The 53,781-nt window shown below is 74.6% G+C and carries 58 protein-coding genes and 1 pseudogene (1 of these 59 only partly in view); 26 read left to right on the top strand and 33 right to left on the bottom strand.

Going from position 1 to position 53,781, the window contains the following annotated elements:
• The 6 genes from ABT403_RS23735 to ABT403_RS23710 form a co-directional block, all read left to right on the top strand.
• Positions 1-537, top strand: the 3' portion of a protein-coding gene (locus ABT403_RS23735; RefSeq protein ID WP_344162151.1) for an amino acid ABC transporter permease. It extends 426 nt beyond the left edge of the window; the window shows 537 of its 963 coding nt (coding positions 427-963); its start codon lies beyond the left edge, outside the window; it ends in the stop codon at positions 535-537.
• A gap of 29 nt (positions 538-566) precedes the next feature.
• Positions 567-1,583 carry an ABC transporter substrate-binding protein gene (locus tag ABT403_RS23730; RefSeq protein ID WP_344162154.1) on the top strand — a complete coding sequence of 339 codons (1,017 nt, stop codon included), beginning with the start codon at positions 567-569 and terminating at the stop codon, positions 1,581-1,583.
• On the top strand, positions 1,580-2,335 hold the full coding sequence (locus ABT403_RS23725) for a GNAT family N-acetyltransferase (protein WP_344162157.1): 756 nt from the start codon (positions 1,580-1,582) through the stop codon (positions 2,333-2,335). The genes ABT403_RS23730 and ABT403_RS23725 overlap by 4 nt, the downstream gene beginning before the upstream one ends.
• A 156-nt stretch (positions 2,336-2,491) precedes the next feature.
• Positions 2,492-3,538 (top strand): LLM class flavin-dependent oxidoreductase, encoded by a 1,047-nt coding sequence (locus tag ABT403_RS23720; RefSeq protein ID WP_344162160.1) that lies wholly within the window; start codon positions 2,492-2,494, stop codon positions 3,536-3,538.
• 160 nt (positions 3,539-3,698) lie between these two features.
• Positions 3,699-4,016 (top strand): hypothetical protein, encoded by a 318-nt coding sequence (locus ABT403_RS39050; RefSeq protein ID WP_425580228.1) that lies wholly within the window; start codon positions 3,699-3,701, stop codon positions 4,014-4,016.
• Positions 4,017-4,323: 307 nt separating this feature from the next.
• Entirely contained in the window at positions 4,324-5,121 is a 798-nt protein-coding gene (locus tag ABT403_RS23710; RefSeq protein WP_344162367.1) for a VOC family protein, read from the top strand.
• 70 nt (positions 5,122-5,191) lie between these two features.
• Here the strand turns inward: ABT403_RS23710 and ABT403_RS23705 are convergent, their stop codons facing one another.
• The 12 genes and pseudogenes from ABT403_RS23705 to ligA form a co-directional block, all read right to left on the bottom strand.
• Positions 5,192-6,058, bottom strand: coding sequence for an ABC transporter permease (locus ABT403_RS23705; RefSeq protein ID WP_344162163.1), 867 nt, complete (start codon positions 6,056-6,058; stop codon positions 5,192-5,194).
• Entirely contained in the window at positions 6,055-7,131 is a 1,077-nt protein-coding gene (locus ABT403_RS23700; protein ID WP_344162166.1) for an ATP-binding cassette domain-containing protein, read from the bottom strand. The genes ABT403_RS23705 and ABT403_RS23700 overlap by 4 nt, the downstream gene beginning before the upstream one ends.
• A gap of 294 nt (positions 7,132-7,425) precedes the next feature.
• Entirely contained in the window at positions 7,426-7,578 is a 153-nt protein-coding gene (locus ABT403_RS23695; protein WP_344162169.1) for a VenA family class IV lanthipeptide, read from the bottom strand.
• A 43-nt stretch (positions 7,579-7,621) separates the two neighbouring features.
• The gene (gene lanL / locus ABT403_RS23690) at positions 7,622-10,339 is read right to left on the bottom strand and encodes a class IV lanthionine synthetase LanL (protein ID WP_344162172.1); all 2,718 of its coding nucleotides are present in this window, start codon (positions 10,337-10,339) and stop codon (positions 7,622-7,624) included.
• Positions 10,340-11,645: 1,306 nt separating this feature from the next.
• Positions 11,646-12,287, bottom strand: a pseudogene (locus ABT403_RS23685) (type III polyketide synthase); the annotation flags it as partial.
• 5 nt (positions 12,288-12,292) lie between these two features.
• Positions 12,293-12,478, bottom strand: a complete 186-nt coding sequence (locus ABT403_RS23680; RefSeq protein WP_344162175.1) for a cytochrome P450 — start codon at positions 12,476-12,478, stop codon at positions 12,293-12,295.
• Entirely contained in the window at positions 12,475-12,858 is a 384-nt protein-coding gene (locus tag ABT403_RS23675; RefSeq protein ID WP_344162178.1) for a cytochrome P450, read from the bottom strand. The genes ABT403_RS23680 and ABT403_RS23675 overlap by 4 nt, the downstream gene beginning before the upstream one ends.
• 133 nt (positions 12,859-12,991) lie before the next feature.
• On the bottom strand, positions 12,992-14,158 hold the full coding sequence (locus ABT403_RS23670; protein ID WP_344162181.1) for an acyltransferase family protein: 1,167 nt from the start codon (positions 14,156-14,158) through the stop codon (positions 12,992-12,994).
• Positions 14,159-14,347: 189 nt separating this feature from the next.
• Positions 14,348-15,253, bottom strand: coding sequence for a hypothetical protein (locus ABT403_RS23665; RefSeq protein WP_344162184.1), 906 nt, complete (start codon positions 15,251-15,253; stop codon positions 14,348-14,350).
• Positions 15,250-15,588, bottom strand: coding sequence for a PadR family transcriptional regulator (locus ABT403_RS23660; protein ID WP_344162187.1), 339 nt, complete (start codon positions 15,586-15,588; stop codon positions 15,250-15,252). The genes ABT403_RS23665 and ABT403_RS23660 overlap by 4 nt, the downstream gene beginning before the upstream one ends.
• 34 nt (positions 15,589-15,622) lie before the next feature.
• Positions 15,623-16,744, bottom strand: coding sequence for an FAD-dependent oxidoreductase (locus tag ABT403_RS23655; protein WP_344162190.1), 1,122 nt, complete (start codon positions 16,742-16,744; stop codon positions 15,623-15,625).
• A gap of 193 nt (positions 16,745-16,937) precedes the next feature.
• On the bottom strand, positions 16,938-18,989 hold the full coding sequence (gene ligA / locus ABT403_RS23650) for an NAD-dependent DNA ligase LigA (protein WP_344162370.1): 2,052 nt from the start codon (positions 18,987-18,989) through the stop codon (positions 16,938-16,940).
• 173 nt (positions 18,990-19,162) lie between these two features.
• Here ligA and ABT403_RS23645 point away from each other — a divergent pair, with 173 nt between their 5' ends.
• From ABT403_RS23645 to ABT403_RS23635, 3 genes are all read left to right on the top strand, one after another.
• The gene (locus tag ABT403_RS23645) at positions 19,163-19,504 is read left to right on the top strand and encodes a HopJ type III effector protein (protein WP_344162193.1); all 342 of its coding nucleotides are present in this window, start codon (positions 19,163-19,165) and stop codon (positions 19,502-19,504) included.
• Between the two features lie 172 nt (positions 19,505-19,676).
• The gene (locus tag ABT403_RS23640) at positions 19,677-20,183 is read left to right on the top strand and encodes a DUF3995 domain-containing protein (protein ID WP_344162196.1); all 507 of its coding nucleotides are present in this window, start codon (positions 19,677-19,679) and stop codon (positions 20,181-20,183) included.
• A 125-nt stretch (positions 20,184-20,308) separates the two neighbouring features.
• Positions 20,309-22,939 (top strand): polysaccharide lyase family 8 super-sandwich domain-containing protein, encoded by a 2,631-nt coding sequence (locus ABT403_RS23635; RefSeq protein WP_344162199.1) that lies wholly within the window; start codon positions 20,309-20,311, stop codon positions 22,937-22,939.
• Here the strand turns inward: ABT403_RS23635 and ABT403_RS23630 are convergent.
• The 3 genes from ABT403_RS23630 to ABT403_RS23620 form a co-directional block, all read right to left on the bottom strand.
• Entirely contained in the window at positions 22,936-23,859 is a 924-nt protein-coding gene (locus tag ABT403_RS23630) for a DMT family transporter (protein ID WP_344162202.1), read from the bottom strand. The genes ABT403_RS23635 and ABT403_RS23630 overlap by 4 nt on opposite strands.
• Positions 23,860-23,944: 85 nt before the next feature.
• Positions 23,945-24,679, bottom strand: a complete 735-nt coding sequence (locus ABT403_RS23625) for an ArsR/SmtB family transcription factor (protein WP_344162205.1) — start codon at positions 24,677-24,679, stop codon at positions 23,945-23,947.
• A 74-nt stretch (positions 24,680-24,753) separates the two neighbouring features.
• Complete coding sequence (locus ABT403_RS23620) at positions 24,754-28,173, bottom strand: ATP-binding protein (RefSeq protein WP_344162208.1); 3,420 nt, start codon at positions 28,171-28,173, stop codon at positions 24,754-24,756.
• A gap of 243 nt (positions 28,174-28,416) precedes the next feature.
• Here ABT403_RS23620 and ABT403_RS23615 point away from each other — a divergent pair, with 243 nt between their 5' ends.
• A complete protein-coding gene (locus ABT403_RS23615; protein ID WP_344162211.1) occupies positions 28,417-29,790 on the top strand; it encodes a cryptochrome/photolyase family protein in 1,374 nt (457 codons plus the stop codon).
• A 134-nt stretch (positions 29,791-29,924) separates the two neighbouring features.
• Complete coding sequence (locus ABT403_RS23610; protein WP_344162214.1) at positions 29,925-30,500, top strand: RNA polymerase sigma factor; 576 nt, start codon at positions 29,925-29,927, stop codon at positions 30,498-30,500.
• Here ABT403_RS23610 and ABT403_RS23605 read toward each other — a convergent pair.
• Complete coding sequence (locus tag ABT403_RS23605) at positions 30,491-31,474, bottom strand: MerR family transcriptional regulator (RefSeq protein WP_344162217.1); 984 nt, start codon at positions 31,472-31,474, stop codon at positions 30,491-30,493. The two genes, ABT403_RS23610 and ABT403_RS23605, sit on opposite strands and share 10 nt — an antisense overlap.
• 16 nt (positions 31,475-31,490) lie before the next feature.
• Positions 31,491-32,099 (bottom strand): TetR/AcrR family transcriptional regulator, encoded by a 609-nt coding sequence (locus tag ABT403_RS23600; protein WP_344162220.1) that lies wholly within the window; start codon positions 32,097-32,099, stop codon positions 31,491-31,493.
• A 110-nt stretch (positions 32,100-32,209) separates the two neighbouring features.
• Here ABT403_RS23600 and ABT403_RS23595 point away from each other — a divergent pair, with 110 nt between their 5' ends.
• Positions 32,210-33,403 carry a cytochrome P450 gene (locus ABT403_RS23595; RefSeq protein ID WP_344162223.1) on the top strand — a complete coding sequence of 398 codons (1,194 nt, stop codon included), beginning with the start codon at positions 32,210-32,212 and terminating at the stop codon, positions 33,401-33,403.
• 5 nt (positions 33,404-33,408) lie between these two features.
• Positions 33,409-33,627, top strand: coding sequence for a ferredoxin (locus ABT403_RS23590; protein ID WP_351649750.1), 219 nt, complete (start codon positions 33,409-33,411; stop codon positions 33,625-33,627).
• A 4-nt stretch (positions 33,628-33,631) separates the two neighbouring features.
• Here ABT403_RS23590 and ABT403_RS23585 read toward each other — a convergent pair whose 3' ends face one another.
• On the bottom strand, positions 33,632-34,486 hold the full coding sequence (locus ABT403_RS23585) for an MOSC domain-containing protein (RefSeq protein WP_344162229.1): 855 nt from the start codon (positions 34,484-34,486) through the stop codon (positions 33,632-33,634).
• Positions 34,487-34,610: 124 nt separating this feature from the next.
• Between ABT403_RS23585 and ABT403_RS23580 the strand changes: the two genes are divergently transcribed.
• Positions 34,611-34,895, top strand: coding sequence for a hypothetical protein (locus tag ABT403_RS23580; protein ID WP_344162232.1), 285 nt, complete (start codon positions 34,611-34,613; stop codon positions 34,893-34,895).
• Positions 34,896-34,949: 54 nt separating this feature from the next.
• Here ABT403_RS23580 and ABT403_RS23575 read toward each other — a convergent pair whose 3' ends face one another.
• Positions 34,950-35,483: a type 1 glutamine amidotransferase domain-containing protein gene (locus ABT403_RS23575; RefSeq protein ID WP_344162235.1), complete on the bottom strand. Its 534-nt coding sequence runs from the start codon at positions 35,481-35,483 to the stop codon at positions 34,950-34,952.
• Between the two features lie 187 nt (positions 35,484-35,670).
• Between ABT403_RS23575 and ABT403_RS23570 the strand changes: the two genes are divergently transcribed.
• A complete protein-coding gene (locus ABT403_RS23570) occupies positions 35,671-35,985 on the top strand; it encodes a hypothetical protein (protein WP_344162238.1) in 315 nt (104 codons plus the stop codon).
• Between the two features lie 182 nt (positions 35,986-36,167).
• A complete protein-coding gene (locus tag ABT403_RS23565; RefSeq protein ID WP_344162241.1) occupies positions 36,168-36,524 on the top strand; it encodes a hypothetical protein in 357 nt (118 codons plus the stop codon).
• Positions 36,525-36,598: 74 nt separating this feature from the next.
• Here the strand turns inward: ABT403_RS23565 and ABT403_RS23560 are convergent, their stop codons facing one another.
• The 4 genes from ABT403_RS23560 to ABT403_RS23545 form a co-directional block, all read right to left on the bottom strand.
• Positions 36,599-36,808 carry a hypothetical protein gene (locus tag ABT403_RS23560; protein ID WP_344162244.1) on the bottom strand — a complete coding sequence of 70 codons (210 nt, stop codon included), beginning with the start codon at positions 36,806-36,808 and terminating at the stop codon, positions 36,599-36,601.
• A 59-nt stretch (positions 36,809-36,867) separates the two neighbouring features.
• Positions 36,868-37,125: a helix-turn-helix domain-containing protein gene (locus ABT403_RS23555; RefSeq protein WP_344162246.1), complete on the bottom strand. Its 258-nt coding sequence runs from the start codon at positions 37,123-37,125 to the stop codon at positions 36,868-36,870.
• Entirely contained in the window at positions 37,125-37,610 is a 486-nt protein-coding gene (locus tag ABT403_RS23550) for a DUF2975 domain-containing protein (protein WP_344162249.1), read from the bottom strand. The genes ABT403_RS23555 and ABT403_RS23550 overlap by 1 nt, the downstream gene beginning before the upstream one ends.
• Before the next feature lie 133 nt (positions 37,611-37,743).
• On the bottom strand, positions 37,744-37,986 hold the full coding sequence (locus ABT403_RS23545) for a hypothetical protein (protein ID WP_344162252.1): 243 nt from the start codon (positions 37,984-37,986) through the stop codon (positions 37,744-37,746).
• Positions 37,987-38,177: 191 nt separating this feature from the next.
• Between ABT403_RS23545 and ABT403_RS23540 the strand changes: the two genes are divergently transcribed.
• Positions 38,178-38,384, top strand: coding sequence for a hypothetical protein (locus ABT403_RS23540; protein ID WP_344162255.1), 207 nt, complete (start codon positions 38,178-38,180; stop codon positions 38,382-38,384).
• A 72-nt stretch (positions 38,385-38,456) separates the two neighbouring features.
• Positions 38,457-39,332 carry an AraC family transcriptional regulator gene (locus ABT403_RS23535; protein WP_344162258.1) on the top strand — a complete coding sequence of 292 codons (876 nt, stop codon included), beginning with the start codon at positions 38,457-38,459 and terminating at the stop codon, positions 39,330-39,332.
• 13 nt (positions 39,333-39,345) lie between these two features.
• On the opposite strand, the gene ABT403_RS23530 is transcribed toward ABT403_RS23535, so the two are convergent.
• Both ABT403_RS23530 and ABT403_RS23525 read right to left on the bottom strand, forming a co-directional pair.
• Positions 39,346-39,813: an SRPBCC domain-containing protein gene (locus ABT403_RS23530; protein ID WP_344162261.1), complete on the bottom strand. Its 468-nt coding sequence runs from the start codon at positions 39,811-39,813 to the stop codon at positions 39,346-39,348.
• A 62-nt stretch (positions 39,814-39,875) separates the two neighbouring features.
• Positions 39,876-40,679, bottom strand: coding sequence for a neocarzinostatin apoprotein domain-containing protein (locus ABT403_RS23525; RefSeq protein WP_344162264.1), 804 nt, complete (start codon positions 40,677-40,679; stop codon positions 39,876-39,878).
• 188 nt (positions 40,680-40,867) lie between these two features.
• On the opposite strand from ABT403_RS23525, the gene ABT403_RS23520 reads away from it, so the two are divergent.
• Complete coding sequence (locus ABT403_RS23520) at positions 40,868-41,431, top strand: dihydrofolate reductase family protein (RefSeq protein ID WP_344162267.1); 564 nt, start codon at positions 40,868-40,870, stop codon at positions 41,429-41,431.
• Positions 41,432-41,443: 12 nt separating this feature from the next.
• Here the strand turns inward: ABT403_RS23520 and ABT403_RS23515 are convergent, their stop codons facing one another.
• Together ABT403_RS23515 and ABT403_RS23510 are read right to left on the bottom strand one after the other, a co-directional pair.
• A complete protein-coding gene (locus ABT403_RS23515) occupies positions 41,444-42,991 on the bottom strand; it encodes an AMP-binding protein (RefSeq protein WP_344162270.1) in 1,548 nt (515 codons plus the stop codon).
• Between the two features lie 107 nt (positions 42,992-43,098).
• Positions 43,099-43,914, bottom strand: coding sequence for a nucleotidyltransferase domain-containing protein (locus tag ABT403_RS23510; RefSeq protein WP_344162274.1), 816 nt, complete (start codon positions 43,912-43,914; stop codon positions 43,099-43,101).
• 70 nt (positions 43,915-43,984) lie between these two features.
• Here ABT403_RS23510 and ABT403_RS23505 point away from each other — a divergent pair, with 70 nt between their 5' ends.
• Positions 43,985-44,419 carry a VOC family protein gene (locus ABT403_RS23505; protein ID WP_344162278.1) on the top strand — a complete coding sequence of 145 codons (435 nt, stop codon included), beginning with the start codon at positions 43,985-43,987 and terminating at the stop codon, positions 44,417-44,419.
• A 63-nt stretch (positions 44,420-44,482) separates the two neighbouring features.
• Here the strand turns inward: ABT403_RS23505 and ABT403_RS23500 are convergent, their stop codons facing one another.
• A complete protein-coding gene (locus ABT403_RS23500) occupies positions 44,483-44,740 on the bottom strand; it encodes a hypothetical protein (RefSeq protein WP_344162282.1) in 258 nt (85 codons plus the stop codon).
• Positions 44,741-44,959: 219 nt separating this feature from the next.
• On the opposite strand from ABT403_RS23500, the gene ABT403_RS23495 reads away from it, so the two are divergent.
• Together ABT403_RS23495 and ABT403_RS23490 are read left to right on the top strand one after the other, a co-directional pair.
• The gene (locus ABT403_RS23495) at positions 44,960-45,331 is read left to right on the top strand and encodes a hypothetical protein (RefSeq protein ID WP_344162285.1); all 372 of its coding nucleotides are present in this window, start codon (positions 44,960-44,962) and stop codon (positions 45,329-45,331) included.
• Between the two features lie 196 nt (positions 45,332-45,527).
• Positions 45,528-46,016: a hypothetical protein gene (locus ABT403_RS23490; protein WP_344162288.1), complete on the top strand. Its 489-nt coding sequence runs from the start codon at positions 45,528-45,530 to the stop codon at positions 46,014-46,016.
• Here ABT403_RS23490 and ABT403_RS23485 read toward each other — a convergent pair.
• Positions 46,013-46,672 carry an AAA family ATPase gene (locus ABT403_RS23485; protein ID WP_344162291.1) on the bottom strand — a complete coding sequence of 220 codons (660 nt, stop codon included), beginning with the start codon at positions 46,670-46,672 and terminating at the stop codon, positions 46,013-46,015. The two genes, ABT403_RS23490 and ABT403_RS23485, sit on opposite strands and share 4 nt — an antisense overlap.
• A 248-nt stretch (positions 46,673-46,920) precedes the next feature.
• On the opposite strand from ABT403_RS23485, the gene ABT403_RS23480 reads away from it, so the two are divergent.
• Positions 46,921-47,823, top strand: a complete 903-nt coding sequence (locus tag ABT403_RS23480) for an NAD-dependent protein deacetylase (protein ID WP_344162294.1) — start codon at positions 46,921-46,923, stop codon at positions 47,821-47,823.
• 80 nt (positions 47,824-47,903) lie between these two features.
• Here ABT403_RS23480 and ABT403_RS23475 read toward each other — a convergent pair whose 3' ends face one another.
• Positions 47,904-48,503: a hypothetical protein gene (locus ABT403_RS23475; RefSeq protein ID WP_344162297.1), complete on the bottom strand. Its 600-nt coding sequence runs from the start codon at positions 48,501-48,503 to the stop codon at positions 47,904-47,906.
• Between the two features lie 239 nt (positions 48,504-48,742).
• On the opposite strand from ABT403_RS23475, the gene ABT403_RS23470 reads away from it, so the two are divergent.
• Positions 48,743-49,501, top strand: coding sequence for an ATP nucleotide 3'-pyrophosphokinase (locus ABT403_RS23470; RefSeq protein ID WP_344162300.1), 759 nt, complete (start codon positions 48,743-48,745; stop codon positions 49,499-49,501).
• 48 nt (positions 49,502-49,549) lie between these two features.
• Here the strand turns inward: ABT403_RS23470 and ABT403_RS23465 are convergent, their stop codons facing one another.
• The 3 genes from ABT403_RS23465 to ABT403_RS23455 form a co-directional block, all read right to left on the bottom strand.
• Positions 49,550-50,602: a chitinase gene (locus tag ABT403_RS23465; protein ID WP_344162373.1), complete on the bottom strand. Its 1,053-nt coding sequence runs from the start codon at positions 50,600-50,602 to the stop codon at positions 49,550-49,552.
• A 281-nt stretch (positions 50,603-50,883) separates the two neighbouring features.
• The gene (locus tag ABT403_RS23460; protein WP_344162303.1) at positions 50,884-51,888 is read right to left on the bottom strand and encodes a BtrH N-terminal domain-containing protein; all 1,005 of its coding nucleotides are present in this window, start codon (positions 51,886-51,888) and stop codon (positions 50,884-50,886) included.
• A 55-nt stretch (positions 51,889-51,943) separates the two neighbouring features.
• Positions 51,944-52,378: a type IV pili methyl-accepting chemotaxis transducer N-terminal domain-containing protein gene (locus ABT403_RS23455; RefSeq protein WP_344162306.1), complete on the bottom strand. Its 435-nt coding sequence runs from the start codon at positions 52,376-52,378 to the stop codon at positions 51,944-51,946.
• Positions 52,379-52,617: 239 nt separating this feature from the next.
• On the opposite strand from ABT403_RS23455, the gene ABT403_RS23450 reads away from it, so the two are divergent.
• Entirely contained in the window at positions 52,618-53,289 is a 672-nt protein-coding gene (locus tag ABT403_RS23450) for a LuxR C-terminal-related transcriptional regulator (RefSeq protein WP_344162309.1), read from the top strand.
• Between the two features lie 101 nt (positions 53,290-53,390).
• Entirely contained in the window at positions 53,391-53,678 is a 288-nt protein-coding gene (locus ABT403_RS23445) for a hypothetical protein (RefSeq protein ID WP_344162312.1), read from the top strand.
• Positions 53,679-53,781 lie beyond the last annotated feature (103 nt).

The raw sequence follows: 53,781 nt of genomic DNA, 5'->3' as shown, positions 1-53,781 counted from the left end.
CCCTTCGGGCCCGCCTTCTTCACCTTCGACGAGTCGCGGCTGGCCACCGACATCGTGGTCGCGGTGGTGGGCCTGGGGCTGAGCGAGGCGGCGTACGCGGCCGAGATCGTCCGGGCCGGCGTGCTCTCGGTCGACCAGGGCCAGCACGAGGCGGCGGCGGCCCTGGGGCTGCCCCGCCGCCGCCAGTTCACCCGGATCGTCTTCCCCCAGGCGCTCCGCTCCATCGTCCCCTCGTACGTCAACCAGCTGATCGGGCTGCTCAAGGCCACGTCCCTGGTCTTCTACGTCTCCCTGCTCGACCTGTTCGGCTCGGTACAGAGCCTGGCCAGCACCTATCCCGGTGACGTGGTGCCACTGCTGGTGGTGGCGACCGTCTGGTACGTGATCCTCACCAGCCTGGTCTCCGTCGTCCAGTTCCACGTCGAACGCCACTACGCCCGCGGCGCGCTGCGGGCCGTACCACCCACCCCCCTCCAGCGGGCCCGCGCCGGCCTGCGCGACCTGCGGCTCCGCCTCCGGCAGGAGACGGCGCCGTGACCCCGTCCGCACGAACCAGAAGGAACCCCATGCGAAGCCGCTCCACCCTGCGCGCCAGACTCGTCCGCGGCCTCGGCGCGACGACCGCCACCGCCGCCCTCGCCGCCGGACTCACCGCCTGCGGCGGCGACGCGCAGGCCGACGCCGCGGCCCCCGGGAAGGTGACCATCGGCGCCGTCTCCAACGGGGCCGCCCACCAGAGCGAACTGTCCGTCCCCGTCGTCGAGTCCCTGCGCGCCCAGCTCCCGAAGGCCGTCCGCGACCGCGGCGAACTCGTCATCGGCGTCGGCGCCCTGCCCGCGGGCTTCCCGCCGCTCGCCTACGTCGGCACCGACCAGAAGACCCTCACGGGCGCGGAGCCCGACCTCGGCCGCCTGGTCGCCGCCACCCTGGGGCTCAAGCCCGTGGTCAAGAACTCCACCTGGGAGAACCTCTTCGTCGGCGTCGACAGCGGCAAGGTCGACGCGGCCTTCTCCAACGTCACGGTCACCGAGGAACGCAAGAAGAAGTACGAGTTCGCCACCTACCGCAAGGACAACCTGGCCTTCGAGGTGCTGAAGGAGAACCCCTGGAACTTCGGCGGCGACTACCACAACCTCGCGGGTAAGACGGTGGCGGTCAGCAAGGGCACCAACCAGGAGAAGATCCTGCTGGAGTGGCAGACCAGGCTCCGGTCCGAGGGCAAGGACGTCGAGGTCAAGTACTTCCCCGACCCCAACAGCGTCTACCTGGCGCTGAGCGGCAAGAAGATCGACCTCAGCTTCGGGCCGAACCCCTCCATCGCCTACCACATCACGCAGACCGCGGGCGGCAACGCCCCCACGCGCAACGCCGGTTCGTTCTCCGGGGCCGGGGAGAGCCTCCAGGGGCTGATCGCCGCCACGGCGAAGAAGGACAGCGGACTGGCCAAGCCGCTGGCCGAAGCCGTCAACCACCTGATCAGGAACGGCCAGTACACGCAGCTGCTGGCCGCCTGGAACCTGTCGAACGAGGCCGTCACCAGCTCCGAGGTCAACCCGCCCGGCCTGCCGCAGACCGCCTCGTGACCACGGACCCGGGCACCGCCGCGCGCACCGCGCTCCCCGCGCACGTCCTGGACAACGCGGCGTGGGCCTCGCTGTGCGGCGCCCACTCCGCCTTCGCCGAGCACCCGGGCGGAGCCGCGCCCGGCTCGTCCCGCGCCGCCCGGTACGGCCCGGAGGTCGCGCCCTTCGCCGCTCTCGCCGATCCGGCCGATCCGCGTTCCTGGGCCGACCTGGCCGAGCTGACCGGCCCGGGCCAGATCGCCGCGCTCGCCGGGGTGTTCACCCCGCCCGAGGGCTGGGAGACCGTCGCCTCCGTCGAGGGGGTCCAGCTGGTCGACACCTCGCTGCGCGCCGAACCCCTGCCGGAAGCGGTCCGCCTGGGGCCCCGCGACGTACCGGAGATCCTCGACCTGATCGAGCTCACGAAGCCCGGCCCGTTCCTGGCGCGCACCGTCGAGCTGGGCACCTACCTCGGCATCCGGCACCGGGGCCGGCTGGTCGCCATGGCCGGGGAGCGGCTGCGCCCGCCCGGCTGGACCGAGATCAGCGCGGTGTGCACCCGTCCCGGATACCGGGGGCGGGGCCTGGCGACCCGGCTGGTGCGCGCCGTGGCCGCGGGCATCCGGGAGCGGGACGAGGTGCCGTTCCTGCACACCTCGGCGGCCAACACGGGTGCGGTCCGGCTCTACGAATCGATCGGTTTCACCGTGCGCCGGCGGCCTTTCTTCATGGCGGTCCGGGTCCCGGGCAACACACCTGCCAAACGCACTTAACGTTCCTGTCGTTGTACGGGCCCGGGATCGGGCGTAGCGTCGACGGAAAGATCTTTCCCGCGCGGCGCCGCGCCTTTTCCGTTCCCCCGTACGGCCGATCAGGAAGGCTGAATTCTCCGTGCCCGAACTCCATTTCGTCCTTGAAGCGGTGGCCACGTGAAGTTCCTGGCCATCACCCTGATCGCGGATTCCGCGGATCCGGTGACCGGCGCGCCCGTCCCCACGCGCGAACGGTTCCGGGAGGTCGTGGCCGCGGCCCGGCTGGCGGAATCGCTCGGCTTCGACGGATTCGGGGTGGGTGAGCGCCACGAGCGTCCGTTCCTGTCCTCCTCGCCGCCGGTGCTGCTCTCCCACATCGCCGCGCTGACCCACCGGATCCGGCTGTTCACCGCCGTCACCACCCTGAGCCTGCTCGATCCGGTGCGCGCGTACGAGGACTACGCGACGCTCGACCACCTCTGCGACGGGCGCCTGGAGCTGATGATCGGCAAGGGCAACGGTACGGCGCAGCGGGAGCTCTTCCACGTGACCCCCAAGGACCAGTGGGAACGCAACACCGAGGGCTACGAGCTGTTCCGGCGGATCTGGCGCGAGGACGAGGTGACCGCCGAGCCGCGCTTCCGCCCCGCCCTGGCCGGGGCGGAGGTGCTGCCGCGCCCGTACCAGCGGGACCTGCGCATCTGGCACGGCAGCGCCACCAGCCGGGAGTCCGTCGATCTCGCCGCACGCCACGGGGACCCGCTCTTCTCCGCGAACGTCACCCACCCCATCGGCCCCTACGCCGAGCTGATCCGGCACTACCGGGAGCGCTGGGAGCACTACGGGCACGATCCGGCGCACGCGGTCGTCGGCGCGGGCACGGCCGGCTACCACGCGGCCCCGACCTCACAACAGGCGGCCCGGGCCTACCGGCCGGCGTTCGCCCGCTACCTCGACGCCCACGAACGGCAGGGGCTGGCTCCGGTGTTCCCGACGCTGGAGGACTTCATCGAGCGCAGCTCGGCGCTGATCGGCAGCCCCCAGCAGGTGATCGAGAAGGTCCACCGCTACCACGAGGAGTTCGGCCACACCGTCTTGCACCTGCAGGCCGAGCCGGGCGGACTCGACCCGGCGGGGCACCGCGCCTCGCTCGAACTCTTCCAGTCGGACATCGCGCCGGTCCTGCGGCGCGAGATCCCCGACCCGCCCTTCCCCGACCGCTGAGGCACGGGCCCCGGCCGCCGCCGGGGCCTTTCGCGCGTGGTGGCGGGCGAAGACGACGAGGCGCAGGACCGCGAACCGGGCGACACCGGCGAGCGCGGAGGCAGTGAGGTAGACGGCCTGCTCGACGGGCGCACCGGGCTCCGTCACGAGGCGGCGCAGGATGAGCATCGCGACGCAGGTGACGGCGTACGCGGCGGCCGCGGACCCGGCGGACTGCGTGTGCTGGCGCCAGGTCGCACGGCCGCCGGCGCCGAAGGTGAAGCGGGCGTGCAGTTCGGTGGCCAGGAGCGTGGACGCCGCGGTGATCAGGGCGTTGGCCAGCACCCAGGGCATCCGGGAGCCGAGGGCCGCCACCGCGAAGCTGGAGGCGAGGCCCACTCCCCCGCCGAAGAGCACGAAGCGGGCGAACGCGGCGAGAGTGCCGGTGGCCGACTGCTTCCGGTTCAGTGCCGCTGCCTCCATGACCCCACCCCTTTGAACCCGAACCGACGTTTCCGATGACCGAAACGCTACGTTGCATTCATGAGGTAGGCAATGTGAATGTCGCGGATGTGCTGCATTTTTGCAGGTCAACGCAGTCAAATCGTTGCACTGGAGCAGAATCTAACGCAACAGACAAGGCGTTCGTTGCAATAGCCTGACGATGAACGCTACAGGGGGCCGTGCCGGGACCGCCCTGCCGGGCGACGCCGCATCACCCGTTCGGACCGATTTCGCGCGCGCGACCCGGGTAGGGGATGGCCCGTCCCACCCCGAGCGGCATACCGGAGGTATCCGTGCCCGACATGAACGGCCCCTACAAGCCCGGCACCCCGTGCTGGATCGACCTGATGGTCCCCGACCAGCAGGCCGCCCTCGACTTCTACTGCGACCTGTTCGGGTGGCAGGGCGAGGTCGGCCCGCCGGAGACGGGCGGCTACGCCGTCTGCACCCTCAAGGGCAAGCCGGTGGCGGGCATCATGAAGGCGATGAACCCGGACGGGACGGTCCCGGACCCACTGCCGCCGACGGTGTGGACGACGTACCTGGCGACGGACGCCATCGACTCCACCGTCAAGTCCGTCACCGACGCGGGCGGCACGGTCATGATGGGCCCGATGGACGTCATGGACCTCGGCCGGATGGCCGTGATCGCCGACCCGGCCGGCGCCGTCGTCGGCCTGTGGCAGCCCGGCACCTTCGACGGCGCGGGCATCGTCAACGAGCACGGCGCGCTGATCTGGAACGAGCTGACCACCCCCGACCTGCCGGGGGCGTCCGCGTTCTACTCCTCCATCCTGCCCGTCACCACGCACCGCTCCGAGATGCCGGGCGCCGAGGACTACATCGAGTTCCAGGTCGCCGGCCGCGCGGTGGGCGGGATGATGGACATGAGCAAGCTGCCGCCGGGCGTACCGCCGCACTGGCAGCCGTACTTCCACGTGGACAGCGTGGACGACGTCCAGGCGGCCGCCGTCCGCGCGGGCGCCACGGTCCTCGCCCCGGCCTTCGACATGGTGGCGGGCCGCATGGCGGTCCTCGCCGACCCGCAGGGCGGCGCGTTCTCCGTCATCACGGCGTCGATGCAGGAGGATCCCGCCTGACGCGCGGCGAGCCTTCGCGGGGGGGGGCGGCGTCCCGGACGCCGCCCCCTCGGCCGAGGCTCCCCCCGGCTTATTCGGGGCGGGCGAAGCGGTGGGCGGCCCACAGGAGGGCCAGGACGCCGATCGTGAGGAGGCCAGCCGCCTCAAGGCCGAGCGGGGGCCGGTGGCCGAACCATTCGATGCCCGTCGCGGCCGCCCGCTGCGGTTCCCGGACCGCGATGGAGCGGCGCAGCAGGTCGACACCGTAGGCGAGCGGGTTCCCGGCGGCCAGGGTCCGGGCCCAGCCCGGCAGGTTCTCCAGCGGGAAGAAGCCGCCGGAGAGGAAGAGCAGCGGCATCATCACCAGGCCGAGCAGCATGTGGAACATCTCGGGGCGCGCCAGGCTCACGGCCAGGGCCAGGGCCAGGGCGGTGATGGTGAAGGAGACCAGCACCAGGCCGGCCGACAGCAGGGCCAGCAGGAGCGGATCGTAGGGCAGGCCGACGGCCCCGGCGAGGACGAGCAGCACGGCGCCCTGGACGGCGGCGACCACGGTGCCGCCGGCGCAGACGCCCAGCAGGAGGGTGGAGCGGCGCACCGGCGCCATCAGCAGCTCGCGCAGGTAGCCGCTCTGCCGGTCGGTGATCAGCCGGATGCCCACCATGATCGCCGGGCCCTGCACCGTCATCATCAGCATGCCGGGGAACAGATAGGTCTGGTAGCCGACGCCCAGCGCCGCGTCGGGGATCAGGGCGGCCAGTCCGCCTCCGAGGATGAAGAGGTAGAGCACCGGCTGGATCAGCATCAGCGCGGTGTGGACGCGCTGGTGCGCCAGGCGCAGCAGATCGCGGTGGACGAGGGCGTGGACGGCCCGCAGTTCGCGCCGCAGGCGGTCCGGCGGCGGGAGCCGCGAGGCGTCGGGGTCCTGGGCCCGGGCCCGCACGGCGGACGTGGTCATGGGCCCTCCTCACGGGCGGGCGCGGGGCGTGCGCCGTGGATGCTGCGGCCGGTGTGGTGGAAGAAGACGTCATCCAGCGTCGGCGGGGTCGCGGTGGCCGCGTGGACGGGGATTCCGTGGTCCGCGAGGGCCGCGCACAGCCGCGGGATCCAGGAACCGCCGTCGGGCACGCGCAGGGCGATGCCCTCGCCGTCCAGCGTCGTGCGGGTGCCCGGTGGGGCGGCCCCCTGTACGATCTCGCGCGCCGCCGGGTCGTCACCGGTGCGCAGCACCACCCGGTCGTCGCCGATCGCGGCCTTCAGCGCGTCGGGGGTGCCCTGGGCCACCAGGCGGCCGCGGTCGATGATGGCGAGGCGGTCGCAGTTCTCCGCCTCGCCCAGGTAGTGGGTGGTGACGAAGAGCGTGGTGCCCTGGCGGTCGCGCAGGGCGCGCAGGTGCTCCCAGACCTGGGCGCGGGCGTGCGGGTCGAGTCCCGTGGTCGGCTCGTCGAGGAAGAGGATGCGCGGCTCGTGCAGCAGGCCGCGGGCGAGTTCGAGGCGCCGGCGCATGCCGCCGGACAGGGTGCGTACCGGGGAGCGCCGCCGGTCGGCCAGGGCGACGGCCTCGAGCGTCTCGGTGGCGCGACGGCGGGCGTGGCGCCGGCTCATGCCGTAGAGGCGGGCGTGGATGTGGAGGTTCTGCTCGGCCGTCAGGTCCATGTCCAGGGCGCTGTGCTGGAAGAGCATCCCGACCTGCCGTCGTACCCGGTCGGGCCGGCCGAGCACGTCGGCGCCGGCCACGGTGGCATGGCCGGCGGTGGGCCGGGCCAGGGCGCAGAGGAGGGCGATGGTGGTGGACTTCCCCGCGCCGTTGGGGCCGAGGAAGGCGAAGCTCTCGCCCTGGTGTACGTCCAGGTCCAGGCCGCGCACGGCGTGGGTGACGGTGCCGTCCGGGCCCGGGTAGCTCTTGACCAGGCCGCGCGTGCTGATGGCGTACGCCGTCCCCGGCAGCGGCCGCGTTGCGCCCGGGTCCGTGGGGGCGGCGGCCGGGAGGTCGGCCCGGGCGGGGGCTTGGTCGCGGGCGGGTGGCTGCATGGGCGGTCCTCGTCTGCGGTGCGGGGTCTGCGGACTCGGGCGGGCGGCGGGGAGCCGGGCGCGGCCGTGGCCGTGCCCGGCTCCCCTGTGGAGCGGGTGTGCGCTCCGGCCGGCGGCGCCGCTGTGGGCGGCCGCCGGCCGGAGGTCCTCAGTCCCTCATCGGCTCGCTCCCCGACGGGCGGGCGGTACGGGGTTCCGTCCGCACACGGGGGCCCTCACCCGGTGTTTCCCCGACACGGCGCTGGTCGTCGGGGCGGCCGGGCGGTGGCGGAGCCGGAGGGGCCCCGTCGCCGGTCAGGCGCAGCTGATGCCCACACAGACGGTGTTGAGGATGGTCAGGACGCCGACGCAGACGCAGGTGTCGGCGAAGGCGCCGTCGGCGCCGACCGGGTCGGTCTCGGGAAGGGCGTGCAGGTCGGCCAGCAGTTCGAAGTCGCGGGTCTCCATGGCTTTCTCCTTCTCTGTGGTGTGGCGGCAGGTTCCCTGCCGCTCAGCCCGGCTGCCGGATGGTCCAGAGCCGGGAGTCCGTGTGGCGGGTCCTCAGGAGGAACGCGAGGATGCCCGCGCTGCCGTCGCTCCAGCTCGTCGAGACGTCCCCGTACTCGGTGGGGAAGACGACGTGGCCGTCGCGGTGGGCCCGTTCGGAGGCGATGAGGCGGGCCAGGTCCTCGGCCATCGCCCGGTAGGCGGGGTCCTCGGTGGCCGAGGCCAGGTCGAGGAGGAAGTCCCCGTTGCCCGCCAGCCCGTGGCACTGGGCGAGGGGGGCGCGCGGGGCGCGCTCCACGACGGCCCGGGCGGCGCCACGGGCGAGTTCGCCGTAGCGGTCGTCCCCGGTGGCCTGCCAGAGCCGGACCAGGAACGTGCCGATGCCCGCCGCGCCGTGGCACCAGTAGGGGGCCGTGGGCACGTCTCCGGCCTGCGTCGGCCACTGGACCGCCCCGCCGACCCGGACGGCGGCGGCCACCAGCTCCTCGCCGGCCGCCCGGGCCAGGTCGAGGTGGTCCGTGCGGTCCGTGACGGCCGCGGCTTCGAGCAGGAAGTACCCGATGCCGGAGGTTCCGTGGGCGAAGCCGAGGTAGCGTTTGCCGGCCTCCGAGGCGAGGGCGGATTCCGCGGGGACGGGCCAGCTCACGCCGGAGGGCGCGGGCCGCGCGGCGGCGGCGAGCCGGTCTGCGGCGTCGGTGACGAGTCCGGCGAACCGGGGGTCGCCGGTGCGGTGCCACAGGTGGGCGGCAGCCAGTCCGCTGCCGGCCTGGCCGTGGGTGATGTCGTGGCTGAGCGTGGGTTCCTGCGGGGCCAGGGCGAGGGCGATCGCGTGGTCCGCGAGGGCGCGGTCCTCGACGGCGCGTGCGGCCTCGTACAGGGCCCAGGCGGTGCCCCGTCCGCCGAAGTGCAGGCCGGGGCGGGCGGAGCGGGTGTCCGTCCGGTCCGCGATCCAGCGGCCCGCGGTGGATATGGCCTCGGGCAGGCGCGGGTCCGCGGTCAGCCGGAAGTACCGGGTCAGGACGGCCAGTACACCGGCCGCGCCCTGCTGGACCGTACAGGGGTCCGTCTCTCCGGCCTTGGTGGACACGGGCCACAGCCGCGGCGCGTCCTTCGGGGTCATCGAGTCGAGGAGGTGGTTGACGATGCCCTCCACGGCGGCGCGCGGCGCATCGGGCGTCGCCCCGGGCGGCGGGACGGAGGCGGGTCGTCGCGGCGGCCGCGTCCGGCCCGTTTCCGGCTGCGTCCGGCCCGTCCCCGGCTGCGTCCGGCCCGTCCCGCGCAGGACCGCGCGGGCGGCGGCCGGGTCCCAGCGGTCGGCCGGGTCCTCCCTCATCAGTCCGAGGATCATCCCGGGCAGGCCGTCGGGCAGCGGGAAGACGGCGCCGGCGGCGGCCAGCCAGTCGGCGAGCCGCTCGTCGGCGGTGCGGCCGGCGGGCTGCTCGGGCAGCTGGTGGGGCACCTTGCCCATGAGGACGAGGCAGACGGTGGCGCCGAGGCTGTAGTAGTCGGCCGTCGGGGAGACGGGGGCGTCCGCCAGGCGTTCGGGGGCGCTGAAGCCGGGGGTGCCCACCGTCGTGGGGAGGGCGGAGTCGCCCTTCAGGACGGCGAGTTCGAGGTCGATCAGGCGCAGTTCGCAGTCCGGGCGCACCATGATGTTGCCGGGGGTGAAGTCCCTCAGGACGCAGCCGTGTGCGTGGGCGGCTGCCAGGAGGTCGATCAGGCGGCCCGCCTGAGTGAGGGCGTCGGCGCGGTAGCGTTCGGCGCCGACGTCGCGGAAGTGCTCGGCGACCCAGTTGCGCAAGGGGAGGCCCGGTATCTCCTCCTGGGCGAGGAACAGGTGCCCGGCGTGCTCGAACATCGCGAGGGGTTCCGGAGCCAGGCCGGTGCCGCCGAGCTCCTCCAGGGCCCGGGCCTCGGCGCGCAGCCAGTCCCGGACGTCGCGGCCCGAAGCGTCGCTCTCCACGTGCGGGCGGGCCTCCTTGATGACCACCGGCGCGCCCGTGGTGACGTCCGTACCCCGGTAGACGCCGCCCTTGTTGGTGTGCCGGATCGCCTCGCGGACCGAGAAGCGGCCGCCGAGCAGGACCGGGTCCTTCGCCGCCTCCCGTGGGGGGCGCGGGGCCGGTACCGATGCGGGGAAGGGGCTGACCGCCCAGGGCGGGGGCGCGTACCGGCCGGCGCGTACGTCCTCGACGGGGTTGCCGTCGGGGTCCTCGATGTACCAGACCAGCAGTCCCTCGTCGGAGAGCCGGCGCCGGCCGACGAAGGCGCCGTAGCGGTAGTGGACCAGGCTGTTCGCGGCGTAGGGCTGGTCGGAGAGGATCCGGGGGCCGTCCAGACCCGCCGTGGCCGTGTGCAGTGCCGACGCGATCCGGGCCGCCTCGGCGTCGGAGCCCGGGTAGACGGTGATGAACTTGCCCGAGCTTCCCCGGGGCGTGGCACGGGAGTTGAGGGCGCTCACCTGGTCCAGGGAGCGGGCGAACTTGAACACCGGCCCCTCCCTCAGCAGCACGCCGAGGGCGCGGCTGAGGACGGCCGGGGCGGAGGCGGCGGTCGCCGAGACGTGGAGTTTCCAGCCCTGCTCGGGCAGGGTCGTGGAGGGGGGCGTGAGGCGGCACCACATGTCGTCCGTGTCGGTGGTCCAACGCGCGCCTTCGCCCGTGGAGTCCAGTGCCTGTCGGAGGATTTCTTCGAGGTCGACTTCGGTTGCGTGGCTGGTCATGCCCGTCCCTCTCAACGGCGAGGACCGCTGGTTGGAATATGCCTTCGGTAAGGAAAAACGTACAACCGGGGCTCGGTGGGAGTCAGTCTGTCCGGCGAGCGCACGGTGTCGTTGACAGTCCGGATGGGGTCAACCGGCGCGGAAAGGAAGTGCGTGGATGGTGCGCGCGGTGGTGACGCACCGGCGGCCGTTCGGCGTTGCTCCGGAGGGGCTCCGGGGAAGGGAGGCTCACCGGTCTCGATGGGATGTCCGGGGTCTGTGCGAACGCTTCGGTGTTCGTGTTCCGCGAGGGACGCTAGCAGCGCCTCGCTCACGTCCCACAGCTTTCCCGGTCCATCGGCCGCGGTAAAGAGTTCGATTCCGCCATGCGACCAACCAGCTACGGAATGCGACCGGTGGTCCAGACATGACGGTCGATCAGGCGGCTGAGCTGCGCACCGGCGAAGAGGTTGAAACGTCAAGGAAGGGTGCGGGCGCCCCGGAATCGGCTCAAACTGGCGAGCGAGCCGCTCCGGGGCGCCGCCGGGCGTCAGCGGGGACCGGACAGACCGGTGCGCTCCAGCGCGCGCAGCACGGCCTCGCGGTCGGCCGCCGTGTACTCCTGCGCGCCCTCGAGCGCCGCCTCGATCTCCGCGGCGGTGACGCGGTAGGCCTCCGCCGCCTCCATCAGCCGCTGCGCGCACTCCCGGGGCACGCCCCGGTCGGAGTACACGAGGCGGTTCACGGCCTCGGCGCGGACCGCGTAGCGCCTCATGCCGCAGTCGAGGCCGTCGTCGCTCAGTCCCGCCGGGTAGGGCGCGCGGGCCCAGGTGCCGTCCTCGTACCAGTAGACGCAGCCGAGTTCCCAGCCTTCCAGGAGAGACCGCAACCGCTCGAACGGCAGCCACTCCGGCGCCTGCGCCAGCATGTCGATCGCGGGCTCGTGCCACTTGACCCCGCTGGACTCGTCCTCGCCGTAGAGCACGTAGCGGCCCTCTCCCCTCGGCGCGAGGGTCCACCAGGTACAGCCGCCGTCGTCGAGGTGCAGTCCCTCTTCGTCGATCCAGGCACCGCTGCGGTGGACGAAGGGGGTGTTCTCCCCCTCCTCGTCGGCCTCCAGTACGGCGGCCAGCGCCCAGCGGGCCCAGAGCAGTCCGGCCGCCGGCAGGTCCTCGGGCCGGCCCGGCCTCTCGATCTCCACGCGCTGCCACTCCCTCGTTCCCCGTACCGTGCCTCCCCATGATCGCAGGACGGGGCCGGGGGCCCACGTCCGGGCGGGTGTTTCAGTGCAGGAGGCTCCCCTCCCGCCGGGGCGCGGGAACCCCCGCCCGCCCGGCACCTGTGGGGGACACCGGGGCGCGGACCAGGTGCCCAGGGAGATCTCCGCCGTGATCCCCGGCCCGAATCCGGCCAGGAGTCCGCGCGCTCCGGCCTGCGGGCCGCCTTCGGCGAAGAGCCGGGCCAGGGCGTCGAAGACGACGGAGCTGGCGATGTTGCCGCCCGGGTAGGCCGTCACGAAGTCGTGGGGCCGGTTGACGGCGGCCCCGCCAGCGGCGCAGCCCAGCTGGGCGATGGGCAGCTGCCGGGTGCCGGGCCGCATTCCCATGGTGTTGATCAGGTGGGCGGTCATCGACGGCATCATGAAGCCGGTGCAGGAGACGTAGACGAGCATGTCGATGTCGCGGGCGCCGAGCCCGGCGTGCGCGAGCGCCCCTTCGATCACGTCCGGGAGGCGCCGCTTGGCCTCCTTCTCGTAGAGGAGGTTGCGGGCTTCGAAGCCCTGGTGGCGCAGGGTCTGTTCCAGTGGCCGCACGAGGCGGCGGGTGCGTACCCCGGTGTTGGTGATCAGGCGCAGCACCAGGTCCAGCTGCGGGTGTCCGGCGAGCACGGTCCGGGCGGTGTCCAGGGTCTCCTCGGCGGTGACCACGTGTTCGGGGACGGCCACCTCGGGGCGGCAGAGGGTCGCCATCGCGCTCACCACGCGACCGGCAGGGCGAGGGGGTGGCGCCAGATCGACCGGGTGTTCCAGCGGATCTCCTCGGCGGGCACCGCCAGGCGCAGCCCGGGGAAGCGGGACAGGAGTGCGCCGACGGCGGTGCGCAGCATCAGGCGGGCCAGGTGCGAGCCGAGGCAGTGGCGCATGCCCCAGCCGAACGTCATGTGCGGGGCCGGGCGGGGTGGGCCTGGAGCCGGGCGAGGTGCGCGGGATGGGTGAGGAGGGTGTAGACGATGTTGGAGATGTCGTAGGTGGTGGTGTCGTGCCCGCTGACCATCAGCAGCTGTGCCAGGACGGCGAGTTCGGCGTCGCGCAGCTCCTGTCTGGCGGTGACGGCCGCGTCGCGCGCCTCGGGGGCCATCGTCATCATGGCGACGGCCCGTCCGCGCAGCCGGGGCCGGTCCCCGGCCGGGATTTCGAGGAGTTCGCAGATGGTCTCCAGCGGCAGCCGGTCCGCCAGGTGCAGGGCCACGTCGGCTCCGGGCCCCTCGGCCTCCATCGCCGAGAGGAGGGCGTCCACCCGCTCGCGCACCCAGGGGCCCATCCGGTCCAGCTGGCGGGGGCCGAAGGCCTGGGTGACCAGCCGGCGGACCCGGGCCAGGATCAGGCTCCAGTGCCACGTCGTGGCGGAACATATGGGTCTGACTCACATGATGATCAAACGACCGTTGCGGTGATCACCGGCCCCGTGACGGGAGCGGGGCGGGGTCCAGGGCCTCGGTGAGCCGGCGGCGCAGGAGGGGGCCGAGCCCGCGGTCGACCCGGCGGTTCAGTACGGCGGCCAGCAGCAGGGAGAAGAGGAGGCCCGCGGCGACCGAGGGGAGCAGGCCGAGGGACGGGAGGACCTTGAGGACGCCGCGGCTGACGGGTATGCCCACGCTCTGGTGGACCAGGTAGAACGGGTAGGTCAGCGCGCCGGCGTAGACGAGGGGACGCCAGGAGAGGTGGCGCAGCCGGCTGAGTGCGGCCAGGGCGAGCAGGACCAGGAAGCCGGTGAGGACGCTCGCGCTGACGGTCCAGTTGGACGTGGGGTGCGTGGCCACCCGGTCGTCGAGGACGGTCAGGGTGTAGCACCAGGCGAAGCCGGTCAGCAGCCACAGAAGCAGGTTGGGGCCGAAGCGGTGCATGAGGTGGCAGGCGATGCCGGCCACGAAGAGTCCCGCGTACTGGCTCAGCAGGAGTTCGTCCAGGACGGTGGAGTCCAGTTCGCGGCCCACGGCCGCGAGGACCAGCCAGAGGAACCCGAAGGCCACGACGCGCAGGTAGGTCAGGCCGGTCAGCAGGAGGGCGCCCATGAGCAGGTAGAAGCGGGCTTCCACCCACAGGGTCCAGGCGACGCCGGCGGTGAGGTCCACGCCGAGCGGGCCCGGGATCATCGTCAGGTTGCCGAGGGTGGTGCGCAGGTCCGTGGGTGCCCCGGACCGCTGTCCGGCGAGCACGGTGACGGTGCCCATCGCGACGACGATCAGCACCACCGCCCAGTACAGCGGGAAGAGGCGGGCGATGCGGGAGACGGCGAACTGCGCGGGGGTGCGCCCCCAGCAGCTCATGCAGATGACGAAGCCGCTGATCAGGAAGAACGCCTCGACTCCGAGCCAGCCGTAGCCGCTGAGGGCGTGCAGGAGCGGCGCGGCCTGCGGCAGGTCGTGCTGCTCGCCCCAGAAGCGGGGGGTCGGGGTGCCCAGGTAGTGGTACGCGGCCACCGCGACGGCGGCGAGCAGCCGCAGGCCGTCGATGGCGGCCAGGCGCCCTCCCCCGTCCGGCGCCTGCGCCGCTCTCGCTCTCGCGGCCCGGCCGGGGCGGAGCGTGGTGCGGGCGGCTTCACGGAGTGCGGACTCGGGCATGGGAGCTCCTGTGGCGGGGCGGCCGTTGACGGAGGGCCGCCGGTGGGGAAGGAGGAGGGCACACCGCATCCGGACCACCGGGCGACGGACGCGGAGCGGGACGAGAAGAGAGGGAGCGAGACGGGGTGGGGCGGGGCGGGGTGTGCGGTGGCGGGGCGCGGGGGCGGCGAGGGGCCCGGGGGCCGGTGGTCAGGCCGGGTTCGGGGTGTCGGAGCCGCTGCCGCGGTGGATGCGCAGGGCCACGGCGGCCACGGCGACGGCGCCCGCGGTCGTCAGGACCTCCTCGGTGCCCACCCAGCCCGAGAAGTACAGCGTGGCGAGGAGCGGCGCCGCGGCGAAGGCGAGCGCGGCCGTGCTGCGGATCCCCGCGAAGGCCTGGCGGCCCGCCAGGACGAGGGCGGCGGCGAGTGGGACGCCGAACCGCCAGGGCAGGACGAGGCCGAGGCCGAGCGGGTCGGTCACCACCACGGCGGCCACCAGCAGGACGGACCAGGCCACCAGGGCGAGCACGCCCGCCCGGCCGCGTACCCGGGGGGCCGGGCGCAGGTCCGGCGGGCAGGCCAGCGGGAGGGCCGCGATCAGGACGGGCGCGAGCAGGAAGCCGACGAGGTCCCACCGTAGTTCGAGCGGCAGGTGCCGGATGGGGAGGAGGAAGCTCACCGAAGCGGCCGCGGCCCCGGCCGTCGAGCACAGCACACCGGGTATGTAGGAGCGGCCGGCCAGGGCGACGACCGCTCCGATCAGGGTCAGCAGGAAGCCGCCGTTCATCAGGGTCACGAGCGGCGCCGCGCTGCCGGCGGTCCCCGCCATGCGCATGACGTACCAGTCGCCGGCGGTGCCGATGAGGTTGAAGGCGGCGTACGCGGCGGTCGTGGCCAGGGCGAAGGGGGCGGCGCAGGCGGAGAGGCGGCCTCCGGCGTGCGCGGAGCCGATCCCGAGGCGCAGCCGCAGGGCGTGCGCGACGACGTCGGCGGCTTCGCGGAGGCGGGCGCGCGGGCCCGCCCCTTCGGTCGCCTCGCGGTAGGCCTCGGCCATCTCGTCGCCGAACGCGCGCCGGAAGCCGGGCGGGTACAGCCGCAGCAGCACGGGGTTCACGCGGTGGCCGCCTTGCCGTTGACGCCCAGCCGCCGGGTCGCCTCGCGCGCGGTGGCCGCGATCCGCTCGGCCTCGGCGGCCAGGGCCGCACGCCCGGGCGGGGTGAGGGCGTAGGTGCGCCGCAGCCGGCTGTCGACGACCTCCTCACGGTGGACCTCGATCAGCCCCTGCTGCAACAGGCGCTCCAGCGCGCCGTACAGCGTGCCGGTCCGCATCTTCACCCGGCCGCCCGAGATGGCCTCCACCTCGCGCGCGATCGCGTAGCCGTGGCGTGGTTCGTCCGCGAGCGCGGTGAGGAGGAGCAGGGTCGGTTCCTGCATCGCACGATCACTCATGTGATCACTATATGTCAGTCACCGGCATATGCAGTCAGGGGGCCTGATGACCCGTGAGGTCGCCGGCGAGGGCGTGCGGCGCGCCGCCGGCCGGGCCCATCGCGTGGATCTCGGCGGCTTCGGCGCTCCGGCGGAACATCGCCTCCTCGTAGGCGGTCAGCGCGGCCTCGACGTCGTCGGGGCGGGCGGCGAGGGCCCGGCCGAGTTCGGCTCCGTCGAGCAGGGCCAGGTTGGCGCCTTCGCCGTTCGGGGGCGCGAGGTGGGCGGCGTCGCCGAGCAGGGTCACTCCCGGGACCCGCTCCCACCGGTGCCCCGGGGGCAGGGTGTGGAAGGGGCGCAGGAGCGGGGCGGTGTCGGTGTCGGTGATCAGCGACCTGAGTTCCGGCGCCCAGCCGTCGAACTCCCGCGCGATCCGGGCGGTGGCGGTGGCGGCGTCGGTGAAGTCGAGGGCGGCGAACCAGTCCTGCGGTTCGGTCAGCCCGATGTAGGCGTGCAGGGTGGCGCCGCTCTCCCGGTGCGCGAAGATCTCCCGGCCGCCCTGGCCGTGCGCGATCATCGACCCGCCGCCGACGGCCTTCGCTGCGGCGGGGTGGCGGGTGTCCGCCTCGAACAGGTAGGTCTCGACGACCGACGTGCCGGCGTATTCGGGCGTGGCGGAGGTGAGCAGCGGCCGCACCCGTGACCACGCGCCGTCCGCGCCGACCAGCAGGCCGGTGGTGAGGGTGGTGCCGTCGGCGAAGGCGAGCTCGTGGCGGCCGCCGCCCAGGGGGCGGGTGCCGGTGACCTTGCGTCCCCACCGGACGGTGCCGGGCGGGAGGGAGTCGAGCAGGATCCGCCGTAAGGCGCCGCGCTCGACCTCGGGGCGTCCGCCGGTGCCGTCGTCGGCCTGGTCGAACAGGACGGTACCGTCCCGGTCGAGGACCCGCATGGCCTGGTGGCCCTCCAGGACGATGGAGTGGAACGCGTCCGTCAGGCCGGCCGCCTCGATGGCGAGCTGCCCGTTGTAGTCGTGGATGTCGAGCAGCCCGCCCTGGGCGCGCGCCGAGGGGGAGGTCTCGGCCTCGTGGACCGTGACCGGGATGCCGTGGAGGTGCAGGACGCGGGCCAGCGCCAGTCCGCCGAGCCCCGCGCCGATGACGGTGACGGGTATGTGCATGGTGACTCCTTCGGGATCGGGCCGCCCCGTGGAGGGGCAGCCGTCTCCGCAAAGGTGTCAGGACCGGCCGACGAACCGCCGACAGCGGACCCACGGCCCCGACAGGACGCCGACGGCCCGCCCGTCCCGGCCGGGTCCGCCCGCCGCTGTGCGCGACCTGCGTCGGCGCGCCGTACTCCGGCGCCGGGCGCGGCTAGGGGGTGGGGAGGAAGTCGGCCACGAGGGTGGCGAAGTCCTCCGGGGGGAGGATGCGGATGCCCAGGTCTTCGGCCTTGGTGCGCTTGGAGCCCGCCTTCTCGCCCGCCACCAGGAGGGTGGTGCGCTTGGACACCGACGACGACGCCTTTCCGCCGGCCCGCTCGATGAGCTCGTTCATCTCGTTGCGGGACAGCGCCGCGAGGGGGCCCGTCATGGAGCCCGTCACCACGACGGCCTGGCCGGTCAGCGGGCCGGCCGCCGCCGGGGCCTCGTCCCCCTCCGGCTCGGCCGCGGGCTTCTGCGGCTCGGTGACCTGCGTGCCGACCCGCTGGGCCCGGAGCTTGTCGAGGAGCGGGGCCAGTTCGGCGAGTTCGGCCGCGATGACGCGGGCCTTCTCGGTGCCGATGCCGTCGACCCCGGCCAGCGCGTCCGCGCCGGCGGCCCGGATCGCCTCCATCGAGCCGAAGTGCGCGGCGATCCGGCGCGACATCGTGCGGCCGGTGCCGCGTACGCCGAGGGCGCAGAACACGCGGTTCAGCGCGGCCCCGCGGGCGGTCTCGATCGCGGCCAGGAGGTTGGCGGCGCTGGTCTCGCCCATCCGCTCCAGACCGAGGAGCTGCTCGTGCGTGAGGGTGAAGAGGTCCGCGATGTCCTTGACCAGACCGGCCTCCACCAGCTGCACCGCCCGCGTGCCTCCGAGGCCTTCGATGTCGAGCTGGTCCCGGCCGGCCGCGTAGATCACCGAGGCCACGGCCTGGCAGCTCCGGCCCCGCACGCACCGCCACCGCTGCTCGGAGGTGTCGATCGCGTCGCCGCAGCGGGGGCAGGACTCGGGGAAGACGATCCGGCTCTCGGCGCCGGTGCGGGCGTCGGCCAGGGGTGCCTCGACCCGGGGGATCACGTCGCCGGCCCGGTAGACGAACACCTGGTCGCCGATCATGAGGCCGCGCCGGGTGATGTCGGACGGGTTGTGCAGCGTGGCGTAGGTGACCGTCACCCCGTCGATGACCACGGGCTCCAGGACGGCGCGCGGGGCGATGATCCCGGTCCGGCCGACGTTCCACTCCACCGCCAGCAGGCGCGTCACCTTGTGTTCCGCCGCCAGTTTCCGCGCGACCGCCCATCTCGGGGCGCGCGAGCCGTTGCCGGCCTGCCGCTGGTCCTCGGCGGTGTCGGCCTTGACGACGACTCCGTCGATCCCGAACGGCAGGTCGCCGCGCAGGCCGGCGATCACGTCGATGCGTTCCTGTACCCGTTCCAGGGTCTCGTACCGCACCGGGGCGGCGGCCGTGCTCGCGGCCGTGTTCGCGCCGAGCGCCGCCAGGCGCTCCAGCAGGGCGAGGTGGCCGAGGTCGTCCAGGCCGATCGCGCCGTAGGCGAAGAAGGTCAGCTCGATCCGGTACGGGCGGTCCTTGGCGCGCAGGGTTCCGGCCGCCCCGCTGCGCGGGTGGGCGAAGGGCGTGGCCTCGTGGGCGAGCCGGATCCGGTTGGCCTCCTCGAACTGGGCGGTCGTCAGCAGCACCTCGCCGCGCAGCTCGACGTCGACCGGCTCGGTGAGGGCCGGGGGCAGACCGAGGACGGCGTCGGCGGCGTGGGTGATGTCCTCGCCGGCCAGGCCGTCGCCGCGGGTGAGGAGCTGAACGAGCCGGCCGCCCCGGTAGCGGGCGGCCACCGCGAGGCCGTCGAGCTTGGGTTCCACGCACCAGCCGGCCACAGGGTGTCCCAGACGCCGTTCCAGCCCGGCGGCCCACTCGGCGAGCTCGTCGGCGTCGAAGACGTTGTCGAGGGAGAGCATCGGCACCGAATGCGGCACGTCGCCCTGGACGGCCCCGCCCGCCACCTTCCCGGTGGGCGACTCGGCCAGCGCCTCGCCGGGGTGGGCCTCCTCGTAGGCCGCGATGGCGCGCAGCAGCCCGTCGTACTCGTCGTCGCCGAGCGGGGTGGTCCCGTCGCCGTAGTACGCGGCCGACGCCGCCAGGGCGGTGGTCACGGCCTCGGCGTACGCGGAGGGAGAGAGCAGGGCGCTGTTTTCGGTCATGAAGGTCATCATGCTGCCCGGCACTGACAACGCCGCCCGGCCGCCGCCGACATCCGTCGTGAGCTGCGAGAACGCCCCTCGTTCCGCTATGTGGCACGGTTCCCGCCGACCTGCTTCGAGGGGGGTAGTGTCGTCCGGTCACGGACGGCGACCGGCCGTCCCTTCACCCCAGGGGAACCGACATGACTGATCTGAACCCGCTGCGGGCGAGCCTGGCCTCGGGTGAGCACGAGTTCGCCGACACCCTGGCCTTCATCGCCGCGCACTACGAGTACCGGCCGCAGGCCTTCCGCAACGGGGCGCTGGAGAACGCCGCGGGTGAGAACGAGGGCTCCTGCAAGACGCTGGGACTGGCACTGCTGGAAGGGCTGAGCGACCAGGAGGCGCTGCTGGCCTTCGGCGAGCACTACCGCAAGGTGCTGGCGACGCCGGACGACACCGATCACGGCAACATCCGCAACCTCGTGGCCCACGGCCTGGCCGGGGTGAGCTTCGCGGGGCAGCCGCTGGTCCGCAAGGGCTGAGCGGCCCCGCCACGCGCCCGGCCGGGGAGGAGGCGGCGCTGACCGGTCTCCCCCGTGCGGGGGAGGCGGGCCGGTCCCGCCGGCCGACTCGCCGCCGGGCCCGTTCGGGCAGTGTTCTTCCAGGCGGGACGCGGTGGGCGTGCCGGATGAGGACGAGACCTCGGGGGAAGACATGACGACTGCCACGCGTGCGACGCGGACCGTACGGCGCGGACGGGCGCGGGCCTGGCCGGGCTACGCGGCGGCCGGAGCGGCGATCGCCTACGCGGCGCCGCACTTCTGGTGGGGTTCCGGCATCGGCGCCGCCTTCCCCGGGGACTTCGCCTCCGCGCCGCACGGCACCTGGGAGGCCGCGATCGGCTACTGGGTGATGGGCGGTGTCGCGCTCGTCGGTGCGCTCGTCGCGCTCGCCCTGGTGCGCCCGTGGGGCCGCCGCCTCCCGCGCCGCACCCTCTGCGCCCTGTCCCTGACCGCGTCGGCCGGGATGACGCTGTGGGGTTTCACCTACTTCGCCCTCCGGTACCTGCTCGCCGCCGGCCGGGTCGTCTCCGCTCCCGCCTGGGCCGCCAAGGACGCTGATCCGCAGGCCGCCTGGGGGCTCTTCTGGTACGCCCTCTTCGTGCTGTGGGGCCTCATGCTCGGCCTGGCCGCCTGGCGGCGGCTGCGCGAGGACGCCTGATCCGTACCCGTCCCCCCGGGCGAAACCCCGGTCCCCCCGGTGCGCGGCGGCCGGGGGCTCGCGGGTGACCGTGGTTGGCTGGGACGGCAGGTGGGGCGGGTGCTCGCGGTCGGGTGGAGGAGCCGGTGGACGTCACGCGCAGGCGGTTGCTGAACGCCCTCTCGGCCGCCGGCGTCGCGCCGGTCCTGCGGGGACGGCCGAAGGAGCCGGCGGCGGGGGCGGACGCCGCGTGCGCGCGGCTGCTGGCCAACCTGGCCGGGCTGCTCGCGGGCACCGCCGCGTCCAACCGCCGTCCCGAGACCCGCGGGCTGCTCGACGGCATCGCCCGGGCGGCCCGGCGCGATCTCGCCGCCCTGGACGGGGCACGGGGCCGGGAACTCTTCGCCGGGCTGCCCCTGGGGGACTCCGAGGCGCGGCTGGAGGAGTCCTACCGCAGGCTCTTCGGTATCGCCCTGGCCACCCGGGTGCCCGGCGGTCGTCGCCGGCCGGCCGCCTTCGCCGGGGTCACGGCCGTGCGGCTGCGCGTGCTCGACGGGCTCGTCCGCCTGTACGACGAGCACTACGGCGAGCGGGCGCCGCAGAGCTACGGCAACTGGTTCCCGTGGGAGATCGGCATCCCCCGGCACGCCGGCAGGACCCTGGCCCTGCTCGCCCCGGAGGCCGCCGCCCGCTACCCGAGGCTGGCGGCGGCGTACGTCGCGGCGATGGACCGGCGGCTGGGGCACGGCGCGGGCGGCGACGTGGACCTGGACTCGCGGTTCCACACCGCGGCCAACCTCGCCGACATCACGACGAACCGCATGGTGCAGGGGGCCCTCCTCGGCGACCCGGCCAGGATCCGCAAGGCCGTCGCCGACCAGCTGACGGTGTTCGCGCCGCTCGACCCGTACGCCCCGGTGCACGGGGTCACCGACGGCTTCCACCGCGACGGCTCGTTCGTGCAGCACGGCTCCGTCGCCTCCACCGGCTCCTACGGGACGGCGCTGCTCACGCGCGTCGTGGAGGCGCTGTCACTGCTCGACGGGACGGGGCTGGGGCCGGGGCCGGAAGCGGTGGCGGCCGTGGAGGGGTGGGTCCGGGACGGCTTCGCCCCGCTGGTCTTCGAGGGGTGGCTGACGGAGACCGTCAAGGGCCGGGCCCTCACCCGGCCCCAGGGCGGGTACGCGGACACCCGCGCCGTGTGCGAGGCCGTCCTGGGCCTGTCCGCCCTCACCACGGGCGAGCGGGCCCGGGCGCTCGGGGCCTACGCCAAGCACCTGGGCGCCGCCTGCCGGGTCGACGGCGATCCGGCCGCCTTCGTCTCCCCCCTCTCCTTCGCCCGGTACGCCGGCCTCCTCGCCGACCCGTCGGTGCGGGCCGCGGACCTGGCGCCCCGGCGCGGCAGTTTCGCCTTCAACGCCATGGACCGCACCGTGCACCGCCGCCCCGGCTACGCCTTCGCGCTGGCCCGCAGCTCTACGCGGACCAGCAAGTACGAGTACCTGAACGGCGAGAACCTCATGCCGTGGTTCCAGGGCAACGGGACCCACCGCCTGTACCTGTCCGGCGAGGACCAGGGCCCGGGCCACGACGTCGGCCACTACGCCACCGTCTCCCCCTACGGCCTGCCGGGGGTGAGCGCCCCCGTGGAGCGGCGCCGTACGGTGCCCGAGCTGTACGGCGGGGCCCTGTACTACGACGATCCCTCGCACCCGCTGGCGTTCACGGCCTCCTCGGAGTCGCAGAACGCCTACGTGTACTTCCCGCGCGCCACCGCGGCCTGGTCGGGCGGGACGGTGCTCGGCGCGTACGGGGTGGCGGGACTGGTGCAGAGTGACGACGCGGCGTTCCGGGACCGGGCGCTGCTGCCGTCCGGCTTCGCCGTGTACCGCGACGCGACGGCGACGAAGTCGTGGTTCCTGTTCGACGAGGAGATCGTGGTGCTTGCGGCGGACGTCGGGGACCGCGCCGGACGGGCGGTGACGACGACGGTCGACGCCCGCACGTCCGATCCGGGCGACCGGATCCTGCTCACCGGCGCCACCCGGGACGGCCGCCCCTACGAGGGCCCCGGTGCGGGACCGGCCCCCGACGGCCTGCGCTGGCTGCGGCACGCCGATCTCACACGGGGCACGGCGGTCGGGTACCTGTTCCTGGACGCGCCGCCCCTACGGGTCACCCTGGGCCTGGTCACCGGCAGCCCCCGGACCCTGCGCCTGGCGAACCCCGCAGGGCCGGTCACCCGGCGGGTGTTCACGGCGGCCTTCGAGCGGCCGGCGGGCGCGCCGCCGCTGTGCGCGGCGTGGGCGCTGGTGCCGCAGGCGGACGAGGACCGGATGCGCGGCTACGGGAAGCGGGGCGGGCCCCTCCGGGTGCTCGCCAACACCGCCCGCCTCCAGGCGGTGGCGCACACCGGGCTCGGGCTGGTCGCCGCCAACTGTTTCGCCCCCGGCGCCCACGGGACCGCCGGACTGCGCGTGGACGGACCGGCCTCGGTGATCGTCGCGTACCGGCCGCCGGAGGCGGACCCGGGCACCGTACGGGTCGCGGTGTCCGACCCGACCACGGAACGGGCCGCCGTGGGCCTGCTGCTGCCGGGCCGGTGGCTGCGCGCGGTGGCCGGGGACCCGCGGGTGCGCGTACGCCCCGCCCGCACGGGCACCCTCCTGGAGGTGGACACCCGCAGGGCGTACGGCCGGAGTCTCACCGTCACCCTCCGCCCCGGCACGCGCACGCCCGCTCCGGGCCCGCGCCGGCCCGCGCGGGGCGGTTCCTAGGCCGGCTGCGCGCCGGGGCGGCCGGTCTCGCGGGGGCGGTAGCGGGAGACGGCCACGCCGGTGAGGCACAGCAGACCGCCCAGCAGGGTCAGCCAGGCCGGTACCTCGCCGAGGAGGATCCAGCTGAGGGCGACGACGATGGCCGGCACGGCGTAGGTGGTCGCCCCCAGCTTCCCCGCGGGCATCCGGGCGAGGGCGTAGGTCCAGGTGGTGAAGGCGAGGGCGGTCGGGACCACGCCGAGGTAGACCATGTTCAGGGTGGCCGGGAGCGGGGCCCGGGGTATCTCGGTGAGCAGCTGCCCGGTGAACGGCAGGCACACCACCGCGCCGGTGAGGCAGCTGTAGGCGGTGATCTGCAGGGGCGTCCCGGACGAGAGCGCGGGCTTCTGCGCGACGACGCCCGTCGCGTACGCGACCGCCGCGAGCACGCACAGCGCCACCCCGAGCAGGGAGGTCGAGCCGTCGCCGCCGGAGGACATGGACAGGCCGACGACCACGGCGCCGGCGAAGGAGACGGCCATGCCCGTGAGCAGTCTCGGCGGCAGGGCCTCGCCGAGGAGGCGCGCGGCGAGGAGTGCCATCAGGATCGGCCCGGTGTTCACGAGCAGGGAGGCGGTGCCCGCGTCGACGAGGCGTTCGCCCCAGTTCAGCGCGACGGTGTAGCCGGCGAACCAGACGAGTCCGGAGAGCAGGATGCCGCGCAGGGCGCCGCGCGGCGGCAGGCCCTCGCGGCGCAGGAGGAGCAGCGTCACGAGGGTCACCGAGGCGGCGAGCAGTCTGCCGAGGGCGAGGGCCCCCGGTGAGTAGGCGGCTCCCGCACTGCGGATGGAGACGAAGGCGGACGCCCAGGCGAACACCGTGAAGCAGACGGCGCCGCCGGTGAGGAGGCCGGGCGGCAGGGCACGCTGGTGGGTCTTCATGGTCCCGAGCTTACACGGAACACTTCGGCGTCCGCCGAACTATTTATTCCGCAACTCCACGAGGGCTCGCCGTCCCCTAGGTCCCCTAGGCCCACGCCGCCGGGGTGAGTCCCAGCAGCTCCCCGAAGGCCTCCTCCCCCGCCGCCGTCACCAGCAGGCCCCGGCCGCCGCCCTCCGGCCGGACCACCCAGGCCTCCCCCAGGGCCCGCGCGCACAGCCGCGCTCCGACGAGGCCGCCCAGGTGGCGGCGGCGCTCGGTCCAGTCCAGGCAGGAGCTCACGAGCGGACGGCGGCCCGCCCCGGCCGCGTCGACCCCCGCCCGGCCGCACCAGTCGAGTCCGGCCTCCGTCAGCTCGAACACCGCGTCCGTGCGCAGCAGCCCCCGCTCCTCCATCGCGTCCGTGACCGCCATGCCGAGCCGGCCCGCGAAATGGTCGTAGCAGGTGCGGGCCCGGGCCAGCGGGTCGGGCGCGGCCACCACCGGCACGGTGTGCGCCGCGTCCCGGCCCGGGACGGCGTAGGAGGCCAGTTCGTCCACCAGGCGGGCCGTGGCGGCGTCGGCGATGCGCACGTAGCTGTGGCGCCCCTGCTTTTCCGTCACGCAGATCCCGGCGTCGAGCAGCCGGGTCAGGTGCCCGCTGACGGTGGAGGGGGCGACCCCGGTGGTCCGGGCCAGCTCGCCCGCCGTCCAGGCGCGGCCCTCCAGGAGGGTCATGCAGATGGCGGCCCGGGTCTCGTCGGCCAGGGCGGCGGCCAGCGCGGCGAGCCGCGCGGCGGGAGCCGGGGCATCCGCCGGTCCGGGAGCAGAGGTGTGATCCATGGCTCCAGAGTGCCTCATCGTTTCGGTATTCGACGAATGATCGGGCCGGGCTGCGGTTCCTTCCCGGCGGATCCTCAGGGCACGAGGATGCGGCGCCGCCGCCGTGCCGCTTCCAGTTCCGCGGCGGCGCGGCGGGCGGACGCCGCGTGGTGGGGGGAGTTCCACGCCAGCGCGACGCGTTCCGCGCGCGCGTACGCGTCGGCCGCCGCCGGCTCGTCACCGAGCAGGCGGTACAGGTCTCCCAGCGGGTGGGCGAGCGGCCGGGTGGCATAGGCCGCGCCCGCCGCACCGCCGAACTGGTCCCGCAGCGGCAGCAGGTGCCCGGCCAGCAGCCCGGCCGCGGCGGTGTCCCCCTGCAGGACGGCCAGTTCGCTGCGGTAGTCCAGTTCGATGCCGTACAGGTGGTCCGTCACCGGCACGGCGGGGAAACGGATCTCGCGCGCCTCGTCCAGCCGCCCCTGGCGGGCCAGCAGGAGGGCGTGTGCCACGGCCACCGGCGCGCCGACCGCCTCGTGCACCTCCCGGACGCTGCGCTCGATGTCCGCCGTCCGCCCCTGGGTGAACCGGATGGTCCACAGGCCCAGCGTGCGCGGGCCGTTGGCGTGGTGCGCCCCCACCCGGACGAACAGCTCGTCGGCCTGGGCGTAGCGCTCCTCCGCCTCCGTGAACCGCCCCGCGACGGCGGCCAGCATGGCCCGGGTGGTGGCGTTGATACCGCGCGCCCAGAGCATGCCGTACCGGTCGGCGAGGTGCAGCCCCTCCCGCGTGTGCCGGCGGACGCCCGCCGGGTCGTTGCGGGCGGCGGCGGTCATGGCGTCCAGGTGCTCGCACACCCACCGGTACGCGGGCAGGTCGTGCTCGGCCGCCAGCGACCGGAGCCGGGCGACGAGCGGGTCCCGCGCCCCGGCCTGCCGTTCGTGGGGCGGCAGTCTGGCGGAGGTCATCAGGGCGGAGGCCAGCAGCCGGGGTTCCCCGGAGGAGCCCGCCAGCGCCAGCTGCGCGTCGGCGGCCTCCCGGGCGCGCGCGGCGTCCTCACCCGCCACCGCGTCCGCCAGCACCTGGAGGACCCTGGCCCGAGTCGCCCCGTCCAGCGCGCGGTCCCCCGCGAACCGCTCCAGCCGGGCCAGCGCCGTCCGGTCGAAGAGCCCTTCCAGCCTGGTGCGCCAGGGCGAGGGCTCGGTCCACGCTCCGTAGACGGCGGCGGCCAGGTCGTCCCGGCCGGCCCGCACCGCCAGGTCCACGGCACGCTGCCGGGTGTGGCGGGCGGCGTCGGTGGCGCCGGCCCGGACCTGGGCTCCGAGCAGGCGCACCAGCAGGGCGATGCTCGCGTCGGGGTCCGCGTACGGGTCGGCGGTGGCCGCCGTGTGCACGTCGAGGGCCTGCGCGAGCAGCCCGACGGCCACGTCGTGCGCGTACCGCCGTTCGGCCCGTTCGGCCGCGCGCAGGGCGTAGTCCACGGCGAGCGGGGCGTTCACCGGCCGTCCGGAGCGGGCGAAGTGGTGCGCCAGCGCCGCCAGGTCGTCGGGGCGGTGACGGCGCAGGACGGCGGCGACGCGGTCGTGCAGCCGGGCGCGGCGCACACCCGTCAGATCGGTGTAGACCGTGTCGCGCACGAGGGCGTGCACGAAACCGACCCGGCCCGGGCCCGGTTCGGTGAGCAGGTCGGCGGCGAGCGCGGCGTCGAGCCCTTCCAGGACCGTTTCCTCGTCCGCGTCGGCCGCCTCCACCAACAGCGCCGCATCCGTGTCCGCGCCCATGACGGCGACCAGGCGCAGAACGGCGAGCGCGGCGTCGGGCAGCAGGGCCAGCCGCCGGCGCAGGACGTCCCGGACGCCCTGCGGGACCTCGGACAGGGCGACCAGGGCGCCTTCGGTGTCCAGGAGCCGGGCGCTCTCCCACACGTAGAACGGGTTCCCGCCGGTGCGCGCGGCGATCGCGGCCACGGTGTCCGGGGAAGCGGGGGTGCGGCAGACCGCGGCGACGACGGTGGCGACGGCGTCGGCCGGAAGCCCGCCCAGGGAGATCCGGTGCGGGGCGCGCGGGGCGAGCTGGGCGAGGGCCTTCGCCAGCCGGTCGCCGGCCTCCGCCGGGCGGTAGCAGGCGACGGTGAGGAGCGGCACGCCGGTGACCGCGGCGGCGGCCTCCAGCAGCGCGAGCGTCTCGCCGTCGGCCCGGTGCAGGTCCTCCAGGAGTACGGCGAGCGGGCGGCCGGCGGCCGCGGCCGAGAGCCAGGCGGCGAACGCCCGGTGCATGCGGAAGCGGCCGGCCGTGGCCTCGTCCCGGGTGGCGGCGGGTGCCGCGTCCGGCTCGTGCAGCAGGACGGCCAGTTCGGCCGGGGCGGCGGGGAGTGCCCGGCGGGCGAGGGCGCCCAGTGCCTCGACCCAGGCCCAGGCGGGCGGTGCCCCCTCGTATTCGGGGCAGCGCCCGACCACCACCGTCCAGCCGTCACCGGCCAGCCGGTCGGCGAAGCGGGCGAGGAAGGCCGACTTCCCGGCTCCCGCCTCCCCGGTGACCAGCACCAGTCCTCCGCCCGCCCGCGCGGCGCGCGCGGCGGCCTCGGCGCCGCGCAGTTCCTCCGCCCGCCCGAGGAACGGCCGCGCCGCCTCGGCGCCGGCCGCCCCCGGCGGCGCCGTCCGTACGGCGGCGCCCCCGGCGTCCGGGGCGTGACGGGCGGCGGCGGTGGCCCCTGCCGGGGCGGGCAGGGCCCCGGACGCGTCGGGGCCCGGTGAGGTCACGGCGCGCAGGACGTCCAGGCGCTGCTCCAGGAGGGCCCGCTCGACGCCGGTCAGGACGGGGGACGGATCGCAGCCGAGCTCCTCCCTCAGTACGGCCCGGGCGCGGCGCAGCGCGGCCAGCGCGTCCGCCTGGCGCCCGCAGGCCCAGTGGGCGAGCGCGAGCAGCCGCCATCCCTCCTCGCGCAGGGGCTGCTCCTCCACGAGGGCGGCGGCCCCCCGCGCCGCCTCGGCGGGGGGTCCGGTGCGCAGGTCGGCGGCGACGGCGAGCTCGCGGGCGTCCGCCAGCAGGGCGGTCAGCCGGGTCGCTTCGGGTGCCGCCCACTCCTCGTCGGCGTGTTCCTGGAACGCCGGGCCCCGCCACCAGGACAGGGCTTCGGCCAGCAGTTCCCGGGACCGGGGGGCGGCGGCCCGCCGGGCCTGCTCCAGCAGCGCTTCGAAGTGCCAGGCGTCGACGGCCTCGGCCGGCAGCCGCAGGGCGTATCCCGGCGGGCGGGTGACGAGCACGCCGGCGGGGGCGCGCGGTGGCCGCTCCGGTTCCAGGAGGCGGCGCAGATTGGAGACGTAGGCGTGCAGGGACGCGGTGGCCTTCGCGGGCGGGGTGCCGCGCCAGAGGTCCTCGGCGAGCCGGTCGACCGAGACCACCCCGCCCCGGGCGGCGAGCAGCCCGGCGAGCAGGGCCCGCTGGCGCGGGGCTCCCAGGGGGACCGGCGTCCCGTGCGTCTCGGCTTCCAGAGGGCCCAGCACTCGTATGCGCAACACGTCGGCGAATCTACCGGAGATGACCGGAACGATCATTGGACGAAGGGTAAACGTACCTGTTCAGAGGGGTTTTGGGGGAGGGATCGCGGGGTCGGCGGCGCTGGCCGGCGGACGTCACCGGGGGAACGCGGCCGCGTGGGTGCATCCGACGGAGGGCGCCGGACGGAAGGGTCCGTGTCAGTGGAACTGACGCCGCCGGCACCGTCAGGTGCGTGTCCGGCGGCCCATCACCGGGAGTGGCCCATGACCGTCGCAGTCGTCCTGTTCACGTCCGACCTGCGGGTGCACGACCATCCGCCGCTGCGCGCCGCGCTGGAGAGCGGCGGGGAGGTCGTGCCGCTGTTCGTGCGTGATCCCGCCGTGGACCGGGCCGGGTTCGCCGCGCCCAACCGGCTGGCCTTCCTCGCCGACTGCCTCGTCGACCTGCACGCGTCCCTGCGCGGCCTCGGCGGCCGGCTCGTCCTGCGCACCGGCGAGACGGTCGCCGAGGTGTGCCGGGTGGTGCGGGAGACGGACGCCGCCGAGGTGCACGTGGCGGCCGGGTACACGGCGTTCGCCCGGAGCCGCGAGACCCGGCTGCGGCGCGCGCTGGAGGCGCAGCGGTGCCGTCTTCGCACCCATGAGGCGGTGACCACGGTGGTGCCCCCGGGCGCGATCACGCCCCAGGGGGCCGACCACTTCTCCGTCTTCACCCCCTACTTCAGGCGCTGGAGTGACGAGCCGCCGCGCCGCCCCTGGCCCGCTCCGAGGGCGCTGCGGGTCCCGGCCGGGCTGCGGTCGCAGGACGTCCCGAGCCGCTCGGAGGTGTCCGGTGTATCGGCCGGGCTGGCCACCGGAGGCGAGGGGCAGGCGCGAGCCGCCCTGCGGTCCTGGCTGTCGCGGCACGTCGGGAGCTACGAGGAGCGGCACGACGACCTGGCGGGGGACGTCACCTCCCGGCTCTCGGCGCACCTGCACTTCGGGACGCTGTCGGCGGGTGAGGTGGTGTTCCGCGCCCGCGGGCACCGGGGGGCCGGCGCCTCGGCGTTCGTCCGCCAGGTGTGCTGGCGGGACTTCCACCAGCAGGTGCTCGCGGCCCGTCCCGAGAGCTCCGTGCGGGACTACCGCCCGCGCGGCGACCGCTGGCGGCGCGGGCCGGAGGCGGAGGAGGACCTGCTGGCCTGGCGGGAGGGCAGGACGGGGTACCCGGTGGTCGACGCCGCCATGCGCCAGCTGGCCCACGAGGGGTGGATGCACAACCGCGGCCGGCTCATCACCGCCTCTTTCCTGGCCAAGACGCTCTACGTCGACTGGCGTGAGGGCGCCCGCCACTTCCTGAGCCTGCTGGTGGACGGCGACGTGGCGAACAACCAGCTCAACTGGCAGTGGGTGGCCGGCACCGGAACGGACTCCCGGCCCAACCGGGTCCTCAACCCGGTGCTCCAGGGCCGCCGTTACGACCCGGACGGGGCGTACGTCCGGCGCTGGGTGCCCGAGCTCGCCGGGCTCCACGGCCCGGCCGTCCACGAGCCCTGGCGCCTGGCCGGGCTGGAACGGGCGGCGTACGACTACCCGGATCCGCTGATCGGCCTCTCGGACGGACTGGCCCGGTTCCGGTCCGCCCGGCAGGCCGGCTGATCCTCCGGAGGGGGCGAATCGCTGCGTGAACGATGCGAGTTGATGCGTCTGCCGCGGGCCCCGGAAGCTGACCGCGTCGCGTCCCGCCCGGCTCCGCCGGGGCGCGGCGCGGCACGCACCGGAGGGGGAGGTCCATGGCGGCGACGGCGGACGGACTCGTCGGCGACGCGGCGATCACCTCGCTGCTGGTCGAGGACGACGAGCGGTGGCTCCCCCTCGCCCACCGGCGCTGGAGCCCCTCCGTCCACGCGCACGCGCGCCGCGCCCTGGGCGACTGGCGGGAGGCGGAGGACGTCGTCCAGCAGGTGTTCGTCGCGGCGTGGTGCGGGCGGTCCGGGTTCCGCCCGGACCGCGGCACGCTCCCGGCCTGGCTGCTGGGGATCGCCCGGCGCAAGACGGCCGACGCGCTGACCGCGCGGACCCGGCGCAGGGAGGCGGCGGCCGGCGCGGCCGCCCTCGCGGCGGACGACCCGGACGAGGGTCCCGAGCGGGTGGTCGACCGGCTCGTGGTCGCCCGGGAACTCTCCCTCCTCCCCCGGGTCCAGCGGGAGGTGCTGGCCCTGGCCTACTACGCGGACCTCACCCAGGTGCAGATCGCCGCCCGCACCGGGCTGCCGCTCGGCACGGTCAAGAGCCACGCCCGCCGGGGCATGCGGAGCCTGAGGCTGCGCGCGGCCTCCGCCGCCGGGGAGGTCTCCGGTCACCCGTAGCGGGCCGCGATCAGGTCCAGGGCCTCCCGCAGCCCGTGCGGACGGACCATCCCCGCGGTGACGGCCCGGGCGGTCCAGCCGGGGCCCGCGAGCAGGACCAGGGGCGTGGTCCGCGCGCCACGCGGGCCGAAGGCGGTGGCGGCCGTGCGCCGGGCCAGGGCGCCGTCCGCGGTCGCGCGGGACTGGGACCACAGCACGACCGCCGCCGGACCCGACCGGCGCACCGCCGCCTCCAGGGCCTCGGCGGGCACGGCCGCGCCGAACATCCGCGCCGGCAGGCCCCGTTCGGCGAGCGCCGCCGCCAGTGCCTCCAGCGCCAGGGTGTGCTGCTCCCCCGGCAGGCAGGCCAGCACCACCGGCCCGGTCCCGCGGACCCCGTCCGGGGGCCCGGCCACCGCCGCCCGCCTCAGCGCGGTCGACACGTGCCAGGACAGCAGGTGCTCCACCGCCACGTACCGGTCGTCGGTGGACTGCCAGGTACGGCCCACCGCGTGGAGCGTCGGCACCATCACCTCCTCCCAGGCGGCCACCAGCCCCCGGGATACCACGGCCTCCCGCAACAGGGCCTCCATGGCGTGGCCGTCGAGGCGCGCGGCCGCGCGCGCCAGTCCCCGGGAATCCCGGCGGGCCCCACCGGGGGGTGGTCCGCCCGGGCCCGGCCGGCCGTCCGGCGCGGCGGTGCGGACCTCCGCGCCGGGCCGGGGGCGCGAGGCCAGAGCGGCCCGGGCCGCCTCGGCGGGCGGGACGCCCGAGGAGGTGAGCCGGCACATCTCCTCCAGCAGCGCGACATCCTGCGGCCCCCACCGCCGGTGCCTGCCCTCCCGGCGCGCCGCGGGACCGATCCCGTACCGCTGCTCCCAGGAACGCACCGTGGTCGGCGAGACGCCCAGCCGCCGCGCCACCGCACCGGTCGGGACACCGGGGGCGGCTCCGGACGCGGCGTCGTCCATCGTCACGACCCTGGCGTCGTCCATCCTCACTCCCCCGCGCTCAGTCCGTCTCCGCGCCGGGCGCGGGCGGGTACGGGAGGGTCCAGAAGCGGTCCATGGTGGTCAGGACCAGCCGGCACACCGCCTCCGGGTCGGCGCTGGCGAGGGGTTCGCGGGCGGCGACCGTCCGCATCAGGCCGATGCCGAGCAGCCAGGCCATGGCCAGATCGGCGCGCAGGGCCGCGTCCGGTGAGGAGGTGAGGCCCGCGAGGACCTTCTGGTACTCGCCGCCCAGCTCCCGCAGGGTCCCCGTCGCCTCGTCCCCCCGGCCCACCGACCGCAGGTACACCTCCAGGGAGCGGTCGGCCCCCGAGCCGCTGCGGCTGAGCATCGAGCGCAGGGCGGTCTCGAAGAGGTCCTCCGGCGCGGTCGCGTGCAGCTGCTCCAGGCTCCCCCGCGCCACGACCTCGGTGAGCAGCCCGTCCTTGGACCCGAAGTAGCGGAACAGGAGTGCCTGGTTGGCGCCGGCCCGCTCCGCGATCGCCCGGACCGTGGTGCGTTCGTAGCCGCGCTCGGCGAAGAGTTCGGCGGCGGCGTCGAGCAGCCGCCGCCGGGTGGCCTCGGCGTTGCGGGGGCGTTCCGCGGGCTGTGCTTCGGGGGATGGGTCCACGCTGTCGGTCCTCTCGGAAGGCCCGTCAGGATAACGGCCACAAAGCGTCGTTGACCGGCCGGGTGGCCCGCCCTAGGTTGTAAGCAGCTGCTTACAACAGAGGAGCCCATATGACGACCCCAGGGACCGCCCCCGTCGCCTACCCCTTCAACACCGCCGAGGGACTCCGGCTCGCCGAGGAGTACGAGCGCGTCCGCGACCGGCCGGGCCTGTTACGCGTACGGATGCCGTACGGCGAGCCGGCCTGGCTGGTCACCCGGTACGCGGACGCCCGCCTCGTGCTCGGCGACGCCCGGTTCAGCCGCGCGCAGGGCGCGGCCCACGACGAGCCCCGGCAGTCCGAGGGCCGCACCGACAGCGGCATCCTGGGCATGGACCCGCCCGACCACACCCGGCTGCGCTCGCTGGTGGCCAAGGCGTTCACCGTCCGGCAGGTCGAGAAGCTGCGCCCCCGGGTGCGCGCGCTCACCGCCGGGCTGCTCGACGAACTGGAGGCGGCCGGCCCGCCGGCCGACCTCGTCGAACGCTTCGCGCTCCCCCTCCCGGTGGCCGTGATCTGCCGCATGCTCGGTGTGCCGGTCGAGGACCGGCCCAGGTTCCGGGTGTGGAGCGACGCGGCGCTGTCGACCAGCTCGCTCACGGCCGAGGAGTTCGAGGCCAGCCTCGCGGAACTGCGCGCCTACATGGCCGGGCTGATCGAGCTGCACCGCCGGGAGCCCCGGGACGACCTGATGACGGCGCTGATCGAGGCCCGCGACGGTGACGGCGACCGCCTCTCCGAGCCGGAGCTCGTCGACCTGTGCGTGGCGGTGCTGGTGGCCGGGCACGAGACCACGGCCTCCCAGATCCCCAACTTCGTCCTCACCCTGCTCGACCATCCGGACCAGCTCGCGCTGCTGCGCCGGGACCCCTCACTGATCGCCCCGGCGGTGGAGGAGCTGCTGCGGTTCGTGCCGCTGGGCAGCGGGGCGGGCCAGGCCCGCTACGCCACCGAGGACGTGGAGGTCGGCGGCACCCTGGTCCGGGCCGGGGACCCGCTGCTCGTCGCGATGGGCGCGGCCAACCGCGACGCGCTGCGCTTCACCGCCCCCGGCGTCCTCGACATCCGGCGCCCCGCCAACCAGCACCTCGGTTTCGGCCACGGCGTCCACCACTGCCTCGGGGCCCCGCTGGCCCGCATGGAGCTCCAGGAGGCCCTCGGAGCGCTGCTGGCGCGCTTCCCCCGGCTCGAACTCGCCGGGGACCTCACCTGGAAGACCGAGATGCTGGTGCGCGGGCCGCGCGTCATGCCGGTCGGGTGGTGAGCGCCGTGACGTGGAGCGTACGGGTGGACGCCGGGCTGTGCCTGGGCTCGGGCATCTGCGCGGGCACGGCCCCCGGGGTGTTCGTACTGGAGGGGGACCGTGCCCGGCCGCTCGCCGAGCGGGTCGCCGCCGGCGAGCTGATCCTGGAGGCCGCCGACCTGTGTCCGGCGCAGGCCATCACGGTGCACGACGGCACCTCCGTGATCGGCCCCCGCCCCGGCTGACCGGTCACGGACGGGACGGCAGCGGGTGGACGGTCACCGCGTCGCCGGTGCGGACCTCGCCGGGCTCCAGCACGTCCAGGTAGACGCCGACACAGGACAGCCGGCCGAGGTGGAGCACCGGCACCCGGTGTTCGCGGGCCACGGCGCGCATGATGCCGGAGTCGGCGGGGAGTTCGCCGTGGGCCAGGTTCGGGACGGCGCAGCGGGGCGTGGGCACGGTGACCCGGAACAGGGCCCGGCCGATCCGCAGCGTGCCGCCCGTCCAGGCGTCCTCGGGGAACCCGGGGCCGCCGGGGAGGTCGACCACCAGGTTGGGCCTGAAGCGCCGGGGGTCGAAGTCCCCCTCGGGGCGGATCCGCCGGAGCCGGCGCAGGCTGTTGACGGTGACCAGGTGGACGCGGCCGAAGTCGAAGAAGGTCCCGGCGGCGACCCGTCCCGCCGTGATCTCCTCCCCCGTCCCGTCCACGGACGCGCTCGCGCGCAGCACCTCGGGGAGCCCTCCCTCGTAGGCGGGGACGGCGCGTTCGAGGAGCCCGTGCCCGTGCGGCTCGTCCGACACGCGGACCGGGCGTCCCAGCAGGCCGGACAGGCGCGCGTCCAGTGCCGCCGACCCGGCCGGCAGTACGTCGCCGCCGGGCAGTTCCACCTCGGCCTCCCCGGGGCGGGCCGAGCTGCTCCGGCAGCGCAGCAGCCCGCCCCACTTGCGCGGGTGCTTGGCGCTGCCGACGGCGCCCGCCCCGTCCAGTACCGCGAAGGCCCGGTCCCCGGCCAGCCCTCCCTCCGTGACCCGGACGCTCGTGAGCGCCTCGCCGAGCATGGACTTCACCGGATACCTGCGCACCGCCACCAGAGTTCCCATCGCAGGATTATCCGGCCGGCGCAGCCCGAGCCGCCGGGCGGGCGTGACGGGAACCGCCCCGCTACGGTGGTACGAAGCCGTCCCCTCGGCCCCGCGTGAGCACGTGGGCGGAACCGGAGGCCATATGAGCTGGGCGTCATGGACCACGCGCGGTGTCTTCGCCGGGCACGGCGGTGTGCGGACGGAGGAAGGGAGCATCCTGACCGGAGAGCTCGACGTCCACACCACCTGGACCGCCGACGACGGCCTGGCGCACGTCACCGTGCAGTACAGCGGCGGAGCGCACTGGCTCACCCTGTCGGGCAGTCCCGTGGCGTGCACCGGCGAGGAGGCCAGCCGGGCACTGCACGAGGCCGTCGTCGACGCCGTACGCGCGGGCGGTCCCGCCGTCCTGCCCCCGTGGAGGTGACGGCGCCCGGGCCCGCCTCCGACGGGGTGTGCCGTCCCGGGCCGGGAAGCGGCCTCAGCCGCCGAAGACGGTCACGAACGCCTCGCAGAAGGCGTGGAGGTCGTCCGGCTTGCGGCTGGTGACCAGCGGGCTGGCGCCCGCGCGGCAGATGTGCACCCGCTCGTCCACCCAGGTGCCGCCCGCGTTGCGGATGTCGGTGGCCAGGCTGGGCCACGAGGTCAGCGTCCGCCCCCGCACGACGTCGGCCTCCACCAGCAGCCAGGGCGCGTGGCAGATCGCGGCCACCGGCCGGCCCGCCTCGAAGAAGCCGCGCGTGAAGCCGACCGCGGCCTCGCTCATCCGCAGGGCGTCGGGGTTGGCGACTCCGCCGGGCAGCACGAGGGCGTCGAAGCTCTCGTCCGTACGGCCGGTGAGGACCCTGTCGACCGGATACCTGCCGGCCTTGTCCAGATGACGCATGGCCTGGACCTCTCCGGGCTCCGTCGACACCAGATGCGGGGTCCAGCCCGCCTTCAGGACGGCCTTCCAGGGCTCGGTCAGTTCGACTTCCTCGACGCCTTCGCCCGCCGTCAGGAATGCGATGCGCACGGTACTCACGTCCTTCCACTCACGGATCGGCTCTTGCCGGGCGCGGGCCCGGTGTGCGGGTGCCCACGGCCGGCGGGGGCAAACCCGAGGGGGGACGGGGCCGCGGCGGCGGCATGAACCGGGGAAGGGCGGGCAGGCGCCCCGCCATGACTGACGACCGACCGGCCGGGCGACACGGGCGCACGCCATGACGGACGACGACACACGGCTGAAGGCCATCGCGGCCCTGGTGGGCCTGCGCTCCGGGATCGGGGAGGAGTACGTCTCCGAGCTGCTCGGCGAAGTGACCCCGGACCGGTTCACGGTGCCCGCCGAGGGGAACGCCGCCGAGATCGGCCTGTCCGTGCTGCAACAGGTGTCAGAGCCCCTGAACGCTCTGGTGAACGGCTTCATCCTGGCGTTCGAGGTGGTGGCGGACGCCTACGAGGAGACGGCGCCGGAGACGTCCGTCGAGGAGATCCTCCAGGCGCTGGCACTGCGCATCGCGAGCGAGCCCGGCTGAGGGACGCCGGCGCGGGGGCAGGCGGCCGCCGCCCGGTCCTGCTTCTGCGGGGCGGTCGGGGCCGGACGGGTGACGGCGGGGGACGCGCGGGGGGCTTCGGCCGGGCGAATCGGTTCGCCGCCGCACTCCCCTTCTAGGGTCGGGCCCGCACCAGCCTTGATCATCTCCGGAAGGGATCCCCCGTGAAGCTGCGCAGCACCCTGGGCGCCTGTCTCGGCGCCGTTGTTTTGGTCCTGTCCATGACCGGCTCGGCCCAGGCCGCCGAGGGCTATTTCCACTACAAGTACGTCGACGGCTACGGCCAGGAGCAGGTCGTCACCCTGCACGACCCGCTCAGCGGCCACTGCGTCAACCTCTACGCCGTCGGCGACGACGACGAACTGCCGGGCTACGGCCCCCACAACGAGACCGACACCCCGGTGACCGTCTACCTCGGCGCGAACTGCGACGGCGCCAGCTGGCGGCTGAAGGCCCACGGCAACCCGGCCAAGGACACCCTGGAGGTCCGCTCCGTCCGCTTCGGGGACCCGGTGAAGTAGCCCGCGTGCACGGCCGTCCGGGCTGCCCCCGTGGGACGGGGAGCCGCCCGGACGGCCTCGGTGCGCCGGGCCGCTCAGTCGAGGTACAGCGCCCAGATGGGAGTGGGGTAGGGCCGGAACGCGCAGGTGTACGGGAGTCCCTTGGCCTCCCCCGCGGCCCGGCACTCCGCCTCGGTCCAGAAGTAGCCGGCGGGCCGGCGCCGCGCGGTGTCCCGGGCCGTGGCGCCGTCCGCGAGGCGTACGCTCCCCGGGTCCGGAACGGTCAGTACGTCGCTCTCACCCATGGTGTTCCCCTCTGCCGATCGAGGTGCTCCTGTCCGGGGGTGAGCGTCTCGCGAAGCGCTCAGCGCTCGCTGGTGGCCGGGTCGAGTCCCGGCCGGGCGTCGCTCTCCGCGTCGTCGGCCTCCCAGCGCAGGAGGTCGCCCGGCTGGCATTCAAGCACCTCGCAGAGGGCGGCGAGCGTGGCGAAGCGGACCGCCTTGGCGCGGCCGTTCTTCAGTACCGCCAGGTTGGCGGGCGTGATCCCCACCCGGTCCGCCAGCTCGCCGACGGACATCTTCCGCCTGGCCAGCATCACGTCGATGTCGACGGCGATCGGCATCAGATCACCTCGTCCAGCTCGGCCCGCATCCGCGACGCCTCGACGTCGCGCGCGACGGCCTGGGCGAGCAGCATCCGCAGGACGAGCACGATGAGGGCGACGCCCAGGATGGCCAGGCCGATCCCGCCCATGATGACGGTGACGCCCGGATCCTCCCGCTGGCCCGGCGCGTTGACGATCGTGACCGCGAACCACAGCAGGGCGGCGCCCACGATCGCGCCGATCACACCGTCCACGTACCGGAAGGAGGCGTGGGAGAACACGGTGCCCCAGCGCACCATCGCGACCAGCCGCCACACACAGACCAGGGCGACCTGGGCCGACACCATGCCCAGCATCGTGATCACGCGGAAGGAGGTCAACGGCAGCGATCCGTCCTCCGGATCGGTGGCCAGCGCCCAGACCATCCCGCCCTGCACGAGCACGGTACCGGCGAGCACCACCGCGAGCACGGCTCTCAGCGCATAGATCGTCAGCTTTCCCACAACCCATCCCTCCATCGAATTACGATGGGAATCTATCGAAAGTCGATAGGCGAGGCAAGGGGTGGATCACCGTACGACCTTGACGACGCGAGAACGGCCGGCCCCGGGGAGTTCCCGGGGCCGGCCGGGCGCGTCAGTAGCGGACCCAGAGGACGATGACGTCCTGCCGGGTGGAGCTGAGGGGCTCGCAGAAGAAGATCGGGCCCCAGACCTGGTAACCGGCCTTGCCGGTGGCCTGGCAGTCGGCGTACGACGTGTGCTGGCTGCGGGCGTACCAGCCGGGGCCGGGGGTGGCCTCGGCGGTGCCGGCCACGCCGAGCGCGAGGGCGCCCGCGGTGGCGACGGTGGCGAGAGCGGCTGCTGCGCGGCGGTACATGGCATGTCCTCCTGAAAATGCCGGGATACCCCGGCAATGTGCCCGACGATGCGATGTGGTGCGGTACGTACCGGCTGCGCAGCCGGGCACGAACGTACCGTCAGGGCCGGAGCCGCACAATAGGTCTAGGCCAATCCGTCCCGCAGGTCCCGCCCGGGTGACCGGCCACCGCCGCTGGGCGTTGTCCCGGCATGGACGAAGACTTCCTGAACGTACTCATCGACGCCACGGCCGACACCCGCGTCAAGCTGGTGACCGCGGACGAGGCGCGCGCGATCATGGTCCTCCTCGGCGCCCTCGAGGACTGCGCCGGCTCCCGTGACGTACGGCTGGCGGCCACGGAGATGCGCTCCCGTCTCGGCTCACGCCTCGCCTCCCCGGCCGCCACCCGACCGTAGCGGGCACGGGATGTCGGGTGCGGCAGGCTTGGCCCTTCCTAGGTTGGTGGGCGAAAGGGAAGGAGGCCGGAGTTGCTGGACCGGCTCAACCAGGCCATGGAGCACATCGAGGCGCATCTGGACCGGCACCTGGAGGTGCCGGAGCTGGCGCGGATCACGGTCACGTCGGAGTACCACTTCCGGCGGCTGTTCTCCTCGCTGGCGGGGATGCCGCTCTCGGAGTACGTCCGCCGCCGGCGGCTCACCGTCGCCGCGGCCGACGTGCTCGCCGGGGAGCCGACCTTGCTGGAGATCGCCGTCCGTTACGGCTACACCTCCGGGGAGGCCTTCGCCCGGGCGTTCCGCGCCGTGCACGGCGTGGGTCCCGGCGAGGCGCGGCGTACCGGCGCGGCCCTCCACGCGCAGCCCCGGCTCTCCTTCCGCCTCACCGTCGAAGGGAACAGCACCATGCGGTACCGCATCGTGGAGAAGGAAGCGTTCAGGGTCGTGGGCAGGAAGGTCCGCGTCCCGCTGATCTACCAGGGGGTCAACCCGCACATCGCCGAGCACATCCGGAGCATCCCGGCGGAGACGATGCTGCGGATCGCCGGCCTCTCGGACCAGGATCCGGAGGGTGTCGTGTCGGCGACGGTACGGCTGTCGGACGGGTTCGAGGAGGGCGGTGAACTCGACTACTACCACGCCGTGGTGACGGCTGCCGCCGAGGTGCCGGCCGACCTCGACGTCCTCGACTGCCCGGCCGGCACCTGGGCGGTGTTCGAGAACAGCGGGCCGTTCCCGGAGGCGCTCCAGCGGATGTGGGGCGACGTGGCCGCCCGGTGGATGCCCTCGAACCCGTACGAGTACCGTCCGGGACCGGAGATCCTGCGCACCCGCGCGTCCGGGGAGGACCCGGCGTGCTCCGACGCGCACCTGTGGATCCCGGTGGCCCGCACCGCCACCCTCTGAGGCCGGTCCCGGCTCAGGCCGGGTGGTGGTCGGGGACGGCGCCCAGTTCGACGCCGTGTTCGAGCAGGGCCTTCATCGAGCACAGCACGGTGGTGAAGCCGCCGACGGTGTCGTTGACCCACCGGACGGTGTCGTCCCCCGAGCCCTGGAAGCCGGTCTCGGTGACCTCCACGAACGTGGTGTCCGCCGTCCGGGGGGTGAAGCGCAGCTCGACGGTGGTCGGCTGCTCGTAGTTGCCCCACTCGAAGCGGATCAGGCGGCCCTCCTCCACCTCCCGGACCCGCACCTCGACGGACACCCCGTACGTCTCCCACTCCCAGCGCAGCACGGCCCCGGCGGTCATGGGGCCGGTGCTGCCGCTGTACCAGAAGCGGGAGGTGAGAGCGGGGTCGGCGAAGGCCCGGAACACCTCGCCGGCGGGTCTGCGGACGAGCATGCAGGCGTAGGCGGCGGGATCCCGGGTGAGGTGGAGGTTCTGCATAACCATGATCATGCGCCCTCCGGGCCCCCGCCGCCCGCCGCCCGTGCCGTCCGCCGGTGGTGTCAGCCGCCGGCGGGCGCGTCCGCCGGGGCGAAGTGGAGGGGATGGGACACCGAGCGCGGGCCGCGGACCCGGGTTCCGAGCACCCTCACCTCGCAGCCGGGGGCGACACGGCAGTCGACCGTGCGCCCGTCGTTGGCGGTGAAGGCCGCCGAGACCACGACCTCCTCGTCCAGCCGCCCCTGGTCGGTGGTGGCGGGCGGGCGGCCCCGGGTGCGGCAGCCCTCGGCCTCCGCGGTGCCGGCGGCGCACTCCAGGACCACCGAGTGGTACTGCGGCTCGTATCCGCGCCCGGTGACCTGAACGGTCTGACCGTCCACCAGCCCCTCGGACGGATCCACGCGCACGGTCGGAGCCGCCTCCAGGGCGCCGTGGGGCCGGAAGGACAGCGCGACGGTGGTGAGGACGGCGCCGGTGTTGTCCGTCAGGGCCAGCCGGCACGGGTGGGCCGCCGCCGTGGCGGTACGGCAGTCGAAGGTGCCGGCGCCGGTGGCGAGTCGCGCGTAGAGCTTCTTCGGCGACACCGCGAGGGTGCCGTCCGGCAGCACGCGGAACTGCCGGGCGGTGGCCTCGTCGCAGGCCCCGGCCACCGTGTCCGGGGCGCACGTCTCGACCCACACGTACGCCTTGGGCGGGCCGCCCTTGACCGAGAACCCGACGATGTCCCCGTCGGACAGCCCGGTCGTGCGTTTCACCACCAGCTGCGGAGCATCCGGCGCCGCCTCGGCCGCCCCCCTCACCCCCAGCCCCGCCCCGGCCAGGGCCACCACGAGCCCGGCCCTCCCCAGAACCCCCCACAGCCGCATCCCGCGTCCCCTTTCCGTCTCCGTCTTCCGTCTCGTCTGCCGGTCGAAGGGATCCTCCTGTCCCCCGCCCTCCCCCACAAGGTCGCGATCGAGCCGCGCGCGGGAAGACGGGGCGGACGGTGGAGTCGCTGCGGGCCCCGGGCATCCGGCGGCCGTACGGTCGGATCCGCGACCGAGGAGGACGTCCGATGCGCAGGGTGACCTATTCGATGGGGGTCTCGCTCGACGGTTACATCGTCGGGCCGGACGGCCGGTTCGACTGGACGGAGCCCGACGAGGAGCTCTTCCGGTTCGTCACCGACGAGATCCGCGGGGTCGGCGTCCACCTGATGGGGCGGCGGCTGTACGAGACGATGCTGTACTGGGAGACCGCCGGGCGGGATCCGTCGCTCGGCGCCCCGATGCGCGAGTGGGCCGCGCTGTGGAACCCGCTCCCCAAGGTGGTGTTCTCCACCACCCTGCCGGAGGTGCGGGGCCGTGCCCGGCTGGCCTCGGGCGGGCCGGCGGAGGAGATCGAACGGCTGCGGGCCTCCCCGGATCCGGGCGACATCGCGATCGGGGGCGCGACCCTGGCCGCAGAGGCGGCCGCGCTGGATCTGATCGACGAGTACCGGCCCAGGGTCCACCCCGTGCTCGTCGGCGGCGGCATCCCGTTCTTCCCCCGTCACGCGCGCCGGGTGGACCTCGAACTCACCGAGAGCCGCACCCTCGGCTCACAGGTCGTCTGCCTCCGCTACCGCGTGGTGCGCTGACCCGGGCTCGCTTCAGGGAGCGTCGGGCCGAGCGGCGGCGCGGGCACGGGCGCGGAGCAGCTTCTTGTCCGGTTTCCCCGCGTCGGTCAGCGGCAGTTCGTCGACGAAGGAGAGGGACGCGGGCTCGTACATCGCGCCTTTGCGCTCCCGCACCAGGGCGCGCAGCTCCGCCTCGCCGACGTCGCCGCCGGGCGTGCGGACGACGGCCGCGTGGACCCGTTCCATGAGGTTGGCGTCCGGGACCCCGAGCACGGCGCTCTGCAGGACCTGCGGATGGGAGTTCAGCACGTCTTCCAGTTCCACCGTGTAGACGTGGCCTCCGACCACCACGATCATGTCCTTGAGCCGGTCCACGATGGTGATGTATCCGTCCGCGTCGAGGAACCCGATGTCACCGGTGTGCAGCCAGCCGTCCCGCAGCACCTCGGCGGTGAGTTCGGGCTGCTTCCAGTAGCCCTCCATCACGTGCGGGGACCGTACGCAGATCTCGCCGTGCTCGCCCGGGGCCAGGTGCCGTCCGCCGGGGCCGACGATGGCGACCTCGACCCCCTCCATGGCTTTGCCGGCGGTCCGCAGCAGCTCCGGTCGCGCCGGGTCGTGGTCCTCGGGCAGGAGCATGCTGATCCCGCCCGCTTCGTTCTGGCCGTAGAACTGGTGCAGTACGGGGCCGAAGCGCCGGACCGCCGCCGCGAGGCGGGCCGGGGAGGAGGCGCAGCCGCCGTAGGTGAGCGCGCGCAGGCTGGAGGTGTCGGTGCGGTCGATCGCGGGGTGGTCCATCAGCTGGTAGAGCAGCGGCGGGAGCAGGAACATGTGCGAGATGCGCTCGCGCTCGACGGCGGCGAGCACGGCGCCCGCCTCGAACTCGTCGAGGAGGACGACGGTGCCGCCGTGGTGCAGGGTGGCGTCCGCCATGAGGCCGGCGGCATGGGCGAGGGTGGTGCACACCAGCAGCCTGACCTCCGCCTCCTCGGTCCAGTCCGGTCCGATCGTCGCCCACTGCCCGAAGGTCGTGCAGATGGCCTTGGGGTGGCCGGTGGTGCCGCCGGTGTGGCGGATGGTGCAGATGTCCTGCGGACGCGCCTCGCCGTGTAGGGCCTCGGCGGACTCGCCGGCGGCGAGCGTCACGAGGTCGGCTTCCGTACCGGTGCCCGCGCCGAGCAGCAGCACGCGGTCCAGCCGCACCCGGCGGGCCAGGTCGGCCGCGCGTTCGCGATGGGCGGGGTCGGCGATCAGCGTCCCGGTCTCGACGTCCCGCAGGATGTCGGCGTGCACGTCGGCCGAAAGACCCGCGTAGAGGTGGTTCACGGCGCAGCCCAGCAGCCCGGCGGCGTAGCGGGCCGCGATCGTCTCGGGGAGGTTGCCGGACAGCAGGGTGACGGTCTGGCCGCGCCGTACCCCCCGGGAGCGCAGTGCGCGGGCCATGCGGTGGACGAGGCCGCGCAGTTCGCCCGCGCTGACGCGCCGGTCGTGGTGGACCAGGGCCTCGCGGCCGGGGTCCTTCGCCAGGGCGTCGAGGATCTCCTCCACGTGACTGCGGAAGTGTCCGCCGGTGCCGTCCATACCACTCCTATTGGTTGACTTGAGCAACTAGCCGCAGGTTAACGGCCGAAGATCCACCAGCCCAAGCCGGACGCCGACATCCAGCCACCGTCCGCTCACCGGGCGCGTCAGGACGTCAGCCGCCGGCACACGTCGGCGACCAGCGCGTCAGCGGTGTCCAGCGCGGCGGACAGGACGGCCGGGGATGTGCCGAGGACGGCGAACAGCCCGTGCGCCCTCGCGGAGAAGTCCGCAGGGGCCACCGGGAGCTCCCCGGCGGCCCGGACGGCACCCTTCTCGTTCAGCACCCACCGTCCCGCGTGGGCGTGCAGCCCCTGCACGAGGAGCCCGACCGCGCGGAAGAGGCAGCCGGCGACGTGGAAGGCGTCACCGCGGGACGCCCCCTTGCGGGCGTTGGCCAGGCAGAAGGGGGCCTCCCACAGCGTGTTGGCGACCAGGGCCGCCCGCAACGGCTCCGGATAGCGGGCCGCCTCCCGCCGCAGGGACCCCAACTCGCCGCCGGGATCGGCGAGAACGCGGCCGAGGACGAGCTCCCCGACGTACGCGTGCGAGTACACCCCGAGCGGGTGCCCCGCCTGGACCCCCACCTCGAAACGGCCCGCCCGGCAGTCCTCCCAGATCCGGCGGACGCGGTCCAGGTCCCGGTAGATCCAGTCGACGGCCCGCCTGTCTACGGTCAGCCACGCCCCGCCGTCCACCCAGGGCCCCCAGCCGCCGGGTTCCGTCACCTCCACCGGCGCACCGGTGAGTTCGGCGGCGAGGCGGCGCAGGGCGGCGGTGTCCAGCGGCGGCCGGTAGTACAGGCCGAGGTCGTAGTCCGAGCCCGGGTGGTGGGTTCCCCGGGCCCGGCTGCCTCCCAGGCACACCCCGGCCACTCCGCCGACACCGGCCAGCCGCCGCGCGATCTCTCCCAAACGATCCATGACCCGGAGTCTGGGGAATCGCGACGGCCGGCGCGACTCCTTTCCCGCCGCCGGGGCGTACCGTGACCCCATGGAGCAGCGCATCACCCTCGTCACGCTGGGGGTTTCCGGCCTCGCCCGCGCCACGTCCTTCTACCAGGCCCTGGGCTGGCGGGGGCAGGAGGTCGAGGAGACCGTGTTCTTCCAGGCCGGCGGCCTGGGACTCGTCCTGTGGGACCGGGGGAGACTCGCGGCGGAATGCGGCCTGGAGCCCGCTCCCGGCGGCGGTTTCGGCGGTATCGCCCTGTCCCACAACGTCCGTTCCGACGCCGAGGTGGACGCCCTGCTCTCGGCCGCGCGGCGGGCGGGCGGGACGATCACCAAACCGGCGGCCGTCAACTCCGTCGGCTTCTACTCCGGCGCCTTCACCGACCCCGACGGCCACCCCTGGGAGATCGCGCACAACCCCGGGATCCCCTTCAACGAGGACGGCTCGATCACCCTCCCCGACTTCGGCGGCCACTAGACCGGCCCCCGCCCTTGCGGCAGTGCCTCAGACGGTCCTGGGGACGTACATGGCCGGAACCCGCTATGAGGACGGGGGCGGTGCCGGGCGGCGGAGGACGAGAAGGGCCATCGCGACCTTCACCCCGGTGGACACCGTCAGGGCCTGGAGGAAGGGCATGCCCGCGAGCCACAGGGCCACCATCATCACCGTGAGGACGAGGAACGCGGGGAGCAGGTTGGTCCCGAGGACCGCGCACTTCAGCTGTCCGGCCCTGCCCCGCCGCTGACCCGCCGTCCCGCTCGGGCGCGCGCTCAGGCCCTGCTCCTCGGCTCGTGGCATCGCCGGCCGCCCTTCCCTCGCGCTCGTCCCCCGACGAGCCTGCGACGCGCCCCGGCGGACCGCCACCGCTGCCGGCCGCACGCACCGCCGTCCGGCGTACGGGTTCACCTCACCGGGCCCGTCCGCAAGGGCCTTCGGAGCGGACGTTCCGGCCGCGCGGCCGCGCCCGTACAGTGTGCGCCACGCGGCACGGAACACGGCCTGAGGGGGACGTACGGCATGGCGAACGAGGCGGGGACGAGAGGGCGCGCCGACGTGGCCTCGGCGCTGCGGTTCGCGACGGAGCTGTGCGCGTGGGTGGCCACGCCGTGGGCGCTGGCGTCCTGGTCGGTCGTGGCGGCGGTCGCCTCGGCGGTGCTGCTGATCGGCCTGCCGACGGTGTTCGCCACGCCCGGGGACAAGAACCACGTCATCGTCCCCGTCCCCGGAGCGGTCACCGTGGGGCTCGTCCTGCTGCAACTCGTGGCCGCCGTCGCCGCGTCCTGGGCGGTGTGGCCGGCGGGGGCGGCGGCCGCGGTGACCGCCCTGGCGGTCGCCTGCCTGTGGACGGAACGCCCGCGCCGGCGCCGCCTGCTGCGCGCGGCGCACTGACCGCGGGCGCCCCCGGGCGGCGCGTCCCGGCTCCCCGCGCGTACCGCCGCGCGTAGCCTGACGCCAGCCCGACCCGGGCGGGGAAGGTGAGGACGCTCATGGCCGAGGCACGGGACGACCGGTACGACCCCATGGTCATCGGTACGGGAGCCGCGGGACCGGCGCGCGCCCGCGGCCTCGGGGCGGCCGGCGCCGGATGAGGATCGAGTTCTTCACGTACGGGGTGAACCGCAGGTGGGGCATCCGGGTGGACGGGACGGACCTGCGGGAACCCCTGGTCGAGGCCATCCGCCCGGTGTGGGAGGCCGAGGAGTTCTTCCGGGCCAAGTCCCCGCGCGAGCGCGAGGAGTTCCTGCGGTACCGGTACGGCGGCCTGACGGCACTCGACTTCGGCGACGGCAGCGCGGCGGCGGCCCGCCACTTCCTCGGCGAGGGGCGGGGCGAGCTGTGGGACGCGGCGACGGGGACGACGGTGGTCCTGGGCTGCGTGTGCGGGGTGTGGGAGTGCGGCCCGCTGTACGCGCGCATCGACGCCACCGCCGCCACCGTGACCTGGTCCGGGTTCCGGATGCCGTACAGGCCCCCGGGGGAGGTGCTGCCGCTCGGGCCGTACGTCTTCGAACGGGCCGCGTACGAGCGGACCCTGGCCCGGCCGCACCGGCTGCGGGAGGACCCGATCCGCTAGGTCGCCTGCCGGGGTACGCGGGAGTCGGTGAACCGGGCGCGGGGGGAGGTGTCGCGCAGGCGGCGGTCCAGGAGGACCACGGAGGCGAAGCCGGAGGCTCGCGGCGGGGCGTCCGTTCCGATGCCGGACAGCAGGGCCGCCAGGCCCCGTTCGTGGGTGGCGAAGACGCGGGGCGACGTCAGGCGGCGGCGGGCCCGCTGGCCGGAGAGGGCTTCGCGGGCCCCGACGTCGAGGAGGACCATGTGCGCCGGCCGCCCGGCCCGCCCGGCGCTGCGGGTGAGCCAGCGGCGCAGCCAGGGCCGGGTGCCGCAGTCGTGGATGAGCAGCGGTTCCGGGCCGCGCATGGCCGCGCTGATCCGGCGCATGTGGTGCAGCCGCGCCAGCGGCCGGTACAGGGCGTAGGGGAGCCAGGAGGGCAGGACCGCCTCGCAGGCGGCGCGGGTGCCGCGCGGGTCCAGGACGGTCGCGGCGGGGGCCCACGCGCGCAGCAGGGTGCTCTTCCCGCTCCCCGGGAGCCCGGCTATGACGACGACCGCGTCCCGGGGGTAGGACAGGCGTATGCCCGCGTCCGTCCCGCCCCGCAGGTCGACCGTTCCCCGCGGGGTGATGTCGCGGACGGCGGCCGCCTCCGTTCGCGCGGTGTCGCACCTGCCCACCTGGGCCTCCTGTTCGTCCGACCGCCACCCGCCACGACGGCGGTGACCGGCCCTCCCTCGTCAGCGACCTTATCCGCACGGCCCTCACAGCCGTGACGTGCCGTCCGTCGCAGGAGCCCTCCGCATGTCCGCTTCGACGACCGGCCGCCGGGGCCGGCACCACCAGGCTGATCCCCCGCCGCGTGCCACGGCGAACCTGGCCGGGGCACGCCGTACCCGCGCCCCGGGCGGGTTCGTACCCTGGAGGCATGCGCATGCGTCCCACGCTGGACTGGACCCCCACCGAGGAAGCGCCGCCGGGTACCACGGACCCGCGGCCGGTCGCCGACGCGCTGCGCGCCGGCGGTGTGCTGGTGCTCAGCGGGGCGGGCCTGTCCACGGAGTCCGGCATCCCCGACTACCGGGGCGAGGGCGGGAGCCTGAGCCGGCACACGCCGATGACCTATCAGGACTTCACCGCGAGCGCCGGGGCCCGGCAGCGGTACTGGGCGCGCGGCCACCTCGGCTGGCGCACGTTCGGCCGCGCCCTGCCCAACGCGGGGCACCGGGCCGTGGCCGCGTTCGGGCGGCACGGGCTGCTCTCGGGGGTGATCACCCAGAACGTCGACGGGCTGCACCAGGCCGCCGGCAGCGAGGGCGTCGTGGAGCTCCACGGGAGCCTGGGCCGGGTCGTGTGCCTGTCCTGCGGGGCCCTCAGCCCGCGCCGCGAGCTGGCACGGCGGCTGGAGGAGGTGAACGCGGGCTTCGCTCCCGTGGCGGCGGGGATCAACCCCGACGGGGACGCCGACCTCACCCGGGAGCAGGCCCGGGACTTCCGCGTGGTGCCCTGCGCGCGCTGCGGCGGAGTCCTCAAGCCGGACGTGGTGTTCTTCGGCGAGAGCGTCCCGCCGGCGCGCGTCGAGCACTGCCGCCGGCTGGTGCGGGAGGCGTCCTCGCTGCTGGTCCTGGGGTCCTCGCTGACAGTGATGTCCGGGCTGCGGTTCGTCCGTCAGGCGGCGAAGGAGGGGAAGCCGGTGCTGATCGTCAACCGGGACCGGACCCGGGGCGACGCGCACGCCGTCACCCGTGTCGCGCTCCCGCTCGGGGCGACCCTCACCGCGCTGGCGCACCAGCTGGGCGTCCCGCTCGACGGAGGCCGGACGGGCGGCTGACCCCGCGCGGGACGGCCCCGGCGGCGGTGAGGTCCGGTCGCGGCTGAGGCGCCCCTCCCGGGAGCCGCCCGGGTGCGCGCTCAGCCGGCTGCGGCGCGGGCGGGCAGGCGGGTGCCGCAGCCGGTGCAGTAGCGGGCGTCGACCTCTATGGCGTGCCGGTGGCAGCGCACGCAGACCAGGTGCACGGCGCACTGCGGGGGCGCGGCGGCGGCAGGGACGGGGACGTCGGCGGCGGCGGTGGCAGGGGCGGCGGGGACCTCGGCGGCGGGGGCGGCGGCGGAGGCGGGGGCGGGCGCGGCGGGGACCTCGGCGGCGGGGGCGGGGGGCGCAATGGTCATCCCCCGGCGCTTGCGGTGAACGGTCAGCACGACCAGGCCCTTCGGCCCGGCGAGCAGCGCCCGGGCGGAGCCACGGGGCAGCAGGGCCAGGAAGCCTGCGGACAGGTGCGACTGGGCGCCGTCCAGGGTGAGGATGCCCGTGCCCGAGACGACGACCAGCATCACGTCGACCTCGTCCTCGGTGTACTGCGCTCCCCCGGTGCCGGGCAGGTGCCGCACCAGGTTGGCGTCGAGCTGCCGGCCGGCGCCCCGCAGCCGCCACAGGGCCCCGCTCTGCCCGTCCGCCACCGCCGCGAGCAGCCCCGCCACGGTGGCCGCCTGCGTCTCGCGCTCCACCTCCATCAAGGTGCCCTCTCCACGTCCGGCCCGCACTCCACACCCCCATGATCCCGCACGCTCACCGCGGCCCGGGACCAGTACGGGCACGGATCACCCGCACAGGGGGCCCGCGAACACCCGCACCACACGGGCGCGGACGTCCACCACGCCCTCCGCCTTTCCGGGCGGTGATCCGTAACCCGGACGGACCCGGCCCGGTTGTGCCGTGCACAAGATCACCAACGAGTGTGAAGGCAGAGTCCATGACCACCAGCACGGCCGCCGCCCCCCTCATCGCCCGCGTCCTGATCTCGACGGCGCTCACCACCGCGCTGGCCGTCGGCACGGGAACGGCGGTGGCCGCCGTTCCCGCCGACGGCGGCTGGAAGGGGGAGGGCGGGCTCACGCTGAACGCCGCCGACAACGCCGAGGTCGACGCCTACGTCGACCGGGCGAAGCGGGCCGAGGAGTCGATCAGCACGGACGTGCGCGCCGCCGCCCTCGTCTCGGGCGCGGAGCTGATCGGCTACGAGAACCGGCTCAAGTCCCCCGACTCCCTCAAGCGGAAGGTCGCCACCTCCCTCAAGGAACACCCCGGGCAGACGGTCGGGACGGTCCTGGCGGGCGTGAGCGACGCCGTCCGGTACACCCTCCAGTGGCCGGACGGCAGCTACACCGACGGCGTGGGCACCGCCTCCACCGTCCTGTCCGCATGGGGCAACGGCAGTACGAAGTGGTCCAACACCTGGGGCCGGAGCAGCGGTTACAAGGGCCTCAACACCGGTTGGCGCGCACCGCGCTCCGGTCAGCTCTTCGAGGTCCAGTTCCACACCCCGGCCAGCAAGCACGCGCAGGAGGTGACCCACCTGCTGTACGAGGAGCAGCGGCTCCCGTCGACCTCGCCGGCCCGGAAGAAGGAGCTCCAGGCCCTGCAGGACGCCGAGTTCGCCGCCGTCCCCGTCCCGGCGGGCGCCGACCGGCTCAGCCCGCCCGCGCCGCTGCCCGTCCCGGCGGGGCGCTGACCGCTCCGGCGGCACGCCGGCCGTGAACCGCCTTCGGCGTCAACGTCCTTAAAGTGCGCGGACGTTGTCGCCGAAGGTCCAGTTGCGGGACCCGTCCCAGTTGAGCGACCAGGTCATCAGGCCCTTGAGCCGGCCACCGTAGGGGTTCCACGCCTGGGAGACCAGGCCCGGGCTCATATAGCCGCCGCCCGCGCCCGGTTGGGCCGGGAGACCGGGGACCTGCTTGTCGTAGGGCACCCTGATCGTGGTGTTCTGGACGACGAGCCCCCGGTCGAGGCAGTCGGTCTGCGCCTTGAAGCCGGCGACGGTCCCCGCGGAGTAGGAGTCCCCGGCGCACCCGTACATGCTGCCGTTGTAGTACTGCATGTTCAGCCACCACAGGCGGCCGTTGTCCGCGTACTTCTTGACGATGGGCAGGTACGCGCCCCAGATCGATCCGTACGCCACGCTGCCGCCGGTGACGTAGGCGGTCTCGGGGGCCATCGTGAGGCCGAAGCCGGCGGGCATCCGGGCGAGTACGCCGTCGATGATGCGGATCAGGTTGGCCTGCGACGGGGAGAGCTGCGTGATGCTGCCGGAGCCGACGAGGCCGGTCTCGACGTCGATGTCGATCCCGTCGAAGTTGTACTTCTTGAGGAGGGGGACGATCGTCTCGACGAAGCGGTCGGCCACGGCGGCGGAGCCGAGGTCGATGCCGGCGGCCGCCCCGCCGATGGACATCAGCACGGTGAGGCCGTCCTGTTTGGCCTGGCACATCTCGGCGGGGGTCGGCACCTTCACGGTGCTGTCCATCCCGTCCTCCCACAGGACGGTGCCGTCGGAACGGATCACCGGGAAGGCGGCGTTGATCACGTTGTAGCCGTGGGCGCGGATGCGGCCGTCGGTGAGGGGGATCCAGCCGAGGGGCGGATGGACGCCGTTGGCGGCGCCGTCCCAGTTCTCCCAGTATCCCTGGAGGACCTTGCCGGAGGGCTTCGGCCGGACGGCACAGGTGTCGGGTGCGAGCGGGCCCGGGGGCGGCGGGGTGGCCGCCGCAGCGGGTAACGGGGCCAGCAGGGCCGCCGCGAGGCCGAGGCCGAGCAGGCGGAGGGTCCGACGGATCATGAGGGGTGCTCCCTTCACGCCGTCCGCACCCGGGGCACGGACGTGCGGACAGGCCGGAATTGCCGGGAGGAAGGACTACCGTGGGGCGCGGGCGCCCGCCGGGCGGGCCGCCCGGGAGCGTTCGCGGGTGACGCGCCTCAACGTAGGTTTGGTCCAGACCATCCGTCAAGAGCCACGGCGGGAGCCCGTCCGGGCCGGCCGGCCCCTCGCCCCCCGGCCCGTCAGCCCGTCAGTCCGTCAGCCCGTCGCCGATGGCAGCCCGTCAGCTCGTCAGCTCGTCAGCTCGTCAGGGAGCGGACGGCCTGCCGTTCCAGGTCGAGGCAGCGGTCCACGCGCCCCGCGCACGCGTCGAAGAAGGCCCGGCGTTCACCCGGACCGGCGTCCGGGGCGGCGTCCCGGGCGAGTGCGGCCAGCTCCGACCAGTGCCCGGCGGACTCCCGGAACAGCGCGGCGGCCTCCGTGCGGCCCACGAGGTCGAGGAAGTCGGCGTACAGCGGCCGCGTCGCGCCCGGGGCGGTCCACTCCTCCTCCAGGCAGGCGTACAGCCGCCCGGTGCCCGCCCGGAAGGCCTCCGGCGTGCCGCCGAACCGGTGCTCCCAGCCGTCGGCGGTGGCGGCGTCACGCAACTGGGCGGCGAACTTCTCCATCCCGCTGAAGCCGAAGTTCACGTCGAAGGCGTTGCCCAGGACCGGCCCGGTGAAGTGCGTGACGGTGGAGGCGATCGCCCCCGCCACGTCCGGCTCCCCCTCGGGCGGCCCGGTGGGCACGATCAGCTGGTGGCGGCCGTCGCGGTGCGCGGTCCAGGCGGCGCCGAACTCCTCGCGGTCGATGCGGTACGGGGTGGCGGCCCCGTCCTCGACCAGCAGGTCGTCGCCGTCGTACCCGGCGATGACGACGGTGTGCGCGTCGGTGCCGGTCAACTCGGCGTCCGGGTCGGGGCCGTGCCAGGGCAGGGAGGAACGGTCGACCACGCAGAAGACGGGCTGCCCCGCGTCGAGCGCGGCCCGGACCCGGCCCCAGCGGGGGTTCATCGCCCGGGTGGCCTCGTACGGAACCCCCAGGCGGCCGAGGGCGACCTGCACCCAGGGCTCAGGGTGGGCCTGGGCCACGATCGTGAGGATGGGCGGCCTGCCCTCGTACTCGAACACGAAGTACATGAAGCCGACGCCGCCGGCCAGGCCGGCCACGAGCTCCTCGTCGTGGACGCTGCCCAGGGCGTGCCGGATCAGCGAGGCTTCCCGGTGGCGTCCGGTGCCGAAGTCTTCGTATGCGAGCACGGTCATGAGGCCACCCTAACCCGCAAAAGGGCAGCTCAGCGCAGGGCGAGGTGGCCGGCCGTCAGCACTTGAGACCGGTCGAGGCGGCCGTGGAGGCCTCGTCCAGCTTCTGGATCTGCGGCTGGAGCTTGGTGAGCGCGTCCTTGCCGGTGGTGTCGCCCGGCAGGCCCTCGTACCCCTTCTTCAGGTTCTCCGCCGCGTCCTTGACCGCGTCCTGTTCCGCCTTCTTCAGCTTGGCGAGGTTCTCCTTGACGTTTCCCCAGTCCTTCTGGACGGCGTCGTAGGCGTCCTTGACCTGGTCCTTGGTCGAGGAGGCGGGGTCCAGGGCCTTCAGCTTGGCGTTGTCCGCCTTGAGGGCGTTGAGATCGGTGCACAGGTCGGCCGCGGCCTTGGTGGCCTGCTCCGCCGCCGAGTTGTCGTCGCTGTTGTCGGAGCAGGCTGCGAGTCCGAGCACCGCGCTGACGCAGAGCACGCCGATCACGGGGAAGCGCTTCATGGGAGGCCTTTCTCACGGGGGCAGGACCGGACGTACACGACCTATCTGTACGCACGGCAAAACTATGCAGAAAGGGGACACCCCGCATCCGCACGCCTACCGTCCGGAGCCGCTCCCCCCACCGGGCCCACGACCCCGCCGACCGGCTGGATTCGCGCCGGGGAGCGCCGGGTAACCGGATCAGTGGCACGTCTTGCGGACCACGGGGGGATGGAAACCCCTTCCGGCGGGAGCGACCGATGATCACCCTGGTGCTGGCGGACGACGACGGACGGGCCCGGGCCGAGGCAGAGCGGGCGCTCTCGGGGGCGGGCGGCATCACGGTGTCGGCCGCCGTGCCGACGAGCGGACTCGGCGGCGCCCTGCGCGCGGGCGGACCGGACCTCGTCCTGCTCGACCTCTGCCCCGAGCGCGTCCCGGCCTTCAAGGCGGTCCTGGACACCCTCCCCCGGCGTCCTCCCGTCTGCGTGTTCAGCCACCGAGACGATGAGGAGTACGTCGACTTCGCCCTGGCCGCCGGGGCCCGCGGCTACCTCCTCAAGGACACCGGCGCCGCCCGCCTGGCCGCCCTCGTACGCCTGCTCGCCGACGGCTGGACCGTGCTCGGCGCACCCGGCCGGGGCCCGCTCGTCTCCCGCGGGCCCGCCGCGCGCCGGGCCTCGGGGGTGGCTCCCGCGATGGGGCGGCTCACGCCCCGCGAGAAGGACGTGCTCACCCTCGTCGCCCTCGGCCTGACCAACCGCGCCATCGCGCTGCGCCTCCACATCGGCCACGGCACGGTCAAGGACCACGTCGCCGCGGTCCTCCACAAGCTCGGGGTCACCGGGCGCGTCGAGGCGGCCCTCCTCGCCGAGCGCGCGGGCCTCCTCGCCGGCCCCGGCGGGGATCCCTCCGCCGGCCGGTGGCGGTGAACCGCGGGTCCAGCCGTTCGGCGGGGTCCCTGCGGGGCGTGCGTCCGCGAGACTTCGAAGCGCGGCCGCACACCCAACCGTCTCTCTGCGAAAGGCATCACATGCCTCGTCTCACCCGTACCCTCGGCCTCGGCGCCGCGGCCTTCGTCGCCGCCCAGGCCGCCCTCCTCGCCACCGCCACCGGCGCCTCGGCCGGCCAGGCCGATTTCGGCGGCGCCGCCGGGGACAGCGCCTCCTCCTCCTTCAGCCCGACGCCGGGCAACTGCGAGGGGCTCCAGGGCTACCTCCGTTCGCACGGCGGCAACGTCCGGAGCATGAGCGACACGTTCCAGAACGAGTGGCGCCAGTGCGCGGCGGGCCCGATCGCCGGCAGCTTCGGCAAGGGCTGACCACGGCCCGGCGGTAGCCACTCGGGGGGAGCGGCCGTGGAGGCTACCCGCGCGTACGCCGTCCAGTACCTCTGGGCCACCGACGACCACCCGATCAACCGCA

Source organism: Streptomyces sp. NPDC000075 (genome assembly GCF_040301925.1).
GTDB lineage: Bacteria > Actinomycetota > Actinomycetes > Streptomycetales > Streptomycetaceae > Streptomyces > Streptomyces polychromogenes.
This window is presented reverse-complemented; position numbering and strand designations above follow the sequence as displayed.

Excerpts from the sequence above, each read along its gene's own strand:
- ABT403_RS23655 (WP_344162190.1), bottom strand. The coding sequence starts at position 16,744 with ATGCACATACCCGTCACCGTCATCGGCGCGGGGCTCGGCGGACTGGCG.
- ABT403_RS23675 (WP_344162178.1), bottom strand. The coding sequence starts at position 12,858 with ATGGGCCCCTGGGTGCGCGAGCGGGTGGACGCCCTCCTCTCGGCGATG.
- ABT403_RS23640 (WP_344162196.1), top strand. The coding sequence starts at position 19,677 with ATGACGACTGCCACGCGTGCGACGCGGACCGTACGGCGCGGACGGGCG.
- ABT403_RS23505 (WP_344162278.1), top strand. The coding sequence starts at position 43,985 with ATGGAGCAGCGCATCACCCTCGTCACGCTGGGGGTTTCCGGCCTCGCC.
- ABT403_RS23700 (WP_344162166.1), bottom strand. The coding sequence starts at position 7,131 with ATGCAGCCACCCGCCCGCGACCAAGCCCCCGCCCGGGCCGACCTCCCG.
- ABT403_RS23515 (WP_344162270.1), bottom strand. The coding sequence starts at position 42,991 with ATGGACGGCACCGGCGGACACTTCCGCAGTCACGTGGAGGAGATCCTC.
- lanL (WP_344162172.1), bottom strand. The coding sequence starts at position 10,339 with ATGACCAGCCACGCAACCGAAGTCGACCTCGAAGAAATCCTCCGACAG.
- ABT403_RS23670 (WP_344162181.1), bottom strand. The coding sequence starts at position 14,158 with ATGCCCGAGTCCGCACTCCGTGAAGCCGCCCGCACCACGCTCCGCCCC.
- ABT403_RS39050 (WP_425580228.1), top strand. The coding sequence starts at position 3,699 with ATGAGCATCGCGACGCAGGTGACGGCGTACGCGGCGGCCGCGGACCCG.
- ligA (WP_344162370.1), bottom strand. The coding sequence starts at position 18,989 with ATGACCTTCATGACCGAAAACAGCGCCCTGCTCTCTCCCTCCGCGTAC.
- ABT403_RS23585 (WP_344162229.1), bottom strand. The coding sequence starts at position 34,486 with ATGGGAACTCTGGTGGCGGTGCGCAGGTATCCGGTGAAGTCCATGCTC.
- ABT403_RS23695 (WP_344162169.1), bottom strand. The coding sequence starts at position 7,578 with ATGGAGACCCGCGACTTCGAACTGCTGGCCGACCTGCACGCCCTTCCC.
- ABT403_RS23710 (WP_344162367.1), top strand. The coding sequence starts at position 4,324 with ATGAACGGCCCCTACAAGCCCGGCACCCCGTGCTGGATCGACCTGATG.
- ABT403_RS23530 (WP_344162261.1), bottom strand. The coding sequence starts at position 39,813 with ATGCAGAACCTCCACCTCACCCGGGATCCCGCCGCCTACGCCTGCATG.
- ABT403_RS23495 (WP_344162285.1), top strand. The coding sequence starts at position 44,960 with ATGGCGAACGAGGCGGGGACGAGAGGGCGCGCCGACGTGGCCTCGGCG.
- ABT403_RS23510 (WP_344162274.1), bottom strand. The coding sequence starts at position 43,914 with ATGGATCGTTTGGGAGAGATCGCGCGGCGGCTGGCCGGTGTCGGCGGA.
- ABT403_RS23660 (WP_344162187.1), bottom strand. The coding sequence starts at position 15,588 with ATGAGTGATCGTGCGATGCAGGAACCGACCCTGCTCCTCCTCACCGCG.
- ABT403_RS23645 (WP_344162193.1), top strand. The coding sequence starts at position 19,163 with ATGACTGATCTGAACCCGCTGCGGGCGAGCCTGGCCTCGGGTGAGCAC.
- ABT403_RS23705 (WP_344162163.1), bottom strand. The coding sequence starts at position 6,058 with ATGACCACGTCCGCCGTGCGGGCCCGGGCCCAGGACCCCGACGCCTCG.
- ABT403_RS23470 (WP_344162300.1), top strand. The coding sequence starts at position 48,743 with ATGACCACCAGCACGGCCGCCGCCCCCCTCATCGCCCGCGTCCTGATC.
- ABT403_RS23730 (WP_344162154.1), top strand. The coding sequence starts at position 567 with ATGCGAAGCCGCTCCACCCTGCGCGCCAGACTCGTCCGCGGCCTCGGC.
- ABT403_RS23560 (WP_344162244.1), bottom strand. The coding sequence starts at position 36,808 with ATGGGTGAGAGCGACGTACTGACCGTTCCGGACCCGGGGAGCGTACGC.
- ABT403_RS23490 (WP_344162288.1), top strand. The coding sequence starts at position 45,528 with ATGAGGATCGAGTTCTTCACGTACGGGGTGAACCGCAGGTGGGGCATC.
- ABT403_RS23520 (WP_344162267.1), top strand. The coding sequence starts at position 40,868 with ATGCGCAGGGTGACCTATTCGATGGGGGTCTCGCTCGACGGTTACATC.
- ABT403_RS23445 (WP_344162312.1), top strand. The coding sequence starts at position 53,391 with ATGCCTCGTCTCACCCGTACCCTCGGCCTCGGCGCCGCGGCCTTCGTC.
- ABT403_RS23610 (WP_344162214.1), top strand. The coding sequence starts at position 29,925 with ATGGCGGCGACGGCGGACGGACTCGTCGGCGACGCGGCGATCACCTCG.
- ABT403_RS23555 (WP_344162246.1), bottom strand. The coding sequence starts at position 37,125 with ATGCCGATCGCCGTCGACATCGACGTGATGCTGGCCAGGCGGAAGATG.
- ABT403_RS23570 (WP_344162238.1), top strand. The coding sequence starts at position 35,671 with ATGACGGACGACGACACACGGCTGAAGGCCATCGCGGCCCTGGTGGGC.
- ABT403_RS23460 (WP_344162303.1), bottom strand. The coding sequence starts at position 51,888 with ATGACCGTGCTCGCATACGAAGACTTCGGCACCGGACGCCACCGGGAA.
- ABT403_RS23540 (WP_344162255.1), top strand. The coding sequence starts at position 38,178 with ATGGACGAAGACTTCCTGAACGTACTCATCGACGCCACGGCCGACACC.
- ABT403_RS23625 (WP_344162205.1), bottom strand. The coding sequence starts at position 24,679 with ATGGATCACACCTCTGCTCCCGGACCGGCGGATGCCCCGGCTCCCGCC.
- ABT403_RS23545 (WP_344162252.1), bottom strand. The coding sequence starts at position 37,986 with ATGTACCGCCGCGCAGCAGCCGCTCTCGCCACCGTCGCCACCGCGGGC.
- ABT403_RS23630 (WP_344162202.1), bottom strand. The coding sequence starts at position 23,859 with ATGAAGACCCACCAGCGTGCCCTGCCGCCCGGCCTCCTCACCGGCGGC.
- ABT403_RS23500 (WP_344162282.1), bottom strand. The coding sequence starts at position 44,740 with ATGCCACGAGCCGAGGAGCAGGGCCTGAGCGCGCGCCCGAGCGGGACG.
- ABT403_RS23525 (WP_344162264.1), bottom strand. The coding sequence starts at position 40,679 with ATGCGGCTGTGGGGGGTTCTGGGGAGGGCCGGGCTCGTGGTGGCCCTG.
- ABT403_RS23615 (WP_344162211.1), top strand. The coding sequence starts at position 28,417 with ATGACCGTCGCAGTCGTCCTGTTCACGTCCGACCTGCGGGTGCACGAC.
- ABT403_RS23605 (WP_344162217.1), bottom strand. The coding sequence starts at position 31,474 with ATGGACGACGCCAGGGTCGTGACGATGGACGACGCCGCGTCCGGAGCC.
- ABT403_RS23480 (WP_344162294.1), top strand. The coding sequence starts at position 46,921 with ATGCGCATGCGTCCCACGCTGGACTGGACCCCCACCGAGGAAGCGCCG.
- ABT403_RS23595 (WP_344162223.1), top strand. The coding sequence starts at position 32,210 with ATGACGACCCCAGGGACCGCCCCCGTCGCCTACCCCTTCAACACCGCC.
- ABT403_RS23450 (WP_344162309.1), top strand. The coding sequence starts at position 52,618 with ATGATCACCCTGGTGCTGGCGGACGACGACGGACGGGCCCGGGCCGAG.
- ABT403_RS23455 (WP_344162306.1), bottom strand. The coding sequence starts at position 52,378 with ATGAAGCGCTTCCCCGTGATCGGCGTGCTCTGCGTCAGCGCGGTGCTC.
- ABT403_RS23680 (WP_344162175.1), bottom strand. The coding sequence starts at position 12,478 with ATGACGTTCGGCTGGGGCATGCGCCACTGCCTCGGCTCGCACCTGGCC.
- ABT403_RS23475 (WP_344162297.1), bottom strand. The coding sequence starts at position 48,503 with ATGGAGGTGGAGCGCGAGACGCAGGCGGCCACCGTGGCGGGGCTGCTC.
- ABT403_RS23580 (WP_344162232.1), top strand. The coding sequence starts at position 34,611 with ATGAGCTGGGCGTCATGGACCACGCGCGGTGTCTTCGCCGGGCACGGC.